General features: G+C 49.0%; 40 protein-coding genes, 1 tRNA gene and 1 rRNA gene. 25 read left to right on the forward strand and 17 right to left on the reverse strand.

The genetic code is table 11. The annotated features are described in order from the left end of the window. The 3 genes from V3851_RS25770 to gyrA all read right to left on the reverse strand — a co-directional run. A 16S ribosomal RNA gene (locus V3851_RS25770) occupies window positions 1-127 on the reverse strand; the annotation flags it as partial. A gap of 297 nt (window positions 128-424) precedes the next feature. Further along, a complete protein-coding gene (locus tag V3851_RS25775) occupies window positions 425-1,534 on the reverse strand; it encodes an HD-GYP domain-containing protein (RefSeq protein WP_331849287.1) in 1,110 nt (369 codons plus the stop codon). Between the two features lie 161 nt (window positions 1,535-1,695). Next, entirely contained in the window at window positions 1,696-4,218 is a 2,523-nt protein-coding gene (gene gyrA / locus V3851_RS25780; protein ID WP_331849288.1) for a DNA gyrase subunit A, read from the reverse strand. A gap of 366 nt (window positions 4,219-4,584) precedes the next feature. Here gyrA and V3851_RS25785 point away from each other — a divergent pair, with 366 nt between their 5' ends. After that, the gene (locus V3851_RS25785; protein ID WP_331849289.1) at window positions 4,585-5,370 is read left to right on the forward strand and encodes a YheC/YheD family protein; all 786 of its coding nucleotides are present in this window, start codon (window positions 4,585-4,587) and stop codon (window positions 5,368-5,370) included. Between the two features lie 39 nt (window positions 5,371-5,409). Here V3851_RS25785 and gyrB read toward each other — a convergent pair whose 3' ends face one another. From gyrB to gnd, 10 genes are all read right to left on the reverse strand, one after another. Further along, the gene (gyrB, locus tag V3851_RS25790; protein ID WP_331849290.1) at window positions 5,410-7,314 is read right to left on the reverse strand and encodes a DNA topoisomerase (ATP-hydrolyzing) subunit B; all 1,905 of its coding nucleotides are present in this window, start codon (window positions 7,312-7,314) and stop codon (window positions 5,410-5,412) included. 43 nt (window positions 7,315-7,357) lie between these two features. Continuing rightward, a complete protein-coding gene (remB, locus tag V3851_RS25795) occupies window positions 7,358-7,606 on the reverse strand; it encodes an extracellular matrix regulator RemB (protein WP_331849291.1) in 249 nt (82 codons plus the stop codon). A 14-nt stretch (window positions 7,607-7,620) separates the two neighbouring features. Further along, window positions 7,621-8,733, reverse strand: coding sequence for a DNA replication/repair protein RecF (gene recF, locus V3851_RS25800; RefSeq protein WP_331849292.1), 1,113 nt, complete (start codon window positions 8,731-8,733; stop codon window positions 7,621-7,623). A gap of 54 nt (window positions 8,734-8,787) precedes the next feature. Beyond that, window positions 8,788-9,009 carry a S4 domain-containing protein YaaA gene (yaaA, locus tag V3851_RS25805; RefSeq protein WP_331849293.1) on the reverse strand — a complete coding sequence of 74 codons (222 nt, stop codon included), beginning with the start codon at window positions 9,007-9,009 and terminating at the stop codon, window positions 8,788-8,790. 39 nt (window positions 9,010-9,048) lie between these two features. Beyond that, window positions 9,049-10,191: a DNA polymerase III subunit beta gene (gene dnaN, locus V3851_RS25810; RefSeq protein WP_331849294.1), complete on the reverse strand. Its 1,143-nt coding sequence runs from the start codon at window positions 10,189-10,191 to the stop codon at window positions 9,049-9,051. Between the two features lie 468 nt (window positions 10,192-10,659). Further along, entirely contained in the window at window positions 10,660-12,006 is a 1,347-nt protein-coding gene (gene dnaA / locus V3851_RS25815) for a chromosomal replication initiator protein DnaA (protein ID WP_331849295.1), read from the reverse strand. A 451-nt stretch (window positions 12,007-12,457) separates the two neighbouring features. Next, on the reverse strand, window positions 12,458-14,011 hold the full coding sequence (gene gntK / locus V3851_RS25820) for a gluconokinase (RefSeq protein WP_331849296.1): 1,554 nt from the start codon (window positions 14,009-14,011) through the stop codon (window positions 12,458-12,460). A gap of 35 nt (window positions 14,012-14,046) precedes the next feature. Beyond that, on the reverse strand, window positions 14,047-15,408 hold the full coding sequence (locus V3851_RS25825) for a GntP family permease (protein ID WP_331849297.1): 1,362 nt from the start codon (window positions 15,406-15,408) through the stop codon (window positions 14,047-14,049). 144 nt (window positions 15,409-15,552) lie between these two features. Continuing rightward, window positions 15,553-16,233 (reverse strand): GntR family transcriptional regulator, encoded by a 681-nt coding sequence (locus tag V3851_RS25830; protein ID WP_331849298.1) that lies wholly within the window; start codon window positions 16,231-16,233, stop codon window positions 15,553-15,555. Between the two features lie 17 nt (window positions 16,234-16,250). Then, on the reverse strand, window positions 16,251-17,150 hold the full coding sequence (gnd, locus tag V3851_RS25835) for a phosphogluconate dehydrogenase (NAD(+)-dependent, decarboxylating) (protein ID WP_331849299.1): 900 nt from the start codon (window positions 17,148-17,150) through the stop codon (window positions 16,251-16,253). A gap of 373 nt (window positions 17,151-17,523) precedes the next feature. Here gnd and rpmH point away from each other — a divergent pair, with 373 nt between their 5' ends. The 12 genes from rpmH to V3851_RS25895 all read left to right on the forward strand — a co-directional run bounded on the left by rpmH (window position 17,524) and on the right by V3851_RS25895 (window position 29,646). After that, a complete protein-coding gene (gene rpmH / locus V3851_RS25840; RefSeq protein WP_044481584.1) occupies window positions 17,524-17,658 on the forward strand; it encodes a 50S ribosomal protein L34 in 135 nt (44 codons plus the stop codon). A 174-nt stretch (window positions 17,659-17,832) separates the two neighbouring features. Next, complete coding sequence (gene rnpA, locus V3851_RS25845) at window positions 17,833-18,183, forward strand: ribonuclease P protein component (protein WP_331849300.1); 351 nt, start codon at window positions 17,833-17,835, stop codon at window positions 18,181-18,183. 75 nt (window positions 18,184-18,258) lie between these two features. Further along, window positions 18,259-19,155, forward strand: a complete 897-nt coding sequence (locus V3851_RS25850; protein ID WP_331849301.1) for a YidC/Oxa1 family membrane protein insertase — start codon at window positions 18,259-18,261, stop codon at window positions 19,153-19,155. Then, window positions 19,152-19,874 carry an RNA-binding cell elongation regulator Jag/EloR gene (gene jag / locus V3851_RS25855; protein WP_331849302.1) on the forward strand — a complete coding sequence of 241 codons (723 nt, stop codon included), beginning with the start codon at window positions 19,152-19,154 and terminating at the stop codon, window positions 19,872-19,874. Before V3851_RS25850 ends, jag begins: the two co-directional genes overlap by 4 nt. Before the next feature lie 923 nt (window positions 19,875-20,797). Then, window positions 20,798-22,177: a tRNA uridine-5-carboxymethylaminomethyl(34) synthesis GTPase MnmE gene (gene mnmE / locus V3851_RS25860; protein ID WP_331849303.1), complete on the forward strand. Its 1,380-nt coding sequence runs from the start codon at window positions 20,798-20,800 to the stop codon at window positions 22,175-22,177. Between the two features lie 139 nt (window positions 22,178-22,316). Continuing rightward, the gene (gene mnmG / locus V3851_RS25865; RefSeq protein WP_331849304.1) at window positions 22,317-24,203 is read left to right on the forward strand and encodes a tRNA uridine-5-carboxymethylaminomethyl(34) synthesis enzyme MnmG; all 1,887 of its coding nucleotides are present in this window, start codon (window positions 22,317-22,319) and stop codon (window positions 24,201-24,203) included. Between the two features lie 3 nt (window positions 24,204-24,206). Next, on the forward strand, window positions 24,207-24,929 hold the full coding sequence (rsmG, locus tag V3851_RS25870; protein ID WP_331849305.1) for a 16S rRNA (guanine(527)-N(7))-methyltransferase RsmG: 723 nt from the start codon (window positions 24,207-24,209) through the stop codon (window positions 24,927-24,929). A 333-nt stretch (window positions 24,930-25,262) separates the two neighbouring features. Then, window positions 25,263-26,081, forward strand: coding sequence for a nucleoid occlusion protein (noc, locus tag V3851_RS25875; protein ID WP_331849306.1), 819 nt, complete (start codon window positions 25,263-25,265; stop codon window positions 26,079-26,081). A gap of 196 nt (window positions 26,082-26,277) precedes the next feature. Continuing rightward, window positions 26,278-27,039, forward strand: a complete 762-nt coding sequence (locus V3851_RS25880) for a ParA family protein (RefSeq protein WP_331849307.1) — start codon at window positions 26,278-26,280, stop codon at window positions 27,037-27,039. Next, a complete protein-coding gene (locus V3851_RS25885; RefSeq protein WP_331849308.1) occupies window positions 27,032-27,871 on the forward strand; it encodes a ParB/RepB/Spo0J family partition protein in 840 nt (279 codons plus the stop codon). Before V3851_RS25880 ends, V3851_RS25885 begins: the two co-directional genes overlap by 8 nt. An 85-nt stretch (window positions 27,872-27,956) precedes the next feature. Further along, window positions 27,957-29,120, forward strand: a complete 1,164-nt coding sequence (locus tag V3851_RS25890) for an aminotransferase class V-fold PLP-dependent enzyme (protein WP_331849309.1) — start codon at window positions 27,957-27,959, stop codon at window positions 29,118-29,120. Window positions 29,121-29,145: 25 nt separating this feature from the next. After that, window positions 29,146-29,646 carry a DUF4446 family protein gene (locus V3851_RS25895; RefSeq protein WP_331849310.1) on the forward strand — a complete coding sequence of 167 codons (501 nt, stop codon included), beginning with the start codon at window positions 29,146-29,148 and terminating at the stop codon, window positions 29,644-29,646. On the opposite strand, the gene yyaC is transcribed toward V3851_RS25895, so the two are convergent. Continuing rightward, a complete protein-coding gene (gene yyaC / locus V3851_RS25900; RefSeq protein ID WP_331849311.1) occupies window positions 29,618-30,229 on the reverse strand; it encodes a spore protease YyaC in 612 nt (203 codons plus the stop codon). The genes V3851_RS25895 and yyaC overlap by 29 nt on opposite strands. Window positions 30,230-30,435: 206 nt before the next feature. Here yyaC and V3851_RS25905 point away from each other — a divergent pair, with 206 nt between their 5' ends. From V3851_RS25905 to V3851_RS25920, 4 genes are all read left to right on the forward strand, one after another. Then, window positions 30,436-30,684, forward strand: coding sequence for a DUF3343 domain-containing protein (locus V3851_RS25905; RefSeq protein WP_414859362.1), 249 nt, complete (start codon window positions 30,436-30,438; stop codon window positions 30,682-30,684). Further along, window positions 30,681-31,571 (forward strand): mechanosensitive ion channel family protein, encoded by an 891-nt coding sequence (locus V3851_RS25910; RefSeq protein ID WP_331849313.1) that lies wholly within the window; start codon window positions 30,681-30,683, stop codon window positions 31,569-31,571. The genes V3851_RS25905 and V3851_RS25910 overlap by 4 nt, the downstream gene beginning before the upstream one ends. A 32-nt stretch (window positions 31,572-31,603) precedes the next feature. Next, complete coding sequence (locus V3851_RS25915) at window positions 31,604-31,849, forward strand: DUF951 domain-containing protein (RefSeq protein WP_331849314.1); 246 nt, start codon at window positions 31,604-31,606, stop codon at window positions 31,847-31,849. A gap of 69 nt (window positions 31,850-31,918) precedes the next feature. Then, window positions 31,919-32,009, forward strand: a tRNA-Ser gene (locus V3851_RS25920). 382 nt (window positions 32,010-32,391) lie between these two features. On the opposite strand, the gene V3851_RS25925 is transcribed toward V3851_RS25920, so the two are convergent. Next, on the reverse strand, window positions 32,392-32,589 hold the full coding sequence (locus V3851_RS25925; protein WP_331849315.1) for a YjzC family protein: 198 nt from the start codon (window positions 32,587-32,589) through the stop codon (window positions 32,392-32,394). A gap of 130 nt (window positions 32,590-32,719) precedes the next feature. Between V3851_RS25925 and V3851_RS25930 the strand changes: the two genes are divergently transcribed. The 8 genes from V3851_RS25930 to V3851_RS25965 all read left to right on the forward strand — a co-directional run bounded on the left by V3851_RS25930 (window position 32,720) and on the right by V3851_RS25965 (window position 40,602). Further along, entirely contained in the window at window positions 32,720-34,231 is a 1,512-nt protein-coding gene (locus V3851_RS25930; protein ID WP_331849316.1) for an RCC1 domain-containing protein, read from the forward strand. A 111-nt stretch (window positions 34,232-34,342) separates the two neighbouring features. Continuing rightward, window positions 34,343-34,627, forward strand: a complete 285-nt coding sequence (gene rpsF / locus V3851_RS25935) for a 30S ribosomal protein S6 (protein WP_331849317.1) — start codon at window positions 34,343-34,345, stop codon at window positions 34,625-34,627. Between the two features lie 44 nt (window positions 34,628-34,671). Beyond that, on the forward strand, window positions 34,672-35,151 hold the full coding sequence (gene ssb / locus V3851_RS25940; protein ID WP_331849318.1) for a single-stranded DNA-binding protein: 480 nt from the start codon (window positions 34,672-34,674) through the stop codon (window positions 35,149-35,151). A gap of 342 nt (window positions 35,152-35,493) precedes the next feature. After that, complete coding sequence (gene rpsR / locus V3851_RS25945) at window positions 35,494-35,778, forward strand: 30S ribosomal protein S18 (RefSeq protein ID WP_023559051.1); 285 nt, start codon at window positions 35,494-35,496, stop codon at window positions 35,776-35,778. 214 nt (window positions 35,779-35,992) lie between these two features. Further along, complete coding sequence (locus V3851_RS25950) at window positions 35,993-37,141, forward strand: tyrosine-type recombinase/integrase (RefSeq protein ID WP_331849319.1); 1,149 nt, start codon at window positions 35,993-35,995, stop codon at window positions 37,139-37,141. Then, window positions 37,138-38,535: a tyrosine-type recombinase/integrase gene (locus V3851_RS25955; RefSeq protein ID WP_054943613.1), complete on the forward strand. Its 1,398-nt coding sequence runs from the start codon at window positions 37,138-37,140 to the stop codon at window positions 38,533-38,535. Before V3851_RS25950 ends, V3851_RS25955 begins: the two co-directional genes overlap by 4 nt. After that, window positions 38,528-40,159 (forward strand): tyrosine-type recombinase/integrase, encoded by a 1,632-nt coding sequence (locus V3851_RS25960; protein WP_107338590.1) that lies wholly within the window; start codon window positions 38,528-38,530, stop codon window positions 40,157-40,159. Before V3851_RS25955 ends, V3851_RS25960 begins: the two co-directional genes overlap by 8 nt. Next, window positions 40,156-40,602: a DUF6262 family protein gene (locus V3851_RS25965; RefSeq protein ID WP_107338591.1), complete on the forward strand. Its 447-nt coding sequence runs from the start codon at window positions 40,156-40,158 to the stop codon at window positions 40,600-40,602. The genes V3851_RS25960 and V3851_RS25965 overlap by 4 nt, the downstream gene beginning before the upstream one ends. Before the next feature lie 133 nt (window positions 40,603-40,735). Here the strand turns inward: V3851_RS25965 and V3851_RS25970 are convergent, their stop codons facing one another. Both V3851_RS25970 and V3851_RS25975 read right to left on the reverse strand, forming a co-directional pair. Beyond that, window positions 40,736-41,632 (reverse strand): manganese catalase family protein, encoded by an 897-nt coding sequence (locus V3851_RS25970; RefSeq protein ID WP_054943616.1) that lies wholly within the window; start codon window positions 41,630-41,632, stop codon window positions 40,736-40,738. Window positions 41,633-41,714: 82 nt separating this feature from the next. Continuing rightward, on the reverse strand, window positions 41,715-41,843 hold the full coding sequence (locus V3851_RS25975; RefSeq protein WP_331849320.1) for a DUF2642 domain-containing protein: 129 nt from the start codon (window positions 41,841-41,843) through the stop codon (window positions 41,715-41,717). Window positions 41,844-41,846 lie beyond the last annotated feature (3 nt).

A 41,846-nucleotide genomic window follows, 5' to 3' on the forward strand; every position in this document is an offset into this window, starting at 1 on the left:
CTACGTGTTACTCACCCGTCCGCCGCTAACCCTCAGGAGTGCAAGCACTCCATCAGGTCCGCTCGACTTGCATGTATTAGGCACGCCGCCAGCGTTCGTCCTGAGCCAGGATCAAACTCTCCAATAAGGATCGGAAGGAGGCTCATGCCCGAAGGTATGAGGTGTTCCATCCGATGTTTGACTTGCTCATTTCAAAACTGACGAGAATTTAATTCTCATTTAATACTCACTCGTTGTTCAGTTTTCAAAGATCAACTTCATTCAGTCGTTGTCGCTGCATCAGCGGCAACTCTTATAATATATCACGTACTGCGGAAAATTGCAAGAGTTTTTTAAAAAAGATTTTATCGGGCTTGATTCAACCCGGCCTGCCCTCCGCAGCAGCGTATATTAATATACCCCATAACCAACCTAAAAAGCAACCCTAGGAAAGAACTTCCTCAATATGCAAGTGTCTTGCCTGAACCAGGTTGACGATTTCGCCCTGCACGGAAACCATCGGCCGCGTCGGATACTGCCGGTCGGAAAAGACGATTTCCCCCACTTTGTCATTGCTGAGTCGGACGCGCATCCCGTTATGGAACTGGGTGGCTTTCTCGACAAAGATCTTCACAATAGCCGGGTCAAGCTTGCCGAATGCCTCGGCGTTGATTTGTTCCAATACCAAATAGGGTGACTGCGCCTTGCGGTATCTTCGATTCAGGGTCATCGCGTGAAAAATATCGGCGACGGCTACAATTTTCGCGTAGATATGGATTTTATCCCCGGTCAACCGGAACGGGTAGCCGGAACCGTCCATTTTCTCATGATGCTGGAGCGCCGTTAGCCGAACACCTTCATTGATCGCCGAAGTCTTGCGAAGCTGCTGATAACCGTAAGTTGTATGCATCCGCATTTCTTCAGATTCCTCGTCCGTCAGCAAATTGGGCTTATACAGAATGCTTGGATCGATTTTCGTATTACCGATATCATGCAATAAACCGGCAAACGCCACCTGCATCCAGTCCTTTTGCGGCAGACCGTGCCATTTGGCAATCATATACGAGGTTAATGCGGATAAAATCGCATTGTGATACAAATAATCATATTCGTTCATATTGCGCGGTGAAAAAGTCAGTACATTATAGGCTTTCAACTGTCCAATCAGCGTCTCCAATTGATGACGGAGCTCATAAATCGGCAGCTCGGCGGCCAAAACCGATTGGAACGCGCTTTTCGTCAAATGCAGCATCCGATCGTATTCCTTGTGCAAAAGTGCCGACTGCGGCTGCTCGTTCTCGTAAAGGAACGGACTGCCTCCCACAGCGGAGCTAAGCCCGGGCTTGCCCGAATTCATGGCCTCCGGCCCTTCCTCCCGCCCTTTGGCCTGCGAGTCTTCAATCTCTACCTGCTGAACCATAAACGCGCGCAAAATATCCAGATCCCGAGGCAGCAGCACCTTTCCTTTTTGCAATAAAAGCCCGCCCAACGGGGTATGTACATGGTTTGTAATTTTGATTCCGGGTTTGAGTTCCATTACAGGGACAGTTGCCATGATTCGCTCTCTCCTCAATCTTCCAATATTTAGGTCAGGTCCCTACCTAGTGAAAAAGCACTACGTAATGCCATTATATTACGAGAGACAGTTGACCAACAATCCTTTTGATGCATAAAAAACCGGACTCTCCGCGGAGAATCCGGTCTATCGGCCCAGCTTTATTCTTCTGTATCTTCGGATTCCACATCCGATGCTTCCATTTCCGTATCCGGCGCATCAATTTGCGACTCTTCTTGCGACTCTTCTTCCGGCTCATCCTCCGACTTATCCGAACGGCAGACGGTAGCTACGGAATCATCCTCGCGGATATTAATCAATTTGACCCCTTGCGTATTCCGGCCCATGGTCGAAATTCCTTCCATGCTCGTACGGATCAGCGTACCGCTGGCGGTAATGATCATCAGGTCTTCATCATCCTTAACAACCTTGAGACTGACGACGGAACCGTTCTTCTCCGTCACATTGATCGTCTTGATCCCTTTGCCGCCCCGGCCCTGGGTCCGGTACTCGGAAGCAGGCGTCCGTTTGCCGTAGCCTTTGGCTGTCACAATAAGAATATCCCGGTCAGGAACGATGACATCCATACCGATCAGTTGATCGTCCTCATCCAGGGTAATCCCTTTCACCCCGGTCGCCGATCTGCCCATCGGACGCACATCGCTCTCAGGGAAGCGGATGGACATCCCTTGAGCCGTAGCCATAATGACTTCCTGTTCTCCGTCCGTCAGCTTCACATCGATCAGTATATCATCGTCCCGAAGATGAACAGCGATCAGCCCGCCCTTGCGAATATTGATATAATCCTCAATCGGCGTCTTCTTCACGATCCCTCGACGTGTGGCAAAGAACAGGTACTTATCATCATCGAAGCGCTCTACCGGAATTACCGCATTGACGGTTTCCCCCTGCTCGATCTGAATCAGGTTGATAATCGGCGTCCCCCGAGCCGTCCGGCCGAGTTCAGGAATCTCATAGGCCTTCAGGCGGTAAGCTTTGCCCCGGTCGGTAAAGAACATCAAGTAGTGATGCGAATTTGTGACGAACAGATGCTCGACAAAATCATCATCCTTGGTGTCCATTCCGACGACGCCCCGTCCCCCGCGTTTCTGGCTGCGGTAGGTTGTGAGCGGCAGACGCTTGATGTAACCGGTATGCGTGATCGTAATCACGACCTCTTCCTGCGGAATCAAGTCTTCATCCAGGATGCTTTCTTCCCCGATCAGGATCTCGGTCCGGCGCTCATCCGCATATTTCTCTCGAATCTCTTGCAGTTCCTCGCGAATGATTTGCAGAACAAGGGACTCATTGGCCAAAATTTCACGATATTCCGCGATCTTTAGCATGAGCTCTTTATATTCGTTCTCTATCTTCTCGCGCTCCAAGCCGGTCAGGCGTTGCAGACGCATGTCCAGGATGGCCTGTGCCTGCTCCTGGCTAAGCCCGAAGCGTTCCATCAGGCCTGTCCGGGCGATGTCCGTCGTCTCTGAACCGCGGATCAGCGCGATAACTTCGTCCAGATGATCCAAAGCGATGCGCAAGCCTTCCAAAATATGAGCCCGGGCTTCCGCCTTTTTCAGTTCAAATTCCGTCCGGCGGCGAATAACTTCGATCTGATGCTGCAAATAATGATGAAGAACCTCTTTCAGCGTCAAAATCTTCGGCTCATTGTTCACAATGGCCAGCATATTGATGCCGAAGGTGCTTTGCAGCGCCGTGTGCTTGAACAAATTGTTCAGCACGATATTCGGATTGACGTCCCGGCGCAGCTCAATGACGATGCGCATCCCGTTCCGGTCGGATTCGTCCCTCAGGTCGGTGATCCCGTCAACCCGTTTATCCCGTACAAGCTCGGCAATCTTCTCGACCAGACGGGCTTTGTTGACCTGATACGGGATTTCTTCCACGATAATCCGGGCTTTGTTGTTATGCTCCTCGATTCTCGTCTTGGCCCGCATCGTAAGGGTGCCCCGGCCTGTCGTATAAGCCTGGCGAATCCCCGTACGCCCGATAATATAACCGGCTGTCGGGAAATCCGGGCCTTTGATATATTCCATAAGATCTAACGAATCTATATCGGGATTATCAATCAATGCTTCAACCCCGTTAATCACCTCAGCCAAATTGTGCGGCGGAATATTGGTCGCCATCCCTACGGCGATCCCGGATACCCCATTGACCAGCAAATTCGGGAAACGCGCCGGCAAAACGACCGGCTCCCGTTCCTCGCCATCGTAGTTCGGCATGAAATCAACGGTTTCTTTGTTAATGTCGCGCAGCATTTCCATAGCGATCTTAGACAGGCGCGCCTCGGTATACCGCATCGCGGCGGCCATATCGCCGTCAATCGAACCGAAGTTGCCATGGCCCTCGACAAGCGTGTTGCGCATGGAAAAGTCTTGCGCCATCCGAACCATCGATTCATACACAGCAGAGTCCCCGTGAGGGTGATACTTACCGATAACTTCACCGACGATTCTGGCCGATTTCTTAAACGGCTTATCAGGATGCATGCCTAATTCGTTCATCGCGTACAAAATACGGCGATGCACCGGCTTCAAGCCATCCCTTACATCCGGCAAAGCACGGCTGACGATAATGCTCATCGCATAATCCATAAAGGATTCGCGCATCTCCACATTAATGTCCCGGTCTATGATTTGCGAAAATTTTTCTTCCGCCATGCTGGACCTCCTTCAATAATCTATCCAAGTGCCTATGTAATGGGATGAAAATCCTGAAAATAAGTCATTTTTCCGAAAAACCGCCACTATTCATTATATTACTTTCACAAATCATGGACAAATAAACGTCGCGGCTGTCGTCCCATTTCAACAAGGCACAAAATAAAATAGGGATGTGTCCATTCCCAATGCTTCCACTCTTCATACACTACAAATATAGGCATTTTGAGAGGTTGTTCAAAAAAACGTTCAAAAAACTTATAAAATCCCCATATCTTATAATTATACCATTGATTTTCTCTTCTGTCCTATGTTTTTCGTGGCTGAACCGATCGCGGCAGGGGTTTTGGAAAGGATGAATTTCTGTTGGCAATTCAGCGCATTGGGAGCAAGTGGGAAAAGACGATTGTCTTAAGGCAAAGGGAGTCGATTCGCCCCTATATTCCGGATACGCGTAAATACTCTCTGGAGCAATTAAAAGATATGGTCAATCAATACGGGCTGGTCTTTGTCAAACCGGATCAAGGAACTTACGGAATCGGTGTCATGAGCGTTGAGCCCTGGGCCGATGAATTGGAGCCGGATAACCCCCCACAATATAAACTCCGCTATGGAATCCAAACGGAGCTGTATCCGACGCTTGAGGAACTCCATACATCCTTGACGGCGAACATCGGCAAGCAATTGTTTTTGATCCAGCGAGGAATCCATATGCTGACCTACCGGCGGCGCAAATTCGACCTGCGGGCGCTCGTCCAGAGAACTCCGCAAAAAACCTGGGAGACGACCGGTTTCATCGGCCGAGTAGCCGCCCAGCAAAAAATCATCACCAATTATCACGGCGGCGGCTCCGTCATGCTTATTGAAGATTTGCTCGGTCCCTATTTCAGTCCCAAAGAATTTGCCCGGGTATATCAAGAAATGAAGACCCTAGGCGTTCGTACGGCCGCCCAGCTCGCCCGAAAATTCCCTAACCTGAAAGAGATCGGTCTGGATATCGCTATTGACGATCAACATCATATCTGGATTTTGGAAGTCAATACGCTGCCGGCCCTGTTCCCCTTTAAAATGCTGAAAGACAAAAGCATTTACAAAAAAATCCGGCGTTATGCCGTTGCTTACGGACGATTAAAAAAGGGCCGTTCCCGATAGGATTGACTACCTTGGAACAGCCCATTTATGAAATGCGGATTAAATATCCAGATTTTTAACGGATCTTGCGTGCTCATGAATAAAATCACGCCGCGGTTCGACGTCGTCGCCCATGAGCGTATCGAAGATCGCATCGGCCAAAATCGCGTCGGAGATCGAAACCTGCTGCATCGTCCGGCTTTCCGGATCCATCGTCGTTTCCCACAGCTGCTCGGGATTCATCTCGCCGAGACCTTTATAGCGTTGGACGTTGTACTTGGCATTCTCGCCGAACGAAGCGATAATTTCGTCCCGCTCTTTCTCGGAATTGGCGTAACGAATCACCTTGTTCCGCTCGACCTTAAAGAGCGGCGGCATGGCGATGTACACATAGCCCGCCTCGATAATCTTCCGCATGTAGCGGAAGAAGAACGTCAGCAGCAGGGTACGGATGTGCGCGCCGTCGACGTCGGCATCGGTCATAATAATGATCTTGTGGTAACGGGCTTTCGAAATGTCGAATTCTTCGCCGATCCCGGTACCGAGCGCCGTAATGATCGCGCGGATCTCGGCGTTGCTGAGAATGCGGTCAAGCCGCGCCTTTTCCACGTTCAGAATCTTGCCGCGCAGCGGCAGAATCGCCTGGAAGTGGCGGTCCCGCCCCTGCTTGGCCGACCCGCCCGCGGAGTCGCCTTCGACGATGTACAGCTCGCTGATGGACGCGTCCTTGGAGGAGCAGTCCGCCAGCTTGCCCGGCAGCGCGCTGACTTCCAGCGCGCTCTTGCGCCGCGTCAGCTCCCGCGCTTTACGCGCCGCTTCCCGCGCCCGCGAGGCTTGCAGCGCCTTGTCGAGCACGCGGCGCGCCACCGCGGGGTTCTCTTCCAGGAACTCCTGCAGCTTCTCGCCGAACAGGGATTCGACGATCCCCCGCACTTCGCTGTTGCCGAGTTTGGTCTTCGTTTGACCCTCGAACTGCGGTTCCGGGATTTTGACGGAAATAATCGCGGTCAACCCTTCACGGGCGTCTTCCCCCGTCAAGTTGTTGTCATTATCCTTGATCAAGCCGTTCTTGCGGGCATAATCATTGACGATCCGCGTCAATGCGCTCTTGAAGCCCGACTCGTGCGCACCGCCTTCATGTGTGTTGATATTATTGGCGAACGAAAAAATATTCTCCGTATAGCTGTCGTTATATTGCAATGCGATTTCAACCTGAACCATATCGCGCGAACCTTCCACGTAAATCGGCGGCTCATGCAATACTTGCTTGTTCTGATTCAGAAACTTAACGTATTCCATGATCCCGCCCTCGTAGTGGAACGAGTCGGAATCGCCGGTCCGTTCATCGGTCAGCGTAATATTGATTCCCTTGTTCAGAAACGCCAGTTCGCGGATCCGCCCTAACAGGGTATTGTAATCAAAAACGGTCGTTTCCGTAAAAATCTCCGGGTCCGGATGGAAAGTGGTCTTCGTCCCCGTGATTTCGGAATCACCGACGACCTTAACGTCGTATTGCGGTGCACCGCGATGGTATTCTTGCTGATACGTATGTCCGTCCCGGTTGACCTGAACGACGACTTTCTCGGACAGCGCGTTGACGACCGACACCCCTACCCCGTGCAGACCGCCGGACACTTTGTATCCTCCGCCGCCGAATTTACCCCCGGCATGGAGTACCGTCATTACGACTTCCAGCGTCGATTTCTTCAGTTTGGGATGCTCGCCGACCGGAATCCCGCGACCGTTGTCGACAACGGTTACGCTGTTATCCTGATGGACGGTGACGTCGATTTTGTTCGCAAAGCCGGCCAAGGCCTCGTCAATACTGTTGTCGACGACTTCCCAGACCAAGTGGTGCAGCCCCCGGGCACTGGTGGAACCGATGTACATCCCCGGACGCTTACGGACCGCTTCCAGTCCTTCTAGTACCTGTATCTGACTCTCATCATACGATTGTTCGTTCATAGACAATGCCTTCACCTACTTCTATGGATTCTATATCAACGGATTACAGCATGGATTGAATATTCGTCTTCTTCTTGAGCGTGGCGGAGGAAATCGGCGAATAGTACACCTTGTCTTCGGTCACGACGATCGACTTGGGGTCTTCTTCTCCGATCCGCATCACCTGTTTGTCCTTGATCGCGTGACTTACGTATTGCTTGGATATCTTGGACGATTTCTCTATCGAAATATCAAAAATAGCCACCAGCTCCGAAGAAAGAATCACTTTCTCTCCGCCGAGATGAATATACATCGTCCTCCTCCGTTCTACATGTGAACTTGTCCCTCATGAACATGAAAAATGCTGGCGTCCTGAAGACGGCCGGCATTAAGACTTTCGATTCCCGTAGCCGTGATGAACGTCTGCACTTTGCTTTGAAAAGTTTCGATCAATTGCGTCTGGCGGTATGGATCGAGTTCGGATAATACATCGTCGAGGAGCAAAATGGGGTATTCGCCAATCTCCTCGTGGATCAGTTCGATTTCCGCCAGTTTAAGCGATAGCGCCGTTGTCCGCTGCTGTCCCTGCGAGCCGAAACTTTGCGCTTCATTCCCGTTGATATGAAAAGCAAGATCGTCCCGGTGCGGCCCCGAAAGGGTCATCCCGCGGCGGATTTCCTGTTCTTTCGTTTGTGATAACTTTATCATAAATTGCTCAAATAAGACAGCTTCATCTTCTTCCTCGGGCTCACTGAAGGACGGAAGATACGATAATTTCAAGTTCTCGCCGCCCCCGGTAATGCCTTCGTGAATCTGCTGCGCCCATTTCTGCAGTTTTCTTATAAATTGTTTCCTTTTCCTGATGATTTTAACACCATGCTCCGCGAGCTGCTGATTCCATACCTCCAGCATGGTTCCGCTGTCCGCGCCGGAACCCCAAGCCTGCTTCAGCAGATTGTTGCGCTGTACCAGCACCTTCTGATACTGCTGGAGATGGAACAGATAGCTCGGCTGAACCTGGCCGATCTCCATGTCGAGGAACCGGCGTCTGACTCCCGGCGTGCCTTTGACAATTTCCAGATCCTCCGGAGCAAACATGACGGCGTTCAGCCCTCCGATAAAGTCGCTCAGCTTCCGTTGCTCCAGCCCATTCAGCTTGGCCCGTTTGCCCTGGTGAGAAAAGCGCAGCTCAAGGCCGACCGTACCGTATTTCCGCTCTACCTCGGCGGATACCGTGGCATGGTCCTGACCAAAGGAGATCAGCTCCTTGTCCTTCGAGGTCCGGTGCGACTTCGTCAAGGCGAGGACGAGCAGCGCTTCCAGCAGATTCGTCTTGCCTTGAGCGTTGCGTCCGATCATCAGATTGACGCTGCCGAAGGAATCGAGCGACAACGTCTCATAATTGCGATAATTCGCAAGCGATAGTGATTTGACAAACACGTTATACCAGGCCCTCCTCATATCCCCCTGTCATCCGGCGGGTTCAGGGAGCCTCTATTCTTCGCCGTGCACCACTTGAAAGGAGCCGTTGTCCGCCACCTCGATGATATCTCCGGGATACAGCTTCCGTCCCCGGCGGTCTTCGGGCTCCCGATTGACCTTTACGGCCCCGTCCTGCAGTAAAGCCTTGGCCATGCCTCCGGTCGGCACGCAATCGGCCAGCTTCAAAAACTGATCCAGCTTGATATATTCGCTTGTAATCGCAACGTTCTTCATCGGTTTACGCTACTTCCTCTCTTGAATAAGGGTCCGCTCTTAGTTCGTTGTGCGGTAAGGGAGAATGAGATAAAGGCTCTGCGTATCATCGATCGGCTTCACAATAATCGGGCTCATGGCGCCGGTAAAACCGATGTGCAGTTGCTCGCTCTCCACCACTTTGAGCACATCCAGCATATATTTCGAGTTGAACGAGATCCGCAGCGGTTCGCCCGTAAAATGCGACAGTTCGATCTGCTCGGTTACTTTACCGAGTTCGGATGAACTGGACGAAATCTCGATATTGCCGTTTTCCATCGTCTGAAGGCGCACGATATTCGTCTTTTCCTCACGGGACAGCAAATAAGCCCGGTCGATCGCTTCGCTCAATTTCTTCGTATCCAAAATGAGTTCTGTCTTGTAGGATGTCGGAATAATCTTGGAAGTATCCGGATAAGTCCCATCCAAAATCCGGGTATAAAACAGCACCCGGTCGATTTTAAACAACACCTGGTTGTCCGCTACGACAATATCCACCCGCGTATTTTGATCGGGAATGATCTTGCTGAGTTCGTTCATCGTCTTGCCGGAAATGACGATATTGCTGAACCGGACGCCGTCAGCATCGTCAAGCCCTGCGATGCGGCTGGCCAGGCGGTGGCGGTCGGTGGCGACGAACTTGAATTGATTGTCGCTGAGATTCCACAAAATCCCGGTCAAAATCGGCGAGCTCTCATTCGTGGAAATGGAGAATGCCGTTTGCTTGATCATATTTTTTAGCAGATCGCCGGGAATGGAGATAACCTGATTCTCTTCGACGCTCGGCAAAACTGGGAATTCCTCGGGATCGAGGCCGACCATCTGAATATCGGTGGAGCCGGAACGGATTTGGGTCTTGAAGCCGTCGAGCACTTCCATCTCGATTTCGTTCGAAGGGAGCTTTTTGATAATTTCGACAAAAAATTTAGCCGGCAGTACGACGCTGCCCGGACGGTCCACTTGCACGATTTGCTTGTCCTGGTCCTCGGCCGGAATAAACGCCTGGATGGAAATATCGGTATCGCTGGCGGTGAGCGTCATCCCCTGAAAATTGACCTCCAATTTGATCCCCGTCAAAATCGGGATCGTAGTCCGGCTGGAGATGGCCTTGGCCACATGCTGAATGGATTCGTTCAAATCATGCTTTAAAACGCGGATTTTCATAAATTCAACTCCTAAAAGTTTTATGAAGCATATGCTTTAAAATTGTTTTCGCAATAAAACTTGCTTCGAAAGCATAAGCTTAAGTTTTATGGAGCAATGCTCCTTAAATTTACTTCGTCATAAAAACTGCTTCGTGCGCATAGCCTTAATTTAGTTTAAAGCGCCATACTCCCTCTTTTTATTTCGGCATAAAGCTGGCTTGTCCCGCATACGCTCTACTATCCATGAATCGAAGCCCTAAATTCATCCGAAACTGCATATACTTGATTTTAGCAAGCAAATGCATTTTTCGCTAACGCAAAAGTGGGTTGCCGGAAGCGGCGAAGACGGCGCGTCATGTAGGATGAAGTATATCTTTTAAATAATAGAAGAAGTAGTAGGGGCCCTGATTATGTGGATAACAGGGCGAAATATATGAAATGAAGCCTATCCACATGTGAATATCATGTGCATAGGCTTATAGCTTATTCAGGATGAATTTTTGATTTTCTCCGTAATGTTGTTGATAACTTTATAGAGTTCCTGGTCGGTTTTCAGCTGCTGGGAGATTTTCTCGTGGGCGTGGATGACGGTGGTATGGTCACGGCCTCCGAAGGCATCCCCGATCTTGGGCAGCGAGAAGTCGGTCAGTTCCCGGGACAAATACATCGCGATTTGCCGGGGGAAGGCGATGGCCTTCGTCCGTTTGCGAGCCTTGAAGTCCTCGAGCCGCAAATTGTAGTATTCTCCGACCTTTTGCTGAATGTCTTGTATTGTAATCATCTTCGGCCGGCTGGAAGGAATGATGTCCTTCAGCGCTTCGGCGGCAAGATGGGTTGTAATATCCTGATTGATGAGGGAGGAATAAGCGACGACGCGGATCAGCGCGCCTTCGAGCTCCCGGATGTTCGTATCGATCTGATTGGCGATATACATCATCGCTTCGTTCGGAATATCCAGATTCTCCGCCTTGGCTTTCTTGCGCAGGATGGCAATCCGCGTTTCCAAGTCCGGCGGCTGGATATCCGTAATCAGGCCCCATTCGAACCGGGATCTCAGCCGGTCTTCCAATGTCGGAATTTCTTTGGGCGGCCGGTCGCTCGATATGATGATTTGCTTGCGTTCCTCATGGAGCGCATTAAAGGTATGGAAGAACTCCTCCTGGGTCGATTCTTTACCGGCGATAAACTGAATATCGTCAATCAGCAGGATGTCGACATTCCGGTATTTGTTGCGGAAGCTTTCCGCCCGGTTGTCGCGAATCGAGTTGATAAATTCGTTCGTGAATTTTTCCGAGGAAATATAAACGACCTTGCTGCTGGGGTTATGCTCCAAAATGTAGTGGCCGATCGCGTGCATCAAGTGGGTTTTGCCAAGTCCTACGCCTCCGTACAAAAACAGCGGGTTGTAAGCTCTGGCCGGCGCTTCGGCTACAGCCAGCGAAGCGGCGTGCGCAAACCGGTTCCCCGAACCGATAACGAAGGTGTCGAATGTATATTTCGGATTAAGCATATTGGAAACGCTTTCCTCAGCTTGGACAGGTGCAGGGGGTTCCTTGTATACCGGAGTCTGCTCGGGAACGGACGATTCTTCGATCACAAAGGACACATCCACTTGCTTGCCCAAATATTCAAGGACCGTGGTCGCTACCAGTTTCGTATACCGGCTCTCCAGCCATTCCACGGCAAAGGTGGTCGGCGCGGAAATCACGATCTGACGATCGTTTAGCGAGACGATTTTCGTAGCTTTAAACCAGGTATCAAAGCTGGGTTTGCTGAGTTTGGTGTTTATGATGGATAAGATTTGCTGCCATAGATCGGAGGTATGGCTATCCACAGACGGTCACTCCTTTTAAATCTTCCAATTGTGGCATGAGCCATGCAGAAAGGGTCGAAAAAACATAATAAAAGGGGATATTATCCCCATTAGTCAGAAGGATGGAATGATTATAAACATGAATAAATTCGAATTGTTCACAATGTTATCCACAGACTGTGAATAATTAAGCCCATAAACTTAGATATTCACAACAAAAGCAATATAATCATAGCAAAAGAAGCCCTATATTTCAATGGACTGAGCGAATTTATCCACAAATTCAATAACTTGTGTATAATTTTCGCCCACACCACTACATATTGTTTATAATTTGTTTAAAATTCGACAGGAACCGAAGTAATTCCGAAAAAATTATACACAGGATATTCGACAGAAAAAATATACAAAAAGAGAGCTGCCCGAGCCCAAGACGGCTTAGGACAGCTCTCTTTCGGTTGGTAAACGTTAATTATTCCGCGGGCAGATTGCGCTGAAATTTGGCGATCGCTTCGTAATCTTCCTCCAGCTTGCGGGAAATGCGAATATATATAGGAAGCAGTTCTTTATAGACGGCGGAATGCTCTTTGATCGGCGTATGCTCGAAAGTACCGCCGACCATTTCCGAGACGACGTCGAAGGAATCGATTTTCCCGAGCGCATACAGGCCGAGTACGACCGCGCCGAGACAAGAGCTTTCGATGCTTTCGGGGATGATGACCCTTTGATCGAAAATGTCGGCCAGCATTTGCCGCCAGAGCGGAGAACGCGCAAAGCCGCCGGTGGCCTGGATTTTCTTCGGTTGCCCGATCTGTTCCTCCATGGCGAGCAGAACAGTATACAAGTTGTAAATGACGCCCTCCAAGACAGCGCGGATCATATGCTCCTTCTGATGATGCAGAGTGAGCCCGAAGAACGAGCCGCGGGCGTTCGGATCCCACAGGGGGGCCCGTTCGCCGGCGAGATAAGGGTGGAAAAGAAGGCCATCCGAGCCTGGACGTACTCGTTCGCCGATTTTGGTCAATACATCGTACGGGCTGATTCCGAGCCGCTTGGCGGTTTCTACCTCAGAGGCGGCAAATTCGTCGCGCACCCAGCGGAAAATCACGCCGCCGTTGTTGACGGGGCCGCCGATGACCCAATGCTTGTCGGTCAGCGCATAGCAGAAGGTACGGCCCTTCGGGTCCGTGGTCGGCCGGTCGACGACAGTGCGGATCGCGCCGCTGGTGCCGATCGTCACGGCTACAACCCCCGGATCGATCGCGTTGACGCCGAGATTGGACAGAACGCCGTCGCTGGCGCCCAGTACGAATGGGGTGGAAGGGTCAAGCCCCATATCGTCCGCATAGGTGCCGAGCAGCCCCTTCATGATGTGCGTCGTCGGCACCAAGGTCGACAACCGGTCCGGCGTAATGCCGGCGACCTGCAAAGCTCCCTCGTCCCAATCGAGCTTCTCGAGGTTCATCAGGCCGGTGCAGGAAGCGATGGAATAGTCCACGACATATTCGCCGAACAGCTTGGCAAACACGTATTCTTTAATGGAAATGAATTTGTTCGTTTTATTGAAAACCTCTGGCATGTCGTGACGCAGCCAGAGCAGCTTGGACAAAGGGGACATCGGGTGAATCGGGGTGCCGGTGCGGGAGTAAATCTCCTGACCGCCGAGTTCTTTTTTTAACTTTTCCGCCCATTCCACGCTGCGGTTGTCCGCCCAGGTGAGACACCGCATCAACGGTTTCCCGTCCGCATCGACGGGGATAACACTGTGCATCGCCGTGCTGAAGGAGACGAGCATGATCCGCTTTGGATCGACCTTGCTCTCGTCCATCAACTGTCTGATCGCCGTCAGCATGGCGGCGAAGATCTCCTCCGGGTCCTGTTCCGCGACGTCGGAGGTAGGCGTGTACAGCGGATATCCCTCATTGGCGGAGGCGACAATTCTTCCGTTCTCCTCGAACAATACCGCCTTCGTGCTGGTCGTGCCGATATCGACGCCGATCATATACGAAATTTGATTTTGTTGCATTCGAATTACCTTCTCTCCATTGAAATAATCCTATCTTATACAATAGCGCTGAGAATCAGAATTAGCACCAGACCCACGACGGAGAGGAGCGTCTCCATTACGGTCCAGGATTTCAGCGTTTGCGGAACGGTCATATTGAAGAATTCCTTAACCATCCAGAATCCCGCATCATTGACGTGCGAGAGGACGATCGAACCCGCCCCTGTCGCCAGAACGGCCAGCTCGACGTTTGCGCCCGGCGTAAGAGCCAGCACCGGCGCAACGATGCCTGCGGCAGTCGTCATGGCCACGGTGGCCGAGCCGGTGGCGACGCGGATCAACGCGGAGACGAACCAGGCGAACAGAATGACGTTGATGTTCGCGCCCGTTGCCATTTCGGCGATCGCCGCACCGACGCCGCTGTCGATCAGCACCTGTTTGAAGGCGCCGCCGGCTCCGATGATCAGCACGATTGAAGCAATCGGCGCCAAACATTCGCTCGTGAATTTGGAAATTTCATGCTTCGTAAATCCTCTCGAGAAACCGAGCGAGAAGAACGAGAACACGACGGCGATCAGCAGGGCCATAATTTCATGGCCGATAAATTCGCAAAACAGCGTTATGCCGCTGCTCGCGTCCGGATCGATGATGTCGGCGATGGAGCCGATCAGCATCAGAATTACCGGCAGTAGGATGGTGAAGAGCGTAATCCCGAAGCCAGGCAGCTTCCGGTTGCCCTTGACCGCAAATTGGTCCGCCAGCTCCGCCGGTGGTTCCAGCACAATGCGCTTGCCGATAAATTTACCGAACAGGGGACCGGCGATAATCGCGACAATGATCCCGATGATCAGCGAATACAAAATGGTAGTTCCGAGATCCGCGTCATAGGCATCGATGGCGATCATCGGCGCCGGATGCGGAGGTACGAGTCCGTGTACGGTGGACAGTCCGGCGAGAATCGGAATTCCGATTTGCAGCAGGGACATCTTCGTTTTTCTGGCGACCGTGAAGACGATCGGAATCAGCAGGATGACGCCGACTTCAAAAAAGACCGGTATCCCGACGATAAAGCCGACGATCATCATCGCCCAATGGACTCTTTTCTCGCCGAAGCGGTCGACCAGGGTGGTGGCGATTCGTTCCGCTCCGCCGGATTCGGCCATCATTTTGCCCAGCATGGTGCCAAGGCCGATAACGATGGCGATCGTCCCGAGCGTGCCTCCCAGACCGCTTGTAATCGATGTTACTACATCGAGCGGCTGCATTCCGACCAAGAGACCGAGCAGCAAGGCGGAGATCAATAAGGTTACGAACGGATTCCATTTAAATTTGGAGATCAGTACGATCAAAAAAACAATGGTCACCAATGTCCATAGTAACAAGGTGGCGTTATGGCTCATGTTGAATATCGTGCTCATGGTGTTCCTCCTTTTAATTACCCTGTTTGGTTCCGTATCCTTCGACAGACCCATGATTCTTTTAGTATGAACAAGGATTGAAAAATCATTAATGTATACTTGTCGACAAGTTAATCCGGAAAGGCCTGCGAAAAGGCGCAGAACCTAACGGTTATCCTTGATACTGCGATGCAATGTATTGCGGGAATCGGCAAAATATTCTTCAACCCTTGCGGCAATCACGGCCGGGTCGCGCAACTCCAACCCATTCAGAAGCTTGCGGTGTTTCTCCACGACATAATCGATTTTTTGTTCGCCTTCGGACAGAACCTCTTCGGTCGTAATCAGCATCACGGTCATGACGATCTGCCGGATGCTGTTCCATAAGTGCAGTATTCGCAAATGTTTTGCCGAAATAATGATCAGTTCATGAAAAGCGAGGTCCTGGTAAGCGAATTCCACGATATCGAGATATTTGGCCGCAAGCGCCATTTTGTCGATAATCTGGTTAAGCTGCGCGATGCCCTGGCCGGGGTCGCCTTCCGCGAACCGCTGCCAGGCGAAGCTTTCAATCAGGTAGCGGACATCATACAATTCTTCGATATCCTGAATTTGCAGGCCGTTCACAACGGCGCCCATCCGCTGCAGGGTAATCAATCCTTCGCCCGACAGCGTTTTCATGGCTTCGCGAACCGGAGATCGGCTCGTTCCGAATTCCGCGGCGATGCGGTTTTCGGATAGAACTTCACCCGGTTTAATGGTGCCGTTGATGATTTGCAGGCGAAGCTCACAGGCGATGAATTCGCCTAGAGAGCCGCCCTTCAGCCAGGAAGAAGGAAACTTCATGGGTAGTAACTCCTATCTTATTTGGCCGATTCTACGGCATGGCCGCCAAACTCGTTGCGCAGAGCGGCTACCACCTTGCCGTGGAACGTATCGGATTCGAGCGAACGGTAGCGCATAAACAGGGACAACGCGATAACCGGAGCGCTCGCTTGCAGATCCAGCGCGGCTTCGACCGTCCATTTGCCTTCGCCCGACGATTTCATCACACCGCGGATGCTTTCCAATTTCGGATCTTTGGAGAAAGCGTTCTCCGTCAGCTCCATCAGCCAGCTGCGGATGACCGAGCCGTTGGACCAAACGCGGGCCACGTCTTCATAATTATAATCGAAATCGCTTTTTTCCAAAATCTCAAAGCCTTCGGCGATCGCCTGCATCATGCCGTATTCGATACCGTTATGCACCATTTTCAGAAAATGGCCGCTGCCGTTCTTACCGGCATACAGATAGCCGCGGTCGACGGCGATATCCTTGAAGATCGGTTCAATCGTGCGGAACACGGATTCATTGCCGCCGATCATGAAGCAGCCGCCATGGTTGGCGCCTTCAACGCCGCCGGAGGTGCCGACATCGAAGAAATGGATGCCGTGCGAGGACAATTTATCGGCAAGCGCCAGGGAATCCTTATAATGCGAATTGCCGCCGTCAATGACGATATCGTCCTTGGAAAGCAGCGGAATCAGAGTATCGACGACCGAGTTGACCGCAGGGCCGGCCGGAACCATGACCCACACGATACGCGGGGCTTCCAGGGAGGAGACGAGCTGCTCAAGGCTGGAGGCGGGTACGGCTCCTTCACTTGCAGCGTGCTGAACGGCTTCGCTGTTCATGTCAAAGGCTACAACCTCATGCTGATGCTGAAGCAGATTATGCACTAGATTGAAGCCCATTTTGCCGAGCCCGATCATGCCTAGTTTCATAATAAATACATCCTTTCTTACCAGTATACTTGTATACAACTTCACCATTATCCATATTACTCCGATCTTCGATCGCTGTAAACCGTTCCGACTGCATCAACGGGCGCTAAAAAAAGGGAAATTTCACTTTTTAAAATTACTTTTCCACATGTGAATAACTTTTATTCGGCAAAAAAAACGCAAGGAGGCTGTGGAAAACTGTTTTGAAAATTTGTCCACAGGATGGAAAAAACGGCGTTATTATAAGGGAAAAGAAATGCCGGGCTCAGTTGACTTTTTAATAGGGGTATGGTTAAATGTAAAAAGGCATTTTCTGTGGATATGAAAATGGAAAATATACAGTGATCGATTCCTGTTAAGGGGGTGCAATAAATTGAAACCGACTTTCAAACCAAATGTGAGCAAACGTAGTAAGGTTCATGGTTTCCGTAAAAGAATGAGCACGAAAAACGGCCGCAAGGTTCTCGCAGCTCGCCGTCAAAAAGGCAGAAAAGTATTGAGTGCTTAATGACTGTATGAAGACCACTACGGTGGTCTTTTTTTACATTAAATAAGTTGTTTTTCGGGGCCCCGGAGCACTTCAAGTTTATTTTCCGGGTTACTCGTTAAATACTTGAGATATAGGTGAAAAATCTCACTTTTCGGGGCTGTTTTATAGATTCCAGTTGAGGAGAAAAGGCTCGTGCACAGAAAGCTAAGATTAAGAAACCGGGCGGACTTCAGCCGGGTCTACCGGTACGGAAAGTCTTTTGCCAACCGTCAGCTTGTCGTCTATTATTCGGCGAAGCCGGACACGGAACGGTTCCGGCTCGGGGTTTCGGCCAGCAAGAAAATCGGCAACGCCGTGGTGCGAAACCGGATGCGCCGGATGCTGAAAGAGATTGTGCGCCTGCATGAAGCGGAGATCCGCGATCATGTGGACCTGATTTTGATCGTCCGTGCCGGAGCGGTTGGAATGGAGTACAAGGAACTGGAGAAAAGCGTGCTGCACGTGCTGCGAAAAGCCTCGCTGCTTAAGCCTTCCGGGCGCTGAGTATGCTTGTTTCTTTGTCCATTTAAATATGGTATTATTTACGATGATGGATAGGTTTAAGAGAGGGGTTTTGAAGTGTCGCGTATTATGAATAACAAAAGGAAGTGGCTTCTCCTCATCCTCGCGATCGGGATGGTCGTGCTGCTGGCCGGTTGCGGTACGCAAGGCGCAGGCGCTACGTCGACCACGGAAGACATGCGGACCAGCGGCTCCTGGTGGACATCGAACGTTGTCTACTATTTTTCATTGGCCTTGGATACGTTTGCAAAATGGTTTGGCGGAGCCTACGGACTCGCCATCCTTGTTATGGTGTTAATTGTGCGAACGATCATTTTGCCGCTTACCTTGAAGCAGGTTAAGAGTTCGAAAGCGATGCAGGCGATTCAGCCGCAAGTTCAAAAGCTTCAGGCACAGTACAAAGACAATCCAGAAAAGCTCCAAGCGGAAACGATGAAGCTGTTCCAGGAGAACAATGTCAATCCGATGTCCGGCTGTTTCCCGTTAATTATTCAAATGCCGATTTACATCGCATTGTACAACTCCATTTATTATAACTCGGCGATCCGGGAGCACTCGTTCTTGTGGCTCCAGCTCGGAGAACCGGACAAGTTGTACATCTTGCCGCTGCTTGCCGCGATCACGACATTCATTCAAACGAAGATGATGTCGAATATGAACCCGGGCCAACAGCAAGGGCCGATGCAGTTCATGATGTGGGTTTACCCGATCCTGATCTTCGTTATGGCGATGAATTTCGCCGCTGCGCTGCCGCTGTACTGGATTTTCAGTAACTTGTACACGATCGCGCAAAACTATTTTATATACCGCAAGAAAGATCCCGTCCTTGCAGTCAATAGCAACAACGATAACAACACTGGTTCAGGCACCTCCGGAAAGTCGAAAAAGGGCGGTTCGAATTTAAAAGCCGGTCATCCCGGCAAAGGTGCCAAGGAGGCCAAAAAATCGAAATGAAAAAAATCGTGGCGTCAGGAAAAACCGTTGAAGAAGCTGTAAGACAAGGATTGGCCAAGCTCGGCACCACCGAGGATCAAGTCGCCGTGAATGTGTTGGAGCAGCCATCAAAAGGATTCCTGGGACTGATCGGCGTCAAGGAGGCCAAGGTCGAATTGACCTTGCTGTCCGAAGACAGCCCATCGGTTCCGTCGCAAGGGAGCCCCGCGAAGGAGCGCTCGCCTGTAATCCGGGAGGAGCAGGGGACGAGCGCCCATTCCGGGCAGGACCCTTATGAAGTGGCGGCGTCATTTATTCGGGACGTCGGAGCAAGCATGAATTTGCAGATCGACGTGGAAATTATCCATAAGAAGGATAATACCGTATTGAACATTTCGGGCAGCGACCTGGGCGTATTGATTGGCCGCCGGGGCCAAACGCTGGATTCGCTGCAGTATTTAACGAACATTATCGCCAACCGTTACTCGGATTCATTTATCCGCATCGTTCTGGACGCGGAGAATTTCCGGGAGCGGCGGAGAAAGACGCTCGAGGATCTGGCCGTAAGGCTGGCCGGCCGAGTCGTTCGCACCCGCAAGGATGTGGCTCTCGAACCGATGTCGCCGCAGGAGCGGAAAGTGATTCATTCCAAACTTCAGGACCATCCGGAGGTTAAAACCTACAGCAAAGGCGAGGAACCGAACCGGCGGGTCATTATTACCCTGAAGCAGAACAAATGACGCATGAGACGCAATGACGATTTGCCCCGGCAAATGTCATTGCTTTTCTTTTAATTGGGTCTCAACCCTCCCAAACCCTCCCTTACCGTAAGGGAGGGCCCCCCGAGGGCTCCGCCCTAGGGGATTACCCGAAATTGGAGAACGTGGTATGGGCCAGAGGCGCTCCTGCATCGCTGTCCCCTTCGGGGATGCGCTAAGGTTGGCGCGTGACACGCTTTTCCCCCTTCGGGTCCGCTTACTTTTGGCCCACCCGGGTCACCTGCCGGTTGGAGGCACTGCTGCTTTCGGCGCACCCGGGCGGACGGCGAGGAATGAGCCGCTTGTCGCCCCTACGGGGCACGCTCAACGATGGAGCGCCTGCGGGGAGCACACAGAACCTGCGTGCGTTAGAGTAGCTAATGCTTACAAGGAGGCGCTGTCCCTTCGGGATGCGCTTGGGGTTGTGCAGGGATTATAATGTTGAAAAGACGAGAAACTTTATGTTGTTGGTTTATCCTAGTCAGTTAAAAAGGAGAATAGAGGGAAAGCTAGCTGGAGAAACGAAGTGGTCGCCTTTGCGGCCGGATTATTACCATTTATGAATTTATATAATAGAAATAATCTGGCTGCAACAGCGATCGGAAGCCCGGGCTTTCCTGAATTTATCGACTTTTTGATCTGACTTCCTAAATCCAAGCTTATGTTTGGGAGCGAGGATTGAAAGAGGGGTTCAGGTGAATCATGTAGCGGAGCGGGGCCGTTTGAATCTGGAGAAACGAAGTGGTCGCCTTTGCAGCCGGATTATAACCATTTATGAATGTATATAATCGAAATAATCCGGCTGCAACCGCGATCGAAGGATCAAACGGGCTGCGGAGCGGCCAAAGATTCACCTATCACACCTATCACACCTATCACACTTTAAAACACGAGGTGACAAATATATGCTAAGCGATACGATCGCCGCGATATCGACGGCGGTGGGTGAGAGCGGGATCGCCGTTATCCGGGTCAGCGGGCCCGAGGCGATTAGCGAAGTGGGGCGGTTGTTCCGCTCCAAAACACCGCTGCCGGAGGCGGAAAGCCACACTGTACATTACGGATTCATTATCGACCCGGAAAGCAACGAGAAGCTGGAGGAAGTGCTCGTATCGCTGTTCCGGGCGCCCCGGTCGTTCACGACCGAAGATGTGGTGGAAATCAGCACGCACGGCGGGATTATCTCCGTGAAGCGCGTGATGGACTTGCTGCTGCAGCAGCCGCTCATCCGGCTGGCCGAGCCGGGCGAGTTCACGAAGCGCGCTTTTTTGAACGGGCGGATCGACTTGTCCCAGGCGGAAGCAGTTATCGATTTGATCCGGTCGAAGTCGGACCGGGCGTTCTCGGTGGCGCTGAAGCAGGTGGAGGGTGACTTGTCGCGTCGAATCAAGACGATGCGCCAAACGCTGGTCGAGACGCTGGCCCATATCGAGGTGAATATCGATTATCCGGAGCATGATGTGGAATCGATGACGTTCGAGTTTATCAAGAACAAATGCGCCGACGTAAAGGAAGGAATTGATGCGCTGCTGAAAACGGCCAACCAGGGCAAAATACTCCGGGAAGGCATCACGACAGCGATCGTAGGGCGGCCCAATGTCGGTAAATCGTCATTGCTGAACACACTGGCCCGGGAAAATAAAGCGATTGTAACCGATATTCCGGGGACGACGCGCGATGTAATCGAGGAATTTGTGACGATTAACAATATTCCTTTGAAGCTGCTCGACACGGCGGGGATTCGCGAAACGATGGATTTGGTCGAGCAGATCGGGGTGGAACGGTCCAGAGCCGCGGTACTGGAGGCCGACCTTATTTTGCTCGTGTTGAACAGCGCCGAGCCGCTGCATGAGGACGAGCTAAAGCTGTTGGAGCAGCTTAAAGGCCGTCCCACACTCATTTTGCTCAATAAAATCGATCTGCCGCAGCAATTGGAGAGAGGACAAATCAGCAATTATTTCCCGGAAAATGCCATTGTCGAATTGTCCGCGAAAACGCAGGAGGGACTGGATCATCTGGAAGAGGCCATCTCCGAATTGTTCTTTGGCGGGAAGCTGGAATCGGGCGATCTCACTTATGTCAGCAATGTACGGCATATCGCGCTGCTGAAGAAAGCGAAGCAATCGCTGGCGGATGCCTATAATGCCGCGGATGCCGGGGTTCCGATCGATATTTTGCAGATCGACGTCCGTTTGGCTTGGGAGCAGCTCGGCGAAGTGATCGGCGATTCGGCGCCGGATGCGCTGATCGACCAAATCTTTTCACAATTTTGCTTGGGAAAATAATGGTTTGGTGCTTTTCAGCCTACGAGAAAGTGGTATGATGATGGAGATTGCATAGATAATTTAAATTTAAACTAATGTGTGGCGCCTACTGGTTACTGGTGCGCACACTTACACTATATATTTTAGGAGGTTGACTAGGGTGGGGTATACTGGCGGAAATTATGATGTTATCGTCGTCGGCGCAGGCCATGCCGGTTGCGAATCCGCGCTCGCCGCGGCTCGGATGGGCTGCAATACGCTGATGATCACCATTAACCTGGACATGGTCGCTTTTATGCCGTGCAATCCGTCGATCGGCGGTCCGGCCAAAGGCCATGTCGTGCGCGAAGTCGATGCACTCGGCGGGGAAATGGGCCGCAATATCGATAAAACATTCATCCAAATGCGGATGCTCAATACCGGGAAAGGGCCGGCCGTTCATGCGCTGCGCGCGCAGGCCGATAAATTCTCTTATCAGCATACGATGAAGGAAACGATGGAGAAGGAACCAAATTTGACGATGCGCCAAGGCATGGTCGAGGAATTGATCGTCGAAGACGGGAAATGCGTCGGCGTCGTTTCGAAGACGGGCGCGGAATACCGGGCCAAAGCTGTCGTGCTGACGACCGGCACTTACCTGCGCGGCAAAATCATTATGGGCGAGCTGATGTATGAAAGCGGCCCGAACAATCAGCAGCCTTCGATCAAGCTGTCTCAGAATCTGAAGGAGCTTGGATTTGATCTCGTCCGGTTCAAAACGGGCACACCGCCGCGGGTGCATAAGGATACGATCGATTTTTCGCAAACGGAAATTCAGCCGGGGGATGAGAAGCCGAAATTTTTCTCCTACGAAACGAAAAGTTCCGACAATGAGCAGCTTCCTTGCTGGCTAACGTATACTTCCCAAGAAACGCATGACATCATTAATGCGAATTTGCATCGCGCTCCGATGTTTTCCGGGGTGATCGAGGGTACCGGACCGCGTTACTGTCCGTCCATCGAGGACAAAATCGTGCGCTTCGCCGATAAGCCGAAGCATCAGATTTTCCTGGAGCCGGAAGGGAAAAACACATCCGAGTATTATGTTCAAGGTTTTTCCACCAGCATGCCCGAGGAAGTTCAACTCCAAATGCTGCGCTCTATTCCCGGTTTGCAAAACGTGGAAATGATGCGTACAGGCTACGCCATCGAGTACGATGCCGTCATCCCGACGCAATTATGGCCGTCTCTTGAAACTAAGCGCCTCCCGGGGTTGTTTACGGCCGGGCAGATCAACGGTACCTCGGGGTACGAGGAAGCGGCAGGGCAAGGCATCATGGCCGGGATTAATGCGGCCCGTAAAGTACAGGGGAAGGAACCGGTTGTTCTAGACCGTTCCCAAGGTTATATCGGCGTCATGATCGACGATCTGGTGACCAAAGGGACGAATGAACCGTATCGGCTGCTCACCTCCCGGGCCGAATACCGCCTGCTGCTCCGCCATGACAATGCCGACTTACGCCTCACGCCGCTCGGCTATGAGATCGGTTTGATTCCACAGGAGCGTTACGATGCTTTCCTCGATAAAAAGGAAAAGGTTGAACGCGAAATCGAACGATTGCGGGAAACGAAGGTACGCCCATCGGAGATCAATTCGCTGCTCGAATCTATCGGCTCGGCGCCGATTCAAGACGGAAGCAACCTGTTGACCATTTTACGGCGGCCTGAAGTGACTTATGCACATGTGGGTAACTTGTTTCCTTCGGAGATTGAACTCGATGAAGAAATGAAGGAACAGGTGGAAATCCAGATTAAGTATGCGGGCTATATCGATAAGCAATTGCAGCACGTTGAACGTTTACAAAAAATGGAAAAGAAAAAGATCCCTGAGAATATTCAATATGAAGAGATCCATGGACTGGCGACCGAAGCCCGCCAAAAGCTGGCGAAGATTCGTCCGCTTTCCATCGGTCAGGCTTCGCGGATTTCCGGAGTAACTCCTGCCGATATTTCAATTTTGCTTGTGTACCTGGAGCATTATAACCGGGTAACCGCAGCGGGAGGGTAAGCTTTGGATCCTATACAGGCGCAATTCCAATCCTTATTGGGGGAACAACGGATTGAGCTGTCTCCCGAGCAACTGCAGCAATTTGAAACGTATTATGAAGAACTGGCTTCCTGGAACGAAAAAATGAACCTTACAGGGATCACGGAGCGGGACCAGGTTTATATCAAGCATTTTTATGATTCCGTGACACTTTCCTTCTATATTAATATGCAGCAGATCGGAAGCTTGGCGGATATTGGTTCGGGAGCCGGCTTTCCCGGCATTCCCTTAAAAATTTGCTTTCCGCATATAGAGCTTACGATTATCGATTCGTTGAATAAGCGAATTCACTTTTTGCAAAATGTGGTAGACAAGCTGGGCCTCACAGATGTGCAATTGCTGCATGGGCGCGCGGAAGACCTTGCTCGGAAGGAGGGGCTGCGGGATTCATTCGATCTTGTCACCGCGCGGGCGGTAGCCCGGATGGCGGTATTGAACGAATTTTGCCTGCCTTTTGTGAAACAGGGAGGAACCTTTGCCGCGATGAAGGGGAGCGACCCTGGGGATGAGTTGACGGAAGCGGCGCGAAGTTTGAGCGAGTTGAAAGGTAAACTTGTTCAGAACCATCATTTATCATTACCCGTGGAAAATTCGGATCGCCATATTATTCTAATCGACAAAACCGGATCTACTCCCAAAAAGTATCCGCGAAAAGCCGGTACGCCTTTAAAATCACCGATTATTTAATGTTTTTGTATCTTTGCCCCTTAACGAATGTTTCATGTTTCACGTGGAACATTTTGTTAAGGGGCTTTTTTAATTAAGCTGCCGCTTTTATATTAAAATTCATGGATAAAGAGAATAGGATTATAGAGGAAAAAGTGGTAGAATAGATATATCGTTAATCATTGACGTGGCATGAGCTTCAATGATGGGTTATCCATATGTACAACCTTATACATAGGGGATCTTGCCTTAAGCTGGGACGGCTTTCAGTCCGGTTTCATCACATCTCCGCAGCGGGAATGTGTTTATAAGGTATGCCTTATGTCACTATGAAATTAGGTGGTAATTCGCGGAATGAAAGAACAATTTTCCAAATTGTTTGGCTTAGCCGAACGTAGTAACAGTGATGAAGTTAAGCAAATTCCGGTAGGGGATATCGTTGGCAGTCCCTATCAGCCCCGGACTATTTTTGATGACGAGAAGATTGATGAACTGTGCCAGACGATTCGAACTCACGGGGTTATCCAGCCGATTGTCGTCCGTTTTCGCAATGAGAAGTATGAAATCATCGCCGGGGAGCGGCGGTGGCGTGCGGTTAAAAAGTTGGGCCTGGACACGATCCCGGCCATCCTGCGGGATTTCAACGATTCCCAGGCTGCTTCGATTGCTTTGATCGAAAACCTGCAGCGTGAGGGGCTTACGGCGATTGAGGAAGCACTGGCTTATCAGAATCTGATCGATTTGCACCAGCTTACCCAGGAGAGCTTAGCTCAGCGGCTGGGGAAGAGCCAGTCGACAATCGCAAACAAAATCCGGCTGCTTCACCTACCTGAAGGGGTCAAAACGGCGCTTATGGAGCGGAAGATTACGGAGCGCCATGCCCGTGCCTTACTTTCTCTGGATTCGGAAGAACTCCAGCTTAAAGTTCTGGATGAAATTATTACCAAGGAATTGAATGTGAAACAAACGGAAGCTCGCATTGCTTTCCACAAAGAAACGGCGAAGAATAAGAAGGCTTCCAAGCGGATTTCTTTTACCAAGGATGTCAGACTGGCCCTGAATACGATTCGTCAATCGATCGATATGGTATCCGGCTCCGGACTGGCGATCAAAACGGCGGAAAAAGATCATGAGGATCATTATGAAATCGTGATTCAAATTCCAAAGCGATAATGAAATAAATGAATACTGACCGCAACCGCGAGGTGCAAAGGTCAGTTTCTTTTTTGAACAAACGGACGCTTTACCCCAAAGAAATGCAAGAGGTAGGCGGCAGGAACGCTGTGGTCTTTTTGTAGCACAACTTGGCGAAGACTACATGATTATTATTCTACAAAAAGATTCTTCTATTATATTGAGGTGAAATGGATTGTCTAAAATAATTGCCATAGCGAACCAAAAAGGGGGCGTCGGCAAAACGACGACTTCCGTCAATTTGGGGGCGGGACTTGCATCGATCGGCAAAAAGGTGCTTCTTATCGATATTGACCCGCAGGGGAACACAACCAGTGGAGTAGGAATTAATAAAGCGGATGTAGCCAATTGCATCTATGATGTACTTATTAATGAAGTCCATCCCAAAGAAGCGATATCGCATACCGAAATTGAAGGCTTGGATATTATTCCGGCTACGATTCAATTGGCAGGGGCGGAAATTGAATTGGTTCCGACGATCTCTCGTGAGGTTCGATTGAAGAAGTCTTTGCAGCAGATCAAATCTTCATATGATTATATTTTGATCGACTGCCCGCCGTCGCTGGGGATATTGACCATCAATTCCTTGACTGCGGCGGATTCCGTGCTGATCCCGATTCAATGCGAGTATTATGCGCTCGAGGGATTAAGCCAACTGCTCAATACCGTACGGCTTGTACAAAAACATCTGAATACTTCCCTGCAAATTGAGGGGGTATTGTTGACGATGTTTGATGCCCGTACAAACCTGGGGATTCAAGTCATTGAAGAAGTTAAGAAATATTTCCAGCAGAAAGTATATAAAACAGTGATTCCCCGGAATGTTCGTCTTAGCGAAGCGCCTTCCCACGGTCAGTCCATCATAACGTACGATCCAAAATCAAAGGGTGCCGAAGTGTATTTAGAGTTGGCAAAGGAAGTGGTTTCTTATGAATAAACGCCTGGGCAAAGGCTTGGATGCGTTGATCCCGTCGCTCTCCGTTCAGGATGACGACAAGGTAATCGAAATTCCACTGAATCAGCTTCGTGCCAATCCTTATCAGCCAAGAAAAACATTTGACGAAGAAGCGATTCGGGAGTTGGCGGAATCGATCCGCCAGCACGGGGTAATTCAACCGATTATCGTACGCAGTGTTTTAAAGGGTTATGAGATTATTGCCGGGGAGCGGCGGTTTCGGGCTTCGCAATACTGCGGCAACACGACGATCCCAGCGGTAGTAAGACCTTTTTCGGACCAGCAGGTTATGGAAATTGCTTTGATAGAAAACCTGCAGCGTGAGAATCTGAATGCGATGGAAATCGCCGTGGCGTATCAGGGACTGATGGACCAGTTTCAATTGACGCAGGAAGAACTTTCCTTAAAGGTCGGCAAGTCCCGTTCCCATATCGCTAATTTTCTGAGATTGTTGTCTCTTCCGGATGAAGTAAAAGAATATGTTTCACGTGGAACATTATCGATGGGACATGCCAGAGCTTTGGTCGGTATCAAGGATTCCGCAAAAATTAAGCAATTGGCAAAACAGTGCATTGACCACGAATGGAATGTGCGGGAATTGGAAGATGCGGTTCAACAATTGGACCGGAACAAAAAGGAAAAGAGCAAACCCGTAAATAAAAAGCGCGATCCTTACATGGATGAAGTGGAGGAAAGTTTGCGGGAACGTTATAAAACAACGGTGAAAATTAAGTCGAACAAGGATAAAGGGAAGATTGAAATTAATTTTTACAGTAAACAGGATTTACAACGGCTGCTTGATATACTGGGTTAGGTTCAGTGCTGGAATACTCTGGAACCTAGTATGCCGAAACTGGTAAAATAAACAAGTTGCCGGAAAGGAAAAGAGGGTAAATAATATGAAGCAGCCAACCGCTATTTATTTGGATCATGCCGCCACCTCATGGCCAAAGCCGGCAGGTGTAGGGGAGGCCATGTTGGATATACTAAACGGGCCGTCGGCAAATTCAGGTAGAGGCAGTTATGGTATGGCATTGAAGGCCGGCCGGACGCTTTTTCAAACTCGCATGCTCCTGGCCAGGCTGTTTCATATTGAAAATCCGAATGACATTGTCTTCACCTCGAATACGACCGAGGCGCTCAACTTAGCGATTAAAGGCTGTCTTAAGCCGGGGGACCATGTCATCGCCACGATGGTAGAACATAATTCGGTCAGAAGACCGTTGGAATATTTGAAGCGGACTCGCGGAATTTCCGTTGATTATATCGATATTGGTCCGCGAGGCGATATCGATCTGACGAATTTGCGGAAGACGTTCAGGCCTGAAACGAGGCTGGTTGTATGTTCGCACAGCTCCAATCTGTTAGGCAGCATTTTGCCCGTTAAAGAGATCGCGCGGATGGCGCATGAGCATGAAGCGCTCATGCTCGTCGACGCCGCGCAGACAGCCGGAGGCTACCCGATCGACGTCCGGGAATTGGGTGTCGATTTAATGGCTTTTCCCGGCCATAAGGGACTTCTCGGTCCGCAGGGGACAGGCGGCCTGTACATCCATCCGGATGTAGACCTGGAGCCGTTGATGCACGGCGGTACCGGCAGTCAATCGGAAGCGCTTGAGATGCCGACCGTACGGCCGGACCGCTATGAAGCGGGCACGCTCAACACGGTGGGAATCGCCGGATTGGGTGCCGGCGTAAGCGAGGTGCTTGAGCGGGGGGTTGATGAAATATACCGGCATGAATGGGCATTAACGCAGCATCTAATGGAAGGTCTTGGCGGGACCAAGGGTCTTCATTTGCTGGGACCGGAACCGGGGCAGCCGAGAACCGGCATCGTCGCGTTTACGGTGCAAGGTCTGGATGCCTCCGAGGTAGCCTTTCAGTTGGACCGGAAATACGGGATCGCTGTGAGAGCGGGTTATCATTGTACTCCGCTTGGACATATGACGGCAGGAACTGTACAGGGAGGAGCGGTACGCGCCAGTGTCGGATATACGACGACATACGGGGATGCCGACGCGCTCATTACGGCTATAAGAATCATTGCATCAGGATCAACGTGATATTTGGACATAGGAGAGAACTAGCATGCGGGAGTGGAATGAACTTATCATCGATCAGTTGGCATGGATTATAGGAGGACTGGCCGTATTCATTGTGTGGCTGATCATCTGGAATTTTATGCAAGGCAGCAAGCTGCGGAAAATGCGTCGGAAGTATAATCAAATGATGGAAGGCACCGGGATTGAAGATTTGGAAAGCCTGTTGATCGACCTGAAGATCGGACAGGGGAAAATCGAAGACGCGCAAGCTGAACAACAGCAGCAAATTGGCAGAATCAGTGCCTTGCTCCCTAAACAAAAGGCAAAGGTCGGAATCAAGCGTTATAATGCTTTCGGAGAGCGGGGGAATGAACTCAGCTTTTCCGTCGCATTTGTCGACGACCTGAAAAACGGTGTCGTGATTACAGGCTTATACAGCCGGGACGGGTCATACGTTTACGCCAAGGCTTTAACCAAAGGAGAGTCGCCGCATGCGCTCTCGCCCGAAGAGCTCGAAGCTATTGCTCTCGCCGGGCACGAGGAATGAAGCCGCGGTTCCATTCCTTTATCGCGGTATAGATGCTGGAGGAAATAATATCCGAAAGGCGCATAACTAGACTAAGACGCGTATTCTGCAATACAAAATATTCCATAAAGCCGCCGACATTGACGATTCCCGTGACATGGATATCGCCGACCGGCGGCAGTTCTTTATTTACGCCTGCACCGGGGCGCAAAGGGCCCTGTACGATTTGGATGGAGCCGACGCTGGATGTTTGGCCGAGACAGGCATCCACCCCGATGATGAAAGGACTTTGAAATGTATGATTGATTTTTTCAAGCGTTTCTTTTAAATTCATAGCATGCACGGGTTCTTCCAATGTTCCGTACAAGTGGAAATAGTTGAACGTATTCATTTTTGCCAAGGATGTGCCGACGAGCGGACCGAGGCAGTCTCCGGTGGAACGGTCAGTACCGATGCATACCACGACCAGGTCCTGACCGGGCGTCACCTTGGCAAAATGCAGAAGCAACCGATGAATAAGAACGGATTGAATGCCGGGCTCAGTGTGGGATATTTTTAAATAGGGAATCTCTTGTCCCGGTTCGGTAGGCTGTATTTGCGACATGGAACCTTCCTTTCCTGATTCTAGGATTGTGATCGGCGTCTGCCGGATGGATTCCGGATATTAGTAGTTAGTATATGGAAATAATTGAATTTATATACTCGGGCTAAGGTCACGAAATGAGTAAGAAATGAAATGCCTATAGCACTCTATAAAGTCCGTCAAAGGTCAAAAAGGGGGAGAAAGGCTTGAACGAAGATTGGCTGGTCATGGCCTTCGACTCGACGCAGCAGGCGCTTAGGGCGGAAATGTTGCTCGAATATGCGGAAGTGGAGATCGATTTGTGTCCGACGCCCAAGGAGATTACGGCCGGCTGTGCCTTATCTATTCAGTTTGCGCGCGGGTCTTTCGGCAAAGTGAGAGAGATTGTCATATCCGAGTCGGTAGAAATAAGGGGAATATTTTGCCGGGGAGAAGAGGGCTATGATCCTATCAGCTTAGAGGAGGAATCGCGATGAATGGATGGTTGAAGGAAGGAGCGACCGAGGAAGTGATCGAGGCGGCAGTCACCTGGAAGGATAGAGTTTGGGATTGGTTCACCGATACGGCGATGTGGCAAAATGTGATGTTCTCGGGACTCCGGATTATTGTCATTTTCCTGTTGACCCGTCTGTTTGTGAAAATAATTTACCGCGTCATCGACCGTTCGCTGGAACGGCGGGAAAAGGGGCGGTTGCAGGTCAATCCCCGCAGGTTTGTCACGGTGGGCGAACTGCTGAAAAACGTTACTTCAATTACAAGCAATTTTATTATGGTTATGCTTATTTTGGGAGAGCTTGGCGTTCAGCTTGGTCCGCTGATTGCGGGTGCCGGCGTTGTGGGTCTGGCTATCGGGTTTGGGGCCCAGAGCATGGTGAAGGATGTTATTACCGGATTTTTCATTATCCTGGAGGATCAATTCGCGGTGGGGGATGTGATCCAGACCGGATCGCTGAAAGGAACGGTAGAAATGATCGGCCTGCGCTCTACCCGGCTCGTTAGCTGGACGGGCGAGGTGCACATCATTCCTAACGGGATGATTACGAATGTAACCAATTACTCGCTGGGCAACGCCCTCGCGGTCGTCGATCTGCCGTTCAGCAATACAAGAAAGCTGGAAGAGACCCTGGAAATGCTGAAGAAAGCGATGCTGCAGCTGAAGGAAAGCAGAGAGCTGGCGGCGGTTCCGAGCATCATGGGCGTGCAGTCGCTTACCGCAAGCGAATACGTGATTCGGATCGCCGTAGAATGCCCGCCGGGCGTAAGGTCGGAAGTGGAGCGGGAAATTCAGATGTATGCCAAAGAGGCGCTGGAAGAGGAAGAAGAGTTGAGGCTGGCAACGGAAGCCGCGAAACAGGAAGGCTAGATACAGAATCAGATGGATAGGGGGCAAAAGCCATGGAACGGAAATCATTCCAATTGGGCGATATTGTTTTAATGAAGAAAAACCATCCCTGCGGCAGCAACGAGATGGAAATCATCCGCATGGGGATGGATATCCGGATCAAATGCGTGGGCTGCAAACACAGTGTGCTTGTCCCCCGGGCGAAGTTTGAAAAGAATATGCGCAAGGTGTTGCGCTCGGCTGCGGGAAATGAAGAACAGCCGGGCGGATCGGCTCCGACAAACCCGGCTAATCAGTAAGTACGAAAAACTAAGAAGTGGATATTGCATTCCTGAGAATAACATGATATAATCATTAATGCTTGCTGCGGAGAGGTACCCAAGAGGCCCAAGGGGGTTGACTCGAAATCAACTAGGCGTCGCAAGGCGTGCGTGGGTTCGAATCCCACCCTCTCCGCCATTCCCTTTAATGATGAGAATACAACCTTCTGCGTGAATACGCGGAAGGTTTTTTTGTATTTAGAGCAAGTCAAGATACATACAGAAAAGGACCCTTGCGGGTCCTTTCTGGTTGACGGCGCGCTTATTGGGAATTCTTCTCTCACAACGGTAAGAAACGGTCGATTTGGCGCGTACGCGGTCCGGACTAAGGAAGAGGGGTCTTCGTTTAACCCGGCATCTTGGCTTCTAAAATGAAGTGAATAAGACTCCTGAATGATGTTGCCCAGCGGATACCTCCAACGGAACCACACCTCTCTTGGCAACGCCGTCTGATTGTATTATGTGCATGATTCAAAGTTCTATACGCCGGTTTATAAATTCTTTTTTACCTGCAGTTTAAGCTAGTGCACACGGGCCTTTTCGGCCTTCTTCCACTTCCGGTTCTTATTGGTCGTCTCCGGAAAAGTGTCGCCGCGCTCCATTGTAATCCGCTTCGGATTCTGGATTTGCGTGTGGAAGCTGCGCGCTTCGCCGACCTCCACATAAACTCCGGGGTTCGGAGCGCGTTGCCCTTCTTCAAATTCCGTTTGTTCACCCATTCTTTTCTTCCTCCTTTCCGCCTCAAAGCGCGGGTATCAGGCATATTGTTTGTAACGCGGACTTAATCATGTACCGGTTCGTACCGATAATTATTTACAGACATAAAACGATGGGGAGGATGATTTGAATATGGGAAAGCGCATAAGGGGATTAGCCCTTATAATCGTCATGACGCTCATTTTTCCGCTTTTGCCTATATCGGTTAAACCGGTTCAGGCGATTGGGGAAAAGATTGAAATTTTCGCACAACGAAATGGAGACAACTCCATCCTGATTGAAGGGTTGGCTGAAGCTTCGTCAGTGATCATCGAGTTAAGGGACGAGGATGAAAATGCCTTTTATTCCAATACGGTACAGGTTAATAATGAGGGTTACTATCATTTGATTACGCCTCCCTTTAAAGAAGAGGTGTTCAAGTCATCCAGGTACTCCAAATACAACTACGCCGTGGGGGTTTACGTGACCGTTCCAGGAGGCTCGCAGGCGGGCACTTCCCTGCAGGATTTCCGGGATCGTTACGAATGGCCGAGTCGCTTCGAAAAGTATCGCGAGGGTTACCAAGAACCCGTACCGGTGAATTTTGCAAATTATGGCGTCGGACCCCAAGCGGCGGTGTCCAGAGAACCTATTGAGATAAAAGCCGTTCCTTCTCCTGTATCCGTTGCGGCAAGCGAAGACCATGCCTTGGCTCTCGGAAAAGACGGAAAGCTTTACGGCTGGGGGATTAACACGAGTCACGAAATCAATGAAAGCGATATGCCGGTGCTTCCGCCGACGCTGATAGCAACCGATAAACCGATTAAAAAAATCGAGGCGGGGGAGAAGTTTTCCTTATATATTACAATGGACGGAGAGCTCTATGGTTGGGGCGATTTGAACCATTTGGGCGTCAAGACCATTACCGGAACGCCGATCCGCATCACTCTGTTCGACGAGCCGATCGCCGATATGAACGCGTATGACCGCGGAGTCGCGCTTTTGTCCACATCCGGGAACGTTTATCAATTGGGAGGTGTCGGATGGGCCAACGATGAGGCGCGGGAATTTGTCCATAATCATTACAGACAGATATTAATTAACGATGCGGTGTCCGTATCCATGAGCAATATGAAAGGCTACGTGCTGAAAAAAGACGGAACGTTGTGGAGCTGGGACAATTCGATCGTGGAGGGTCAGACCACCCAAGCTGCACAAATTGCCGGATTCAAGGACATCAAAAAGTTCGATGCGGCGAGTACGAATAACGAGTATATCATTGCGATGGATAAGAACGGCGAACTGTGGGGATACGGGGACAATTCGGCGAGACAGCTTGGTTATAAGGTTCCCTTTACAATGGACAAGCCTACGAACATTACGGATACACCTCTTAGATACAACAAACAAACGGGTTGGACCGCGGCCGGCAAGAAGCTGAATTATACGGCCATTTCTTTGACCATGAACGGCGTGCTGCTGCTGACGGAGAACCATGAGATGCTGAGCTATAACACATACGCACCGCTTGGTGACCTGAATCAAAATGTAAGTTATATCGAAAATACGAGCCGGAATATTTATTGGATCAGCAACGGCAAATTGTATGCATGGGGATCTACAAACGAGTATGGTCAACAAGGAGTCGGAGTCAAAGTAATGTAGCTTGCGCGGCGGCTTCCGATTTGATATACTACTATGGTGCGAGTTTAGACTCGTTCCTTGCTCCCAAGCGTAAGAAACTGGGGGCCATAGTCCACAAGGAGGTGAACCATTATGCGCAAATACGAAGTGATGTACATTATTCGTCCTGACGTTGAACAAGAAGCTGTTCAAGCTACAGTCGACAAATTCCAAGGCATCATCCAAAACGGCGGTGAAATTACCAAACAAGACGTATTGGGCAAACGCCGGCTTGCGTATGAGATTAACAAGGTCCGTGACGGCATTTACGTGCTCGTCAACTTCACGGCTACTCCTGAAGTAGTTGCTGAACTTGAACGGATTCTGAAGATTTCCGACGAGGTTATCCGTTATCTCATTACGAAAGACGTAGCCTAATTTTCCTGTTTTGTAAGAACACATGCCCGAAGGAGGGGATTTGATTGTTGAACCGTGTCATTCTGATCGGACGTCTTACCCGGGATCCGGAGCTGCGCTATACGCCATCCGGTGTGGCGGTGACTCAGTTTACGCTTGCCGTGGACAGACCCTTCACATCGCAAAGCGGAGAACGCGAAGCGGATTTCATCCCGGTCGTTACCTGGAGACAGCTTGCCGAGACTTGCGCCAATTACTTGCGTAAGGGTCGCTTGACGGCTGTGGAAGGACGTATTCAAGTACGGAATTATGAAAATAACGAAGGTAAACGTGTTTACGTCACCGAAGTCATTGCCGATAATGTCCGTTTCTTGGAGTCGAACCGCGAAGGCGGAGCAGGTGGCGGAGGACAGCGTGAGGAGGCTCCTTTCGGAGGCGGCGGCAACAGCGGCCGCAGCAACAATTTCTCGCGCGGCAATCAAAGTGATCCTTTCTCCGATGACGGGAAACCGATCGATATTTCGGATGACGATTTGCCATTTTAGAGAGCGTAACATCTGAGATCAGAAAATGCTTTAAGACCTCAGTAAAATCAAGGGGTTTTAAAGCATTTTAACTGTGTAATGGTAATCTTCATTTACGACCAGCATCCACGGTTTATTAAGATCGCGCGATGTTGAGTAAAGTGTGTAATACGTTATGACCGTCAATGTAGTCTAGTGATGATGACCATCCTTATTTCAAGATGTGGGTGTAGCCCCGTAGTGAGAAGTCGGGTGTGGGTAAGTCGTAAGACTTATCCATACCCAACTTTGAACTAGAGGATAGTCAGAAAAAACTTGGCACGTTAACCAATGTGCAATAATGAAGGGAACGAGAAAATAACAATGGCATTTGCACAAAGAAATGACGAAGAACGTGGTGAAAGAAAGTTTGCTCCACGTAGAGGTGGCAAAGGTAAACGTAGAAAAGTTTGCTACTTTACAGTCAATAAAATTACTCATATTGATTACAAAAATACGGAAGTTCTTAAAAAGTTCATTAGCGAACGTGGGAAGATTCTTCCTCGCCGTGTGACTGGAACAAGCGCAAAATATCAACGTGCATTAACAGTTGCAATTAAACGTGCTAGGGCGGTAGCGTTGCTTCCGTACACAACGGATAATATCTAGGAAAAAGGTGTGTTGGCCTTATGGCAACACACCTTTTTCTATGGTAGCACAAAAGAGTTCATTGAACCCGCGGCGGAAGAGCATTGCATGTGCGAATCGTTCCTTTTGTTTCTTGAGTTTACTCCGGAACTCAACTATGATAATTGACAATTAACTCTATAATAATAGATGATGGATGATATACACACTCAAGATCGGTAAAAGTGGGAAAACATTGGCTAAACATCATATAGGATTGATCTCGGTGGTGATGAATATGGGCAATCTGAAAATTGAAAAAACTCTCAATGAGGCCGGAAAACGAAATGTAGTAGTTGTGGATGAGGACTACAACATTGTCGAGGAAATAACATTGTTTCTTCACTATTTAGAAGAGAAGGGGCACTCTGAGAACACAATCGAAGGTTATAGTAGAGACTTAAAGGAATATTTCACTTGGTTAAACGAAGTGGGGCTTAAATTTTACGAGGTTAGGAAAGCGGATATGTTTTCTTGGCTTGAGTATTTGAAAACGAAAGTCGGAACAACGGACAAAGAGAAATCTGCAAAGACAAAGAATAAGTATATGGCAACAATAGCCTCATTTTATCGATATTATGAAGTGATTGGGGGCTTTGTGACGGAGAACCCATTAACTTATAAAGATGATTCAAAAAACAGACATTTCCTAGTTCAGAAAGTTAGTCGTAAAGATATGGGTTTTAATTTCTTCCGAGTTAAAGAGAAAAAATCAGTTAAGGGTAAGCGTTTGACTCGGGAACAGGTTGAAAAGCTCTATCAAGGACTTGAGATGTTACAGTCAGATGAGAGCTTGAATGCCCGAAATCAGTTATTGTTCAGATTTCTTTATGAAACGGGTTGCCGGATTAGTGAGGCACTAGGTCTTCGTATAGGTGATTATGAGATTCAAACAAAAGTTGGGGTTATAAAGGTAAAAGAGCATGATCCACTATACCATAAAGACCACAACATCAAATCACTAGAAAGGGAAATACCCGTCAGCAGAGATATTGTCTTTGCCATAGAGGATTATATCTTGTATCATCGCCCTGATGATGGAAAACATCTTACGATATTTGTGAATCATGAAACCAGCCCTGGCCAATATATGATCCGCGATACGATAACAAAGCTCTTCAATAAGCTATCTGAACAAGTGGGTATTAAATGCACTTCTCACATGCTTAGGCACACCCATGGAACCGAACTCACCGAATCGGGATTTGATATGCGTTATGTCCAAGATAGGTTAGGTCATAATGATGTTAAGTCTACGAGTAAGTATCAACATTTGTCGCTTGAAGCGAAAACAACGGCATATGAAAGCTTCATGCGTCAGAGAAGGAGCGCGGAGTTGAATTGAGTAGAGCGTATATTTCAACAGTTGATACAAAAACTGATAGATGGGAGGTTCCGTATCAATCGAGTTATGGTGATAAATTATCTTTTGAATTTTCATATTTGCCAAATAAATGGTTCAAGAAAATACATAAGCAAATAACAATTGAATGCATGAGTCTAGGGAAGCCGAGTGTCGAAACACTGTATCGATATAATTATTCATTGAAACGGTTCTTTGAATTCCTGAAAGAATACAACTTGAAAATTATGGATTATGCCGATTTATCGCACCAAATCACTCAAATGTATATTTATTATTTACAACAGATTCAATTAGCAAACTCTACAAGATCGGTTGCTATGTCTGCACTAAAATGGGTAATAGAACATGGGCAGTTTTTTGAGTATGATGGTTTTCCGGAGGGACAGGTTTTTGATGGAGATGAGTACCAAGCACTTAAGCAAGATGATGTTTTAAGGACAAGGTATATACCCGATAATGTAATGGAACAGATTGAAATAGCTTTAAAAAAGGAGAAAAACATCCTCTTGAAGTCTATTGTGGAGATCGGCATCGATTCGGGAATCAGGCTTTCAGAGGTTTTGGACCTAACCGAGGGGTGTATAACTGAAGATTTTACAGGAAAACCCGTATTGTATGTTTTCTCTCCGAAAAATAAGGCTGACAGATATATCCCCGTATCAAATCGAGTCAAACGGGCAGTTCAACTACTTGAACAATACTCAGAAGTGGCCAGGAAAGAACTTGCAACAAACTACATTTGTCTTTACTGGCAAAAACGGAATATACGGTATGCCAGACTGCTCCAAAAAATATTTCGAGATAAACTTTATCGGTTTGTCAAAAAGCATGATATCAGAGATAACGATGGCGAATTATACCCATTAACCTTTCACGCATTTAGGCATACGCTTGGAACGGACATGCTAAACAAGGGTATGAGTATGTTTGAAATTCAAGAATATCTTGGTCATGAATCATTACACTCTACAAGTTTATATGCAAAGGTCAAAGATCCAAAAATTGAAAGCGAATATAAAAAGCTTGGATTTATCGGCTTGATAGTCAAGGAAATCAGTGAGAAGGAAATAGGAGAAGGAAAAAAAATCGACACGGAAACGCTATTGTCTGCTTCATTGCCTGATGGGGCTTGTCAGAAGCCGATAAATAATGAGGGCAAGATATGCTCTAAATTTAATATGTGCGTGATCTGTCCTAAGTTTATCACGACTCCCGAACACTTACCAATTCATAAAGACCATTTGGATCGTCTCAGAGCCAACAGAGAGGCATATATGGCTCAGGAGTACATCGGTACGACGAATCATCTTGAGACTGTTGAATACGCCTTAGAAACGATTATAGGGCGTTTGGAGGCGATGCTGAGTGGTTGAAAGTATAAAGCTTCAATTGTTTGATTACAACCCCCTAATACCCCAATTAGATTTCCGCTGCGGTAATAGTAAATTCTCAGACAATGTATGGGATTTTAACGGATTTATTAATGTAGAGCATTTGTCTGGCAAGAGGCTTATGATTGATTTTGAATTTGTTGTTGATAAGCCCAAAATGCTAGAAGTAATAAAATGGTTTATGCATCATGAGTTAACCACGGGCAAGTTTTCAACTGCCAAACGAAATTTAGACGGTGTTGTTCGATTTTCTAAATTTATAAAAGAATATGCGCCGGAAGTGGAGTCGTTTTCAGAAATTGATCAGAGTTTATTGGAGACGTATTTTACGTATTTGCCTGAAGCGAAAAGCGAGACAAGTGGTCAGTCAATAAGCTCTGTTTCAATCAAGAAAAGTGCATTGGCGTTAAAAGAAATCTTATTAAAGGGAAATATTAAAGGCTGGGATGTTCCAAAAGATGTTCGATTTGTTCAGGGCATGTACAATGAGCTCATTATTAATAACAAAGCGTTAAAGAAGGATGCCAAGCAAGCAGAGCAAGTAAACATTGATAAAATATCGGACGAACAGTTGATCGATCGGATATTGCGTAAAGCAGTAAGTGATTTAGATATGGACGAAAATATACTTGTTGCAGCTAGCGTAGTAGTTGGATTGCAGCTTGGACTTCGCATTAGCGAAATCATTACGATGTATAATGCCTCCATTGAGCCAATTGGCGGAGAAACAAAATTAGTATACAACACCGGTAAACTGCAAGCCGAACCTACGAGGGTGTATAAACCAGCGAATGCCCTTGTCGTACAAGCCATTACGAAAGTTGAAAAATACACGGATCCGTTAAGAAAAGAATCGGGCTTACCGTATTTATTTCTTAATCGAATACGTAATGTCAAAGGATATCCCGTGTGTATAGTTTCCCATGCAAATTGGTCAAAGAATTTTCTAAGACCCTGGCTTCAAAAACACAATCTCCGATATAAAAATGGAGATATTGCTGATTTTTCATCTCATACATTCCGCCACGCTTGCGCTACGTATGCTTTAAAAGGTGGGGCCTCTCTGGAAACTATACGGGAATTGTTAAATCACAAGTCCATTAGAGGTACACAGCACTATACACACCTGCTTCAAGAGGATGTAAGGAACAAGTTCTCGAAAGTATTCAATGAAGGCGCAGTTCTTGTTGGTAAGCAGGCTCTTCAAATAAAAGAAAAGCTTAAAGTAAATAACCCATTCAAAGGAAAGACCATCGAACAAGTTGATAAATTGCGTAAAGCGCATAAGATTCAAATTTTGTCACATGGACTTTGTCTTCACCATCCAATGCGAAATGAACCTTGTGAAGGCGACGGGGTATGTTTAGGATGCCGCAATTTTTTGACTACTCCGGACTTTCTTGAAGTTCATAAAGGCCGGTTGAAAAAAATTCGTAGCGAATTGGCATCTGCACCTGCTGGGGGCCTTTATGAGAACAAGTTAAAGACAATTGAAAAATACCTTGTAGGAATTATTGATGAGTTGGAAACCCAGGTGAATTATTCCGGAATTGATAATCATTCAGATTACAATATCACACCAAGCGAATGGGAGGGAATGGCATGAGTGACCCTTCTAAAGAAAATAAACTCGTTACACTGGAGCGTATCGAACAAGCAATAACAAACCTCCGAAAAGGGAAGAAAAAACTGTCCATATCAGCGATTGCTAAAAAAGCTGGCATTGAGCGAAAGACGATCTATAATCGTCCTGATCTTAAGGAACGCTGTGATCAAGCCATTTTGCTGCAGATGGAAATTGAAAAAGGGGCAGAAAAAATTGCAGCTACTGCAATCGAAACGTCAACCAGACCAAGCGGTAAAAGATTGCTTGAGAATCGGTATGAAAAAGTTAAGCAGGCGCTTCAGAATGAGAAGGAAAAGAACGAGAAACTTCTGGAAATATGCAGAAAACATGTCATAGAGAAAGCACAACTAAAATCTCGTATCGAATATTTAGAAAATAAAATTCAAGAACTAAGGGAGAGACAATTGAAACCATTCCAATAAAGGGTTGTGCTTGACCACCACTATGTGACGAGCCGCACGCTGGGAGTCGCGCACGGCCAATAGAAATAAATAAAGGTTTCGTATACATGCCATATGTAAGCAGCAACTCTTGCCCGTATAGGAACGCAACACCTTACAATCCGGCGAGCTTTTGCAGCCGTTGGGCAATCTGCATAAAATCCTCATTCGAGATGCCAGGAGCAAATTCTTCCGGCACTTCTTCAAGATCGGGCACTTCCCCTCCTTGGGGAACTCCTCTGACGACTTCCAATCGCTCTCCGTCGGAAGGGTGGGATCCTTTCCAGATTTGAGCGATATCTTCATAGTCTGAATCGCTAAACGTATATAACTTTCGATGAATTCCCTGTTCTTCGTATTTGCGGGTCGCATCAAATGCCCGATTCTCTAGATTGGGAATAGGGAGCATTTTTTTGACGTCGACTCCGGTCATGATTTCGAGCGCCTTCGCGTAAGCAAGCACATGAACTCCCCCGCGGACCAGCAAGTAACCCGTCATTTCGCGGGCGACAGGATGATCTGTCATCTCGTACACGCGCATCTTATGGGTGCGGGCGCCGCATTCGAGAAAAAAGTTATGAAGCAGATCGAGTACCAAATTGCCACTGTTAAAGACATAATCACCGTTCCATGCTTTGCCCATCGAATCGCCGGGCAACGAGGTTTGAGCCGTTGCAATAAAATGGTAGGTATTGCGTTTGTCAAGCCCGTTGCGCAGAGGGGCCGCATCCGGATCTGCCGGAAATGTGGAACCGGACAGGCATAAATTAATGGAATTCATCACCAATTCCACATGGCCAACCTCCTCCGCCGTAATGCTGGCCACAAGTTCATAAAAGGGCTTCAGCTTTTTTTTGCTGCGAAAATTCGAAGATTGGACCAAATAATTATTCAACGTAGACATCTCCCCGAAACGGCCGCCTAATAGTTCCTGCACAGCCGCCGCGGCGTTGGCGTCCGGATGTTTGGGAACAGGCAATGCAATGGGCAATCGATTGATGCGCTTGAACATGGCGGACATCATCCCCTTATCAGATTAATAGTTCTTATTATCTTTATGACAGGGAACGTTTGTCTCATGCCGCGCCGGAGCGCTAAGAGGGCATAACCCAAATCATTTGCTGCGTGCGCAGAAAAAATGAGGAATTGTCTGTTTGCAGCAAGACATGATCCGGTTTCACGTCGGTTATCGTACCCCGAACAGGGCCCCGAAACGTTTCAATAAC

It is taken from the genome of Paenibacillus haidiansis (genome assembly GCF_036553665.1).
Taxonomy (GTDB): Bacteria; Bacillota; Bacilli; order Paenibacillales; family Paenibacillaceae; genus Fontibacillus; species Fontibacillus haidiansis.

Excerpts from the sequence above, each read along its gene's own strand:
- V3851_RS25775 (WP_331849287.1), bottom strand. The coding sequence starts at position 1,534 with ATGGCAACTGTCCCTGTAATGGAACTCAAACCCGGAATCAAAATTACA.
- gyrA (WP_331849288.1), bottom strand. The coding sequence starts at position 4,218 with ATGGCGGAAGAAAAATTTTCGCAAATCATAGACCGGGACATTAATGTG.
- gyrB (WP_331849290.1), bottom strand. The coding sequence starts at position 7,314 with ATGAACGAACAATCGTATGATGAGAGTCAGATACAGGTACTAGAAGGA.
- remB (WP_331849291.1), bottom strand. The coding sequence starts at position 7,606 with ATGTATATTCATCTCGGCGGAGAGAAAGTGATTCTTTCTTCGGAGCTG.
- yaaA (WP_331849293.1), bottom strand. The coding sequence starts at position 9,009 with ATGAAGAACGTTGCGATTACAAGCGAATATATCAAGCTGGATCAGTTT.
- dnaN (WP_331849294.1), bottom strand. The coding sequence starts at position 10,191 with ATGAAAATCCGCGTTTTAAAGCATGATTTGAACGAATCCATTCAGCAT.
- gntK (WP_331849296.1), bottom strand. The coding sequence starts at position 14,011 with ATGCAACAAAATCAAATTTCGTATATGATCGGCGTCGATATCGGCACG.
- V3851_RS25825 (WP_331849297.1), bottom strand. The coding sequence starts at position 15,408 with ATGAGCACGATATTCAACATGAGCCATAACGCCACCTTGTTACTATGG.
- V3851_RS25830 (WP_331849298.1), bottom strand. The coding sequence starts at position 16,233 with ATGAAGTTTCCTTCTTCCTGGCTGAAGGGCGGCTCTCTAGGCGAATTC.
- gnd (WP_331849299.1), bottom strand. The coding sequence starts at position 17,150 with ATGAAACTAGGCATGATCGGGCTCGGCAAAATGGGCTTCAATCTAGTG.
- jag (WP_331849302.1), top strand. The coding sequence starts at position 19,152 with ATGAAAAAAATCGTGGCGTCAGGAAAAACCGTTGAAGAAGCTGTAAGA.
- mnmE (WP_331849303.1), top strand. The coding sequence starts at position 20,798 with ATGCTAAGCGATACGATCGCCGCGATATCGACGGCGGTGGGTGAGAGC.
- noc (WP_331849306.1), top strand. The coding sequence starts at position 25,263 with ATGAAAGAACAATTTTCCAAATTGTTTGGCTTAGCCGAACGTAGTAAC.
- V3851_RS25885 (WP_331849308.1), top strand. The coding sequence starts at position 27,032 with ATGAATAAACGCCTGGGCAAAGGCTTGGATGCGTTGATCCCGTCGCTC.
- V3851_RS25890 (WP_331849309.1), top strand. The coding sequence starts at position 27,957 with ATGAAGCAGCCAACCGCTATTTATTTGGATCATGCCGCCACCTCATGG.
- V3851_RS25895 (WP_331849310.1), top strand. The coding sequence starts at position 29,146 with ATGCGGGAGTGGAATGAACTTATCATCGATCAGTTGGCATGGATTATA.
- yyaC (WP_331849311.1), bottom strand. The coding sequence starts at position 30,229 with ATGTCGCAAATACAGCCTACCGAACCGGGACAAGAGATTCCCTATTTA.
- V3851_RS25905 (WP_414859362.1), top strand. The coding sequence starts at position 30,436 with ATGGCCTTCGACTCGACGCAGCAGGCGCTTAGGGCGGAAATGTTGCTC.
- V3851_RS25910 (WP_331849313.1), top strand. The coding sequence starts at position 30,681 with ATGAATGGATGGTTGAAGGAAGGAGCGACCGAGGAAGTGATCGAGGCG.
- V3851_RS25915 (WP_331849314.1), top strand. The coding sequence starts at position 31,604 with ATGGAACGGAAATCATTCCAATTGGGCGATATTGTTTTAATGAAGAAA.
- V3851_RS25925 (WP_331849315.1), bottom strand. The coding sequence starts at position 32,589 with ATGGGTGAACAAACGGAATTTGAAGAAGGGCAACGCGCTCCGAACCCC.
- V3851_RS25930 (WP_331849316.1), top strand. The coding sequence starts at position 32,720 with ATGGGAAAGCGCATAAGGGGATTAGCCCTTATAATCGTCATGACGCTC.
- rpsF (WP_331849317.1), top strand. The coding sequence starts at position 34,343 with ATGCGCAAATACGAAGTGATGTACATTATTCGTCCTGACGTTGAACAA.
- rpsR (WP_023559051.1), top strand. The coding sequence starts at position 35,494 with ATGGCATTTGCACAAAGAAATGACGAAGAACGTGGTGAAAGAAAGTTT.
- V3851_RS25965 (WP_107338591.1), top strand. The coding sequence starts at position 40,156 with ATGAGTGACCCTTCTAAAGAAAATAAACTCGTTACACTGGAGCGTATC.
- V3851_RS25970 (WP_054943616.1), bottom strand. The coding sequence starts at position 41,632 with ATGTTCAAGCGCATCAATCGATTGCCCATTGCATTGCCTGTTCCCAAA.